The following is a 57671-nucleotide window of genomic DNA, read 5'->3' on the forward strand; positions in this document are numbered from 1 at the left end:
CAGGAGGATCATTCGCCACATGGATCAACGAGCACCATAGCGATGATGCATTCGACCGCGAGATCGTTTCTCGGGTGAATGAGTGGTTTGAGCACTAGTTCCGTCTGTTGAGGTTGGGTGTGATGGGTGGGGCTGTGGAGTGGTAGTGGTGTCCGGTTGGTGTGGTGATGATCCGGTCCGAGGACCGGCTCTCGGCGGGTGGCCGGCCGCGATCACCGCTGCCAGCACGAGAGCCGTTGCCAGCGCTGGGGTCTGTTCCCGGTTGGTGGTTCCAGCCTGGGTATTCTTTGGTGTAGTTGCACCGTGCGCATAGACCAGTCCCGTTGGTCAGGGTGGTGTGGCCTCCTGAAGCGAAGGGGTGGGTGTGGTCCATGTGGGCGATGGGGGCGTTACACCACGGGGTCCGGCACTGCGAATCCCGCACAAGCAACGCACGGCGCAGGGCACCATGGAAGGCACGTTGGCGGGTGTCGATGGCTGTGATGTCGCCGGTGATCGGATCAGTCACAACCCGGCGCAGGAACACCCGTGACCGGCGAGTCTGTGGATCATCGTGGGCCGGGTTGAGCATGTCGCGTGCCAGCGGGGCGGGGATGGGGCCGAGTCCGGCAATCCACGCAGCAGTGTGTGCCGGATCAGCACGCCGCCCATCATCATCAACCACAGGGAACACCGCATCGGCGGCAAACTCAGGCACAGCATCAGGGCAAGGTTCGTTGGTGCTGGCAGAATCGTCAGTGCTGGTGTAGCTGGTAGCGCCGGGCATGCTGGTGATGCCGAATACGCTGGTGTCGGTCATGATGATCTGGAGTTCGATGGGGATGGCGTCGGGGGTGGCTTGTCCTGTGAGGCGTTGGACGAGAAGGTCGGCTTCGATCTGGGTACCGGAGCGTTCTTCTTGTTGGAGCTGGTCCCCATCAGCCCATCCAGTGTTTTTTGTGGTTGCTGCCGCATCCAACAAGGCTTTCTTACACGCGAAGGCCTGACCCATCGGCAGGAGAGCAGTCAGGTAGGCCATCGCATCCGGGGCAGGCCTGACTGTCACTGACCGCCGGCTCTTGGCGATCTTGTGGCGTTTGACTTGCGCGGCCGGATCAATCTGATTCGCTAACGCCCGGACTTCACCGGTGATCCTTTTAGTGCCGGCTTTGCCATAGCGGCTGGCCATGCGTGTATCGATCGCGGCGATAGCGGGTGGATCTAATGCGGTGACTTCGTCGGTGATTTTCTGGGCCGTGAATTCTGCGAGACGCCCATCGGTTAACGCGGCCAACGCGTTGGGCATGGTGGTGGTGAGTGTGTGGGCCATACGTACCGCGCGGGAGCCTGCTTGTGGGGACTCACGGCGTGCTAACGCGATTTCGGAGCCGACACCCAGGCCGCGTTTCTCGATCGGAACACCCGCTTCACGCTCACTGATCCCGCGATGGTGAAGAAACATGGCGGTTTCGCGTGCCTGTGCCGCGGCGGCCGCTGATTTGATGTCTTCCAACACCGAGACCCGAGAAATACACGCCGCCTCACTTGCCCCTGTGGGGGCGTTGCGGAGAATGTCACGGATGACCATCAACGACGAGAGTCCGGATTCGTCACCGGATTCGAGCAAGGTAGTCAGATTGGCTTGCGCTTCGGCAAGCATCAACCCAGTAAAATCCTCCTCCCACTGCTGATCGGGCAAGCCCGGGATATCCGTGGGGAAACTATCAGGGTCAAGGCCCAGGCGTTCCATCGCCTCAGCACCGAAGACAAGCTCATCAAAACACAGGTCAGCCTCAGACGGCACATAGGGCACATCACTCACGGCGGCACTGGCGCGTGTATCGAATGTGATACTCATGAGCCACCCTCCTGCGGTGATAAGAGAATCCACTCCCCGCAAAGAGAAGGAACGCTGCCGATCATGACCTGATGCGAGTGAACGAGGTACCCGGTGAGAGCCACCCTGTTCAACCTACCCACATTCTATCGAACGAACGTTCCCCAAACAAGAGTTCGAACAGGCCAATTTGTGCCGATTGTGAATGGAGGCTGGGGATCTCACCCATGGGAGCGCTTCATGACCTTCCGGACCTCCTCAACCCACAGCACGAGCGAAGATAGCGCCAACGCGACACCCCAGTGTGCAAGATCCAAGGATTCAGTGGCGAACGCCGCCTGAAGGAACGGGATCTCCACTACACAGATCTGGAGGAGCACGGCCAAGGCGATGGATCCCCACAACAGCTTGTTGCTTCCGATATCACGGAACGCGCTGAGCGTCGCGGATCTGGAGTTCAAGACAGCAAACAGATCACAGAGGACGATCGTGGTAAACACGGCCGTTCGCATCGTGTCTAGATCATCGGTGCCTCCAGGAATCAGGCCGCCGGGAAGCCACAGGTCCATGGTGATGATGCTGACGATCGCCATCGTGAAACCGGTGGTCATGATAGTCAGCCACATCTCCTTACCGATCACCTTGTCCTGCAGCGATCGCGGCCTATTCGCCATGACATCATCGATCTCCGGATCTACGCCAACGGCCAGCGCTGGGCCGGTATCCGAGACCAAATTAATCCACAAGATTTGCGTTGCCAGAAGAGGCAGAGCAAGATGCACGCCGGCGGCGTCCGCGGCTTCGGTCAGGCCGATCACTCCCATGAGAACCACGCCGAAGAACAGCGTCAGGACCTCGCCCATGTTTGAGGCCAACAAATAGCGCAAGAACTTCTTGATGTTGTCAAAGATGACGCGACCCTCGCGTATCGCAGCCACGATCGTTGCAAAATTATCATCCGCGAGCACCATCTTTGCGGCATCCTTAGTTACCTCGGTGCCGGTGATCCCCATTGCGATGCCGATATCCGCTGATTTAAGCGCCGGGGCGTCGTTCACGCCATCGCCCGTCATCGCCACAATCTGTTCGTCCTCTTGCAGAGCATCCACGATCCGTAGCTTGTGCTCTGGTGCCACACGTGCGTACACGGATGTTGTACGGGCGATCTCGCGTAGCTCCTGCGAGGTTGCCTCTTCGATGTCATGACCAACCATGACGGGGGCATCCTGGCCAACGATTCCCAGATCCTGAGCAATCTTTCGCGCTGTTTCTGGGTGATCGCCTGTAATCATGACTACCCGGACGCCGGCCCGGTGTGCCTCTTCGATAGCTTCTGCCGCCTCAACCCGCGGCGGATCGATGATGCCAACAACACCCAGATACACGAGGTCATGTTCCGCAGATTCGTCGAAATCCTCCGGGGCTGGCACACCCTCCGTTCGTACTGCCACCCCAAGTGTCCGGTATGCCTGAGAAGACAAAGATTGGACGTTCTCAAGTATTGCGGCCCGCTGAGCGGCTTCCAGAGGAACGTTTTCGCCCGTAACCAACACCGTGGAGCAGCGGTCCAACAGAACGTCTGGCGCTCCTTTCGCGAGAATCATGACGTCGCCTTGCGCGTTGCGGTGCAAGGTGGACATCATCTTGCGTTCGGAGGAAAAAGGAACACCCGCCAGGCGTTCGGCGCGCTCGATCTGTTCGCCAAGTCCCGGTGCTTTTCCCATGGCCGTAAGGAACGAGGCATCCGTGGGATCTCCGGTGATCTCCCATCGGCCATCAACCCCCTTCAACTGCGCATCGTTCGCAAGTGCTCCTGCCTCCAGTAGCACGCGGCATTCGTCAATGATGTCCAGAGATCCACCGGCCGCCTCCAGCTGGCCTTCCGGTGCATATCCGACTCCGCTGAGGGTGGCGTGCCCAGATCCTGTGATGATCTCCTTGATAGTCATTTCGTTCTGGGTGAGTGTGCCCGTCTTGTCCGTGCAGATCACCGAAGCAGAACCGAGCGTTTCTGCTGAATGAAGCTTCTTCACCACTGCGTTTCGATCAGCCATGCGCCGCACGCCGAGAGCAAGAACCACAGAAAGAATGGCTGGCAGGCCCTCTGGGACCGCTGCAACGGCCAGAGACACGCCCAGTAAGAGAATGGTCACCCAATCACTGGCAGTTTCAGGAGTTTGGACGATGGCAATCGCGATCATGATAATAAGAGCAATGGCGACGACGACGCGGCCGAGCATGCTACTCACACCATCGATCTCCTTTTGGAGCGGAGTGTCCTCTTCCTCAGTTTCGTCGAGCATCGTGGCAATGTTGCCCATTTCGGATTCCATGCCAGTACCCGTGACAATTGCCCGGCCGGCTCCTCCTGTCACAGCCGTACCACGGAATACCATGTTGGTTCTGTCCCCGACAGCCACCTTGCCCGACAGCGCTTCCGGCGACTTGGTCACCGGTGTAGATTCGCCCGTGAGTGCAGCCTCGGCAACCCGCAGAGACGATGCTTTCACGATTCTGGCATCGGCTCCTACCTGATCGCCTTCACTGAGGATGAGGATATCCCCGGGTACCACATCCGAGGCATTGATTTCGCAGTTCTGTCCCTCCCGAAGGACGAGGGACTGGGCCTGAGTCATATGGGCAAGCGCGGCTACTGCGTCCGCTGCCTTCGATTCCTCCACGATTCCGATCACCACGTTGAAGACAACAACCGCGATGACCACGATTGCCTCCACGGGTGCGCCTTGAGCGCCTTCCAACGCCCACGCACCAACCGAAACAGCGGCAGCAATCAGCAAAAGGATAACAAGCGCATCGTTGAGCTGGTCAAGGATCCGGCGCCAGAGAGGCACCGGCGGCTTCCCCACGAGTTCATTGGGGCCATATTGTTCTAGGCGCGCAGCCGCCTCACTCACGCTCAAACCTATAAGTGGATCGACACCTAAGGATTCTGCAACTTCATCGGATTCGCGTATTGGCGCGTCAGCGTATGCCATGGTGGTTAAGCTACCATTTCAGCACTACACCTGCGGACGGCTGGAGCGCTATAGTTAACGCAGGTGATGGATCCCGCCTTTAACCGCCATTCGGCTGATGGTTCCTGCTTAGCTTTGCGGGCAGGACTGCGCCCGCGGAAAGGTGATCGAATGCCTCACGTGCCCCCTCAACCGGCCACACACCGGCTCACCGATTTTCGCTCTCACCCCATTGTTGTGGGAATCGAACCGGAGATCCCCGAACTACTTCTTGAGACCGCGCGATCCTTCGCTCAGGCGACGGGCGCTATCATCCACTTCGCCTACGTTGACCCCTCCCGCTACGTCGTGGAGGAGTTTGCCGCTGGGAGCGTTCGCCACGAGGCCCTCTCCCCCGATTCGCTCCAGAGCGACTGGCAAGATCTGGAATCAAAGTTCGAAGGCCAACTCCAGCAGATGCTTCCGGCAGATCCGCCCGATCCGAGCTGGGAATTTCACTACTTGGCAGGACGGCCGGACCGCGCCCTCACTCATCTTGCCCGCGCCGTTGACGCCTCCACCATCGTGGTGGGCACCAGAGCGCCAGGTGCGCGCTCACGCCTTCGCCAGATTCTCGAGGGTTCCGTGGCCTATCACCTCACCCAGCACCAGCACCGCCCGGTTCTCAGCGTGCCCCTATCCGTGGTGGATTGGAAGGAGACCCCAAGCGTATGGGATCGCTAAAGCGCAACTCCGGCATGCTCACTGGCGCACTGTGCGTGGGCGTTGGTGCCGCGATTGGCACACTTATCCGTGCATTCTTAGAAGAATCTTTCCCGCACGCCGATGGGGCGTGGCCACTGGCCACGTTCGCGATTAACCTGATCGGCAGCGTGATCCTCGGCTTCCTTCTCACTGCACTTGCCAACTCTGGGCCTGATACGGGTTGGCGCCACACCCTTCGCCTCACGGCGGGCACCGGCGTGATCGGAGGATTCACCACCTACAGCACGTTCATCATCGAGGTACACGAACTGGCACTCCCCCTTAGCCTTGCCTACGCAGGAACTAGCGTGATCACGGGAATCGCCTGCGCAGTAGCGGGCATTGCCCTAGCCAACGCCCTGATCCCACCCACCGGCAAGGAGCAGGCCCGATGATTCTCCTGTTCACGGCTCTTGCCGGAGGCTTCGGTGGCGCCGCTCGCTTCATCGTGGATACGTTGGTTAACCGCCGCAATCGGCTCTCCACACCCATGGGAACGCAGGTTATCAACATCACCGCGTGCCTCGGACTGGGGCTCCTCGCCGGGTATGTAGGTTCCCATGGGGGCGCGCTGTATGCGGTGGCGGGCACAGGATTTATGGGCGGATATTCCACGTTCTCCACAGCCTCGGTTGAGGCAGCACGCCTCATGATCGGTGGCAGAATCACATCCGCAGCCATGCACGCCGTATCCATGATTCTTCTCAGCTACGCCGCCGCCATCCTGGGCATCGCGTTGGGTGGGGCGCTCTAGAGCCCCAGCAGATTTCTCAGCACAGTGATGACGCCTTGTTCGCTGTTTGACGGGGCGATGAATCGCGCCCCCTGAGCAAGGCCCTCAGCCGCGTTCGCCATGGCGAAGGACATTCCGGAGGCCTCAAGCATCTCCGCATCGTTGAAGTAATCACCGAAGCCCACGGTCTGCTCACGCGTCACTCCGAGTTCGCGTTGCAGGGCGCGAACCGCCGTTCCCTTGTTGGCCTCCGGATGCATGACATCAACCCAGTGCGGAGCCGAAACCACCACGGAACAGCCATCCAGCTGCCCCTCAAGATCGTGGTAAAGGCCAGCTCTGGCATCGCCAAATGTGTAGATGGCTACTTTGTTGACGTCGTCGTCGTAATCCAAAATCTCTTCTACGAGAGCCGAGCGGCGATAGTACTTGTGGACTTCGGCCCCGAATTGCGGTTCCGTTCTATCGAAGTAACCCATCTTCTTTCCGGCGATCACCACGGCAGCATCACTCGTAGAATTCCGGACCGCATGAACGCTGCGCACCACAGCCTCCCGCGGAAGCGAACACGAGGAAACCTCCACCCCGTCACGCACCACGAACGCGCCATTCTCGCAAATGAACGGCATCCCATCGCTGGCATCGTGGAACATGTGCTCCAGCCGGAAGTACTGACGGCCACTCGCCGGAGCAAACGCGATCCCTCGCGCCTTCATAACGTCAAGGAGCTCCCACAGTTCCTCTGGCACCTCCCCCGAATCGTCCAGAAGTGTTCCGTCCATATCCGCCACAATCAGCCGTGGATCGGCGTTCTTCACATACAGGGCAGGATCGGTGGGCTTTAAGCTCATACTGGCAGTTTACAACGGAGCCCGGCGCTGACCGCTAACATGGAGGGTGCCGCCACTGCGGAACACACGTCTACAAGGGGAATCCATGCTTGCCACGCCCACCGATCCGCGCGAATACTCACACTTGGAGGGAATCAAGCTGGTTGCATCCGATATGGATAACACGCTCGTGGGCTCAAGCGGTGAGCTTCCCGATGCTATCTGGGAAACGATCCGCGCACTGCGCGAACGCGGAATCCTCTTCGTTCCGGCCAGCGGACGCCAAGTCACCACGTTGGCTGAGATGTTCGAACCCGTGGCCGCGGGAATGCCACTCATCAGCGCCAATGGAGGCCTGCTGGCCCGCGACGGGCAGATTCTGTATTCGGTGCGGGTTCATCCCGACATTGTGCGGGAAGTTGTCCATATCATCCGGGATCTGGCTCATCAGGGAGTGGATCTGGGCATCCTGCTGATCGGAGAGAAGGCCTCCTACACCGAACGCACGGACCAGCGGTTCGTGACCGAAGTTCAGCGATACTTCCATCAGCTCGAAGTACTCGAGGACATTCTGGACGCGGAGGATGAGATCGTGAAGCTAGCGATCTATTCCTTTGACGGCTTGGATCAAGTGATGCCGCGAATCCAGCACTACGATGGCACGCATTCCCTCATCTTCTCCGCTGACGATTGGGTAGATATTCAGGGCCAGAACGTGGACAAGGGCGTGGCGCTGGAGGAGCTCCAGAAGATTCTGGGCATCTCGCGCGATGAAACCGTGGTATTCGGCGATTACCTCAACGATACCGAGCTCATGCACGCCGGCACGCATTCCTTCGCCGTAGCCAACGCTCACCCGGACATCATCAAGGCCGCCCGCTACGTGGCGCCCAGTTGCGAAGATCAGGGCGTTATCAGCGTTCTCCAACAGATTGTGGCCGCACGGTAGTAGGCTCGGAGTGTGTCTCAACTCGTCATCTCAGTACCCACACAAGCCGAATTCGATTTTCTTTCCCACCTGGATGTAGAGCCCGTCCTCTGGGCTCTGGATAAGCCGGCCCCACGCCAGGATCTGGATATGGTGGTCATGCCCTATATCTTCGATATGAGCGGGATGTCCTACCTTTCCTCGATGCACCCCAAGCTTGTCCAACTGGCCAACATCGGCTTTGACGGGGTGGCTGATCACGCACCGGCTGGCCTCACGATTGCCAACGCAACCACCGTTCACGAAACCGCCACCGCCGAACTTGCGCTTGGCCTCATGCTGGCGGCCCAGCGCGATATCCCGCGCATGGTACGCAGCCAAGATCACGGCACGTGGGATCGCTTCCGCGCACGCGGGCTCGCGGACTGCAAGGTGGTGATTGTTGGCGTTGGCGGCGTGGGAACCGCGATTGCTGAGCGCCTCAGGCCATTCGAGGTGGACATCGTGCGCGTGGCCTCACGCGAACGCGAGGATGAACACGGCCACGTCTACGCAACCAATCAGCTACCGGATCTGCTTCCCACCGCCGATATCGTGGTGCTGGCGCTGCCGTCAAGCGAGGCCACCTATCACTTTGCGGACGATGCCTTCTTCGGCCTTATGCCGGACGATTCACTCTTCGTGAACGTTGGACGCGGTAAAACGGCCGATACCGAGGCCCTGATCCGCCACGCCGGGCGCATTCGCGCCGCCCTAGACGTAGTGGATCCCGAGCCGCTCCCAGAGGATTCTCCGCTCTGGAGCAACCCGGCGGTGCTCATCAGCCCACATCTGGGTGGATGGGCCGCCGCCCAGTACCGGCGCCACAACCTTCTTCTCAAGCGCCAGATCGAGCACCTGGTGGCCGGTGAGCCGCCCGAGAACGTGGTGTTTGAGTCCTGACTACTTTCGCTTGCGGCGCTCGCGTACCCTCACCGAGATCTCGATGGGTGTGCCGTCAAAGCCGAAGGTCTCGCGCAGCTGCCGTTCGATGAAACGGCGGTAGCCCGCCTCAATAAAGCCAGAGGCAAAGAGAACGAAGCGTGGCGGGCACGCCGAGGGCTGAGTGGCGAAGAGGATGCGCGGCTGCTTGCCACCGCGCACGGGATGCGGGTGTGCCGCAGCAAGCTCCCCTAGGAAGGCGTTGAGCTTGCCGGTGGGGATGCGTGTTTCCCACGACGTGATCGCGGTTTCCATCGCGCGCGTCAGGCGGTTGGTGTGCCAGCCAGTGAGCGCCGATAGGTTCACGCGTTCAGCCCAGCGCAGCTGAGAGAGCTCCCTATCCAGTTCGCGGTCCAGTTCTGCGCGCCGGTCCTCATCCACCAGATCCCACTTGTTGCAGATCAGAACGAGCGCGCGCCCGGCGTCCACTACCTGCTGCATGACGCGGATGTCCTGCTCCGTGAGTGGTTCCGAAGCGTCCAGAAGGACCAGCCCGAGTTCCGCCTTTTCGATAGCGGCCTGCGTGCGCAGAGAGGCGTAGTAATCGGCGCCGCTGGCTTGGTGGACGCGGCGCCGGATTCCGGCGGTATCCACGAACATCCAGCTTTCGCCGTCCAGCTCTGCGTATTCATCCACCGGATCGCGGGTGGTACCGGCAAGAGGGTCGACGACGACGCGCTCCTCCCCCACGAGCTTATTGAGGAGGGAAGATTTCCCGACGTTTGGGCGCCCAACGAGGGCAATCCGGCGCGGGCCGCCCTCCGGGGTTGGTTCAGCCACGGCGGATTCGTCCGGAAGGACCTTCATGACGGCGTCAAGAAGATCACCCGTGCCGCGCCCGTGCATGGCCGATACCGGGTAGGGCTCTCCCAAACCGAGGCCCCACAGGTAGGCCGCATCCGCCTCCTGCATGGCCGAATCGACCTTGTTGGCGGCTAACACGATGGGCTTGCCGGAGCGGCGAAGGAGGCGAACAATCTGTTCGTCCGTGTTCGTGATGCCCACGGTGGCGTCCACCACCAGCACCACGACGTCCGAATGATCGATCGCAACCTCGGCTTGCTTAGCCACCGAGGCGTCAATACCGGCAACGTCAACTTCCCAGCCACCGGTGTCCAGGAGTGTGAAATCCCGGCCGGTCCACGAGGCGCCGTAGGACACGCGATCGCGCGTAACGCCGGGCGTATCTTGCACCACGGCCACGCGTTCACCCACGATGCGGTTAACCAGCGTGGACTTCCCAACGTTCGGCCGGCCCACCACCGCGATAACCGGCAGAGCCTTCGGGCGTTCAACAACGTATTGCCCAGCCTCTGCGCCAAGAACGGCGATGTCCTCTTCGGACAGATCGTAGGATTCGAGGTTTCCCCTCAGGAGCTCGTACTGAGCTTGTTCATCGCTAGTACTCATCGCATAGCCTCCGGTACAAGTGAGATCACGGCGTCAACTACCTGTTCGATGGTCAGTGCCGAGGAATCGATTTCCGTGACGCCATCTCTGGCCGTCATGAAATCAGAAACAGTGGAATCATCTGCATCGCGGCGCAGGACTTCATCGCGAGTGGCCTCCAGCGCAGAGGAATCCGCACTTCCACGCACTTCGAGTGCTCGCCGGGCAAGGCGCGCCTCCTCCGATGCTGTCAGGAGCACGCGCACGTCCGCATCCGGCGCCACCACACTGGTGATGTCGCGGCCTTCGGCAATGATGCCGGTTGACGCATCGGCAATGATCTGGCGCTGGCGGCGCTTGAGTTCCGCGCGCACATCCAGATTCGTGGCCACCTGGGATACATGCTTGGACAGATCGGAGGTGCGGATTGCCTGCGTGATGTCGCGGCCCGCACACATGATCGTTTGATCCTTGGGATCCAGCGGCATGTTGAGCGGCATGTCCACGGTAGCCTGTGCCACGGCCTCGTGATCGGACAGATCGATCTCTTGGTCCATGCACCACCAGGCGGCGGCGCGGTACATCGCACCCGTATCAAGGTAAGCAAGCGAGAGCTTGGCCGCCACTGCTCGGGACACAGTTGATTTTCCGGAGCCCGACGGCCCGTCCAGAGCGATCACAACGCCCATCTTCTTCTCTCTTCCTTCCAAGATAACTTGCCAGCCGCGTAACTCCAGCCCTCGCGCCAACTCTAGGGCGCGGCTCGGCTCCACGAACAGCATGGTGCGGCCCACTCGCTGATTGACGGAGTGTTCCATATGCAGATCTTCAATATTGACACCGATTTCACCCACTTCGGTGAAAAGGCGTCCAAGCTCACCGGGGCGATCGGGCACCAGCACGATCACTTCGGAATACCTGCGTGGAGCGCCACCGTGCTTGCCAGGAATGCGTTCCACGCCCTCGTTGCCCAACAGAATGGTGCGAGAGACCCCGGACAGCACTCCTGGGGCAAACGGATCAGTCACTCCCCCATCGAGTGCCGAAATCAGCCGCGTGAGCTCATCGCGAACCTCCGTGAGCACACCGGAAACGGCTTGCGCATTACCGGCAATGATCGAGGACCAGAGCGTGGAATCGGATCGGGCGATGCGCGTGACGTCGCGCAAGCCCTGGCCCACGAGGCTCATGGCCTCGTTCGGCGCCTCGCGTAGTGTTCCGGCAACAAGCGAGGCCACCAGCTGGGGCGTGTGGGAAACCAGTGCCACGGCAGAATCATGTTGTTCGGGTTCCATGACGATCGGAAGCGCGCCGATCTCTACCGCGAACTGCTTGATCGTGAGCACGAGGTTCTGAGGGGTCGCACGGCCCGGCGTGATCACCCAAGGACGCCCAGCAAACAGGTCAGCATCAGCAGCAATAGCGCCAGAGCGCTCCCTGCCCGCCATGGGATGCGATCCCACGTAGCGATCGGCGCCCGGGTGATCCTGCACTTCCGCCACAACCAACGCCTTAACGGACGCAACGTCCGTCACGACGGCATGCGGGAACGTATCAAGCACACGGGAGACCACGGCTGCCGCAACATCGGGTGGCGTTGCCACGATCACTAGTTCGGGAGCAGGAGCCTGTGAATCAGCGATCTGCCCAGCTCCCAGATCCCGCGCCAGCGCTGCTGCCGCCGGCGAGGTGTCCTCCAACTGAACATCGATGCCGAGCTCTCGCATCCTCAGCCCGAGCGAGGCCCCGAGCAGCCCGGTGCCAATAATCCGAACACAGTTCATTACATATCAACCAGATGCATCAGCGCGCTCAGCTCGGAACCCGCCACCTGCCGGGTCCTGCCAGGCTTCAAGTGTCCCACTTCCACCGTACCGAATCGGGTGCGAACCAGCTCCATGACCGGATGGCCCACCTCTTCCATGATGCGGCGGACAACTCGGTTGCGGCCCGAATGCAGGGTGATCTCCACGATAGAGTTGCGTGCAGCCGATTCGCGCAGCACAAAATCATCCACCTTGACGAATCCGTCCTCAAGGTTAACGCCCTTGGTTAATACCTTGCCAAGTCCGCGGGTGACAGTTCCCTCCACACGGGCGATGTAGGTTTTGGGTACCTCGTATGAGGGATGGGTCAATCTGTGGGTTAATTCGCCGTCGTTCGACAAAAGAATCAAACCCTCGGTGTCCTGATCCAAGCGCCCCACGTGGAAAAGGCGTTCGGTCCGATCCTCCACGTACTGGGACAAACTCGGACGTCCCATATCATCGTCCATCGTGGAAACAACACCCGGTGGCTTATACAGGGCGATCGTCACCTTTTCTTCATGCCCCTGAATCGGCATACCGTCCACATGGATGGATACCTTCTCCGGGTCAATGCGGGTGCCCAGTTCGGTGACGATCTTGCCGTCCACCTCAACCCGGCCCTGCTCCATCAACACTTCGCAATAGCGGCGCGAACCAACTCCCGCATGCGCCAAGACTTTCTGTAGGCGATCGCCGCGCGGATCGTGGGGGTTAGTCATTGAAGTTCCTTTACTACCTCGTCCATTTCGGAAACCTCCGGCAAGTATGGAGCCAGAGGCGCGAGCTCTTCGAGAGAGTTGATACCCATACTCTCCAAGAAATACTGAGTTGTGCCATACATCGTGGCGCCCGTTGTGGAAGCACCTGTTTCGGACACAAGCCCGCGCGTCAGTAACGTGCGGACAACCGAATCAACATTAACACCTCGAATGGCAGCGATCTGCGCCCGAGTCACCGGCTGGCGGTATGCGATGATCGCAAGAGTTTCCAGAGCCGGGCCCGATAGCTTGCTCCCTGCGTCCGCCACCACGAACTCAGTCACCACATCAGAGTACTCGGGATTGGTGTAGAGCCGAAAACCGCCCGCTATCTCCCGCAGCTGGAATCCGTGTTCACGCCCACCATTCCTGCCCGAGTATTCGTCCGTCAGTTCCTCCAGCAGATGGCGAACTTGAGCCATGTTCAACCCGGTGGCCCGCGCGATGTCCTCGATCGGAATGGGCTGGTTGGCCACCAAAAGTAGGGCCTCGATGGCGGCCAGTTGCCGATCTCTCGAATTCGATGTCACTGCTGCCTCCTTAGACTGATGAGGATAGTCTCCAGTGCGGCCGCTTGGGAGGCCACCACGTCCCCAGATCGCATGAGTTCAAGCACGGCCATAAAGCGGGAAACGATGGTTGGCAGATCCGTGGCGTTCGCGCACAGTTGCTCAAAGCTGTGCTCATGGTGATCGTCCAGCACGCCGCGAAGGTAGGTGATCTGGCTATCAATCGATACAAGGGCGCTGTGCAGGTGATCCACCAGAACAACGGGTTCCTCGTGATCGCGCGAGATCGCTTGGACCGCCAGCATAGCCAGCTGTTCAGTACTGAGATCAAGCTGGACCTCCGGCACCGCGTCAGCAAACTCGGGATCGAGTGGGACATCGCGGGGAGCCGAACGCCCTTGCGCCACGATCAGCTCGGACAGGGCGGCTGATGCTTCCTTGTAGGCTCGGTATTGGAGCAGTTTGGCGAACAGGATATCGCGGCGCTCAAGCAATTCGAGATCTTCTTCATCCGTTTCGGCTCCGGGGATGAGGCGGGAGGCCTTGAGCTCCAAGAGCGTGGCGGCCACGAGGAGAAACTCGCTGACCTGCGAGAGATCGTACACTTCCTCAGCACGAATGAACTCAATGAACTCGTCGGTTACCTCGCTCAGCGCCACCTCCGTGACGTCCAGCTTCCGCCGCGCGATGAGGGATAGCAAAACGGAAAACGGGCCAGCGAACACATCGAGCGTGACGGCAAAGGCGCCTTCCTGCTGCTCGCTCACTTCCTCAGGCACGAGAATCGGCTAGGCGCATTGGCCCTTGGAAATCACCTCGCGGGCGAGCCTGCGGTAGGCCTTCGCACCCGGATGCGACGGCGCGTAGGTGGTGATGGGCTGCGCCGCGATTGTGGCATCAGGGAACTTCACCGTGCGGGAAATGTAGGTATCGAACACCTTCTCCTTGAATCCATCACGTACGGACGCCATCACCTCACGGGAATGAAGTGTGCGCATATCGATCATCGTGAGCAAAACACCATCGAGGGTCAGGCGCGGATTGAGCCGGTCCTGAATGCGGTCAATCTGTTCGGTCAGCAACGCCACACCACGCATAGCGAAGTATTCGGCCTCTAAGGGAATCATGACCCCGTGCGCTGCCGTCAGGGCATTCACCGTGAGGAGGCCAAGGGATGGCTGGCAATCGATAATGATGAGATCGTAATCATCAACAACTGGGCGCAGGACTCGTGAAAGCGCCTGCTCGCGGGCCACCTCGTTGATCAGGACGATCTCCGCGGCGGAAAGATCAATGTTGGCCGGGACAATATCTAGGCCGGGAACCTCGGTGGACACGATGATGTCACGGACGTTGGGATGATCGGCAATGAGTTCGTCATAGATGCTGCGATCGAGGGCGCGGGCGTTCACGCCTAGGCCTGCGCTGGCGGCGCCCTGAGGATCGAAATCCACAACGAGGACCTTGCGACCGTATTCGGCAAGTGCCGCGGCCAGATTGATCGTCGTGGTAGTTTTTCCCACGCCGCCCTTCTGATTGGACATGGCAACGATTCGCGCCGGACCATGCGCGGTGAGCGGAGCGGGCTCCGCGAAATCTTGCTCGGGTACCTCGGGAAGAAGGGCATCTTGTTCAGTCACAGTCCAAGACTACCTAAATCGTGGCGGCTACATGCTATGAGCGCGCCCGTGGATGTGCTCCGGCGTATACCTGACGGACGGTATCGCGGCTGACGTGCGTATAAATCTGGGTGGTGGTGACCGATGAGTGGCCCAACATTTCCTGAACGACGCGCACATCGGCCCCTCCTTCCAGCAGATGGGTGGCGAAGGAATGGCGCAGGCTGTGAGGAGAGACGTGAACGTCAAGGTGCGCCGCATCGGCTGCGCCTTGGATGACTGTCCACGCACTCTGGCGGGAGAGCGGGCGGCCCCGTTGGTTGAGGAACAGCTCCTTGTATCCACTACCCCGGCGGGAGAGTTCCGGGCGGCCCCGGACAAGATAGGAACTGATGGCTTGCTCCGCGTAGGTGCCCAAAGGAAGGATGCGCTCCTTGCGGCCCTTTCCGAAAAGCCGAATCGTCAAGCCGTCAAGATCCACATCGTCCATCGTGAGGCCAACGGCTTCTGAAATGCGCGCCCCCGTTCCGTACAGCACCTCGAGGAGGGCGCGGTCACGCAGCGGAACGGGACCATCCCCCAACCCGGCGGCATCGATCAGTGCCGTCACCTCCGGCACGCTGAGGGCGTGCGGTAACCGCTCGGGAAGCTTGGGAGGCTGGATATCCGCGGAAGGATCTGTGGGCGTAGCACCCTCCTCAAAAACGAACCGGTGGAATGCGCGCGCGGCCACCATTGCGCGGGCAACACTTGCTGGCGCCATACCTTCCAGATAATCGGCAAAGGACGCCACATCCTCTCGCGTCACCGCACCCGGATCGGTGATACCCCTCGCGCCTAGGTGATCGAGATATTTCCCGAGATCCCTGCTGTAAGCCGCAAGTGTGTTCACCGACAGTGATCGCTCCACACTCAGGTGATTCATGTACTGGCGTGCACTGCGCGAGATCGGCGTGTTTCCTGGGATGTGAGGAATTTTCACCATAGTTACTCCAGTGTAGGCAATTCGGACGATTTCCGCCGCAACGGGCAATGGTTCGGTATTCTAAGACGAGCAGGTCCGGGCCGGCCGGACTTTTCACGAATGCAAAAGGAGCTGCTGCAATGGCGGAGCTTAATTGGACCGAACTTGACCAGCGCGCAGTAGACACGGGGCGCGTGTTGGCTGCCGATGCTGTCCAGAAGGTCGGAAACGGGCATCCTGGCACGGCGATTTCCCTATCGCCGTTGGCATATACACTTTTCCAGAAGGTTATGCGCCACGATCCCTCGGATGATCAGTGGATCGGGCGCGATCGTTTCGTCCTCTCTATCGGACACTCCTCGCTTACCCTGTACAACCAGCTCTTCTTGGCTGGCTATGGGCTCGAGCTTGACGATATCGCATCGCTGCGTACATGGGGCTCCCTCACACCGGGCCATCCCGAGTACAAGCACACCAAGGGCGTAGAAATGACCACCGGCCCGCTGGGTCAGGGCCTGTCCTCCGCTGTTGGCATGGCCATGGCCTCCCGCCGCGAACGCGGATTGTTCGATCCGGAAACACCCAAGGGCGAATCCCCCTTCGATCACTTCGTCTACGTTGTGGGCGGCGAAGGTTGCTTAGAGGAAGGCGTCACCTCCGAAGCCAGCTCGCTAGCCGGAACCCAGCACCTAGGTAACCTCATCTTCATCTGGGACGATAACCGCATTTCAATCGAAGACGATACGGTCATTGCCTTCTCCGAAGATGTTCTGGGCCGCTATGCCGCCTACGGCTGGCACACCCAGCATGTTGACTGGACCAACGGTGGTACCGAATACAGCGAAGATGTGGATGGCCTCTACAACGCCCTCCTCAATGCCCAGAAGGTGACGGATAAGCCGTCCATCATCCGCCTGTCCACGATCATGGCGTGGCCATCGCCCACGAAGCAGGGAACAGGCGCCGCACACGGTTCGGCGCTTGGAGCCGAAGAAGTTGCCAACCTCAAGAAGATTCTCGGCTTCGATCCTGAGGTTGATTTCCCCGCCGATCCCGAGCTTGTTGCACAAACTCGCGCAAATGCCAAGGCCAATGCCGAAGCCGCTCGCGGGCAGTGGGATGAGCAGATGGCCTCATGGCGCGCGGCACACCCGGACCGCGCCGACCTTCTGGATCGCTTGGAGAAGAAGGAGCTGCCAGAGGGTTGGGACGATGCCCTGCCCACCTTCGAGATCGGTTCCTCCCTCGCCACGCGCGCCGCCTCCGGCAAAGTCCTGAGTGCTCTGGCTCCGGTGCTCCCCGAACTCTGGGGTGGCTCCGCCGATCTGGCCGGATCCAACAACACAACGATGGCCGGCGAACCCTCGTTCCTGCCCGCAGATCGCGTATCAGCGGACTTTGACGGTAACGAATACGGCCGCACCCTCCACTTCGGTATCCGCGAACACGGCATGGGTGCCATCGTCAATGGCATCGTCCTGCACGGCCTGACCCGCGCCTACGGCGGCACGTTCTTCGTGTTCGCCGATTACATGCGTGGGGCGGTCCGGTTGTCCGCTGTCATGAACATTCCGTCCGTATTCGTGTGGACTCACGATTCGATCGGTGTTGGCGAGGATGGTCCTACCCATCAGCCCATCGAGCACCTCTGGGCCTACCGCGCCATTCCGCAGCTGGACATTGTTCGCCCGGCAGATGCTAACGAAACGGCAGCCGCGTGGAAGTCCATCATCGAGCGCAATGAGGGCGGCCCCGCGGGCCTCATCCTCTCGCGCCAGAATCTCCCGGTTCTCGAAGGCACCAGCGCCGAGGGCGTTGATAAGGGCGGATACGTGCTTGCCGATTCCCCAACCGGCACCGTTGATGTGCAACTTCTGGCCACCGGATCAGAGGTCTCACTTGCTGTGGACACGCAGAAGGCACTGGCCGAAGAAGGAATCGGGGCACGCGTTGTCTCGCTTCCCTGCCTCGAATGGTTCGAGCAGCAGGATCAGGCCTACCGCGATTCTGTGATCCTTCCCGATGTGAAGGCTCGCGTTTCCGTTGAGGCCGGTACAACCTTCGGGTGGGCCGGTTACGTTGGCGATGCTGGCCGCAGCGTAGGAATCAACCACTTCGGCGCTTCCGCCGCCGGTGGCAAGCTGTTCGAAGAGTTCGGCTTCACTGTGGAGACCGTAGTTTCCGCCGTCAAGGAATCCATCGCCGCCGCGTAGGCATTTGTCAGCTGGACGCCGCACGCCTCTTCATGGGGCGTGCGGCGTCTGCGTATACTGTGTGGGCGCCCAGCGCGCATCAAGGTGTATTTCAAGTAGAGGTGAGACGTGTCCAACCCATTGCGCCAAGGCCGCGATACTAGACTTCAACGAATCGCTGGCCCGTGTGGCATCGTATTGTTTGGAATTACGGGCGATCTGGCTCAGCGCAAGATTCTGCCCGCCCTCTACGATTTGGCCAGCCGCGGCCTGCTTCCCCCGTCCTTCTCCATCATCGGCGTAGCGCGCCGTCACATCGAGAACATCGAAGAGGTTGTGGAGAAATCTATCCGCAACGGTGCGAAGATGCCGGTTACGGATACCACGTTGGGGCAGCTTCTGTCCGGATTTAGTATGGTTGAAGGGCAGTTTGACCACGACGAGACCTATGTTGCGCTCGGCCGGCGCATGCAGGAAATCGATGAGGTACGGGGCACAGGAAGTAACTATGCTTTCTACCTCTCCATTCCTCCTGAGCTGTTCCCAACCGTCCTAGGCGGAATCGGTGATGCAGGCCTTCAATCGGGCCCGGATGGTTCGTGGCGGCGTGTGGTGATCGAAAAGCCATTCGGCCACGATCTTGCCTCCGCACAGGCTCTGGACGAAGTGGTCACTAGGGTGTTCGATCCCGATTGCGTTTTCCGGATCGATCATTACCTTGGCAAAGAAACGGTTCAGAACGTGTTGGCACTCCGATTTGCCAACGAAATCTATGAATCCGTGTGGAATTCCAACCACGTGGATCATGTACAGATCACCATGGCCGAGGATATCGGCATCGGCTCACGCGCCGGATACTACGACGGCATCGGTTCTGCCCGTGATGTCATCCAGAACCATCTTCTCCAACTGCTGGCACTCACCGCGATGGAGGAGCCCAACAGCTTTAGTGCTGAAGCCCTGCGCGTTGAAAAGGAAAAGATCCTTGACGCCACCTCCTTCTATGGGCCCGTCAGCGAATCTGCCGTGCGTGCGCAGTATTCGTCCGGCTGGCAGGGTGGCCAATGGGTGAAGTCCTATCTGGAGGAAGATGGCATCCCAGCAGATTCCATCACCGATACCTACGCGGCCCTCCGGCTTGGGATCCATACGCGGCGCTGGGAGGGCGTGCCGTTCTATCTACGCGCCGGTAAGCGCCTTGGCCGCCGTGTTTCCGAGATTGCCGTGGTGTTCAAATATCCTCCCTTCCTCCCCTTCGATTCCACGGCTGGCATGGGCCACAACACGCTCGTGATTCGGGTGCAGCCACAGGAAGGTATTACCTTCAAGGTGGGGTCCAAGGTTCCCGGATCTGCGATGCGGCTGCGGGACGTCACGATGGATTTCGCCTACGGCCACGCGTTCACCGAGTATGCCCCCGAAGCTTACGAACGGCTGATCCTTGACGTTCTGCTGGGTGATCCGCCGCTCTTCCCTCAGCAGAACGAAATCGAGACCTCGTGGCGGCTGATCGATCAGGCTGTTGAGTACTGGGAATCCCATCCAGAAACACTCGATACGTATGGCCCAGGAACGTGGGGGCCAGAGTGCGCCGATAAGATGCTGGCACGCGATGGCAACGAGTGGCGACGCCCCTGATTTTCAAGGAATACCATGATCATTCACATGAATAACATCTCCTCAACCGCTGTGGGCACCCGCATGGAGGAGCTGCGCGATACCGTTGGTTCCGTGGCTCTGGGGCGCGTCCTCACACTCGTCATCATCGCACAGGATGAAACCGGCGTTCGCGATGGCATGCAGGCTGCGGCTGGCGCCTCGCGCGCCCACCCGTGCCGGATCATCACGCTACTTCCCATCGAATCCGAGGAATCGCGCCTTGACGCTGAGATCCGTGTGGGAGCGGAGGCAGGGCTGTCAGAGATCGCCATACTGCGCTGCTATGGCGGCGCAGCTTCGGATCTCGAAACGGTTCTCTCCCCTCTGATCCTGCCCGATACTCCCATCGTTGCGTGGTGGGTCCAAGAGGTCCCAGCCAATACATCACAAACCTCCGTGGGATCGCTTGCTCAACGCAGGATAACCACCTCACGTTTCCTCGGAGATCCGCTTGAGCACCTGTGCACGATGCGCGATACCTACACAGCTGGCGATACCGATTTGGCGTGGGCGGGGATGACCCTGTGGCGCAATCACCTAGCCGCCATGCTCGACGAGCCTCCCGAGGAACCCGTCACGGGGGTGACAGTGTATGGGGCGGAAGGCCATCCCTCGACCTATCTGCTGGCAGGCTGGCTAGCTTTGCGCTTGCAGGTACCGGTCCGCACTGAGCCGAACGAGGCTACGGTCCTCACTGAGGTATGCCTCCACCGAGAATCGGGAGATCTGCGGCTGGTCCGACCAATCGGATCGGAGATCGCTGACATGGAGCGCCCAGGGCGGCAAACCCAGCGCGTCAACCTTCCGGTCCGCACGTTGGAAACCATGCTCATCGAAGAACTCCGCTCTATGACGGCAGATACCGCCTACGGAGAGGTTCTAGAAAAGGGGCTGGAGCTCCTGGACGTTCCGGAGTTTCGCCGCTAGTTCCTCCTAGCGCTCAAGTACCCAGCCCCGTTCAGCCCGCACCGCAAAGCGGACACTGTCACCTACGGAGCGGGGAGCGCTAGCGTCCCATTCGTGCACAACCAGTGTTCCCACCTCTGTTTCCACCTCGGTCTGGCTCCTGCTTCCAGCGAATGCCGAACCGATCACCTGACCCGTGTCTCCCACAACATCTGCGGCGTGTGGAGCCTTCCTCAGCGTGATGGACTCCGGTGGGAGCACCAGCATCGCCGGGCCGATACGCAGCCCCGGGTGGCATGGAATTTCATACTCCAAGCGGCCCAGCTGAACGCGTGCGTGATGCGAATCGGGGCGGCCCAGCACGATAACGGACAGAATATTCTCCAAGCCCAGAAGGTCGGCGACGAAGCGGGAGGATGGGCGCCGATACACGTTCATAGGAGTATCCAGCTGGACGATTTCCCCTTGGCGCATCACGGCCACTCGATCGGCCATGAGGAAGGCGTCCTCTAAATCATGGGTCACATACACGGCCGCTAGGCGCCCGCGCACCACCTGCGCCTTGACGTCACGGCGGATGTCGCGGCGCAGCGGCGCCTCAACATGCGATAACGGTTCATCCAACAGGAGCACGCGTGGACGCCGCACGAGAGTTTGTGCCAGAGCTACGCGCTGGGACTGACCGCCGGAAAGAGATGCGGGGCGGGTAGCCCCCAAGCCGTTGATGTTCAGGTTGGCCATGGCTATATCGATCAGATCGTTACGCTTGCCCTCTGGCGTCCTCGCATCATCCAGCCCATATCCGATGTTCTCCCGCACGGACAGCCCGGGGAACAGCACGGGGCTCTGGAACACGAGCCCCGTCTCGCGTTCCTCCGGCGGTATACCAGAAACATCAACGGAATCGATGCTCACTGTGCCCCTACTCTGGATGAGTCCAGACAGGGCGTGAAGCAGCGTTGATTTGCCGCATCCCGAGGGACCCACAATCACGAGGACCTCCCCCGGTGCCACCCGGAAGCTCACATCGTGGAGAGTGAAGGTCCCGAGGGTCAGGCTCAGATCCCGCACCGTCAATCCATAGGGCGAGATACTCATGTGTGCCTCCATGCTCGAGAGTTGGAATCGATGATCACATCGAACAGTATGACAACGCCCAGGATGGCTCCACACGTCAGAAGGCCCGTGACCATGGCAAGGGCGAACGCTTCGTCCGATTGGCCGCCCGCGGCAAGCCTCAGGAGCTGGGGTGTGGCCAGCTGAATGCTGCCTGGCTGGACGAAGACCAGCGGGGAAAGGTTGGTCAGCAACGCACCAGTTTCCGTGCACAGGGAGGCGACGACCATCGGGGCAACATAGGGAAAATCAACACTCAAGAGGACCCGTGCAGGGCCGGCACCCAAGTCGCGGGCGGCAGCGGCGGCATCTGTTGTCCGTAAGGAAAGCAATCCGAGCAAAAGAAGAGTCGAGACCGGCGTGCACACAGCAAGCGCCGCAAGAAAGAGTCCAATCCATCCCCCGGCAGCCGATCCCCCGCCAACAACTGCCGGTATCACCACGGTCTCACCCATTCGTACGGGCACCCGGAGAGCTGTTGCATAGACGGCCCCGATAGCTGTGGGCGAGGTGAACAGCATGAAGATCACAAGGAAGATTCCGTAGGATCGCACATGCCCGTGTGCACGGATAATCGCCGTAGACAACACCAATGCGCAGGCGGCTCCCACCGGAACAGCTACGCCGATCAGTATCACGGTGGGGAGAACGGAGGTTGTGGGGACACTCCCATTCTCAGAGGACACGATAGACCCGCCCGCGATGGTCAGAACGATTCCGGCGATCAACACTGTGCTGGCCACAACTGCGGCGCCCGCGGTGGCCTTCACCCACGCCGGAATATTCGAGGAGTGCAGGACATCGGCGATCCGGTTTCGCGAACTCAGGCGTGCCGCCCCGCCATGCCTCCAGAATCGTGCCCGCGTCACCACGAAGGTCATGAGCACGGTTGGCACTAACATGAGGAGCGCAGCACGCACCACGCTGGGGCCAGCGGCACCGGCAGAAACTGCGCGAAACACGTGCGAGGCCAGATGCGATTCGTGGCCACCGTACAACTCGTAGATCCCAGGATCAGAGAAGAGTTGGAACACTCCCCACATCCAGGCGAGAGCCGCGCCCTTGGCCCAGTTCGGTAACACCGTCAGGCGCCACGATGTACGCGTAGGCAGGCCGAGACTACGTGAGAGCATCAGGGTCTCAACATCAATAAAACGCAGTGCCACCGCCTGCCCGAACACGGCTGCCGGAAGCACGATGATGCTCGAGGAAAGCAGGAGGTGCGGGTCTCCTAACCACCGGTCAACGGCATGAGCCACGATGACCGGCGGAAACACGAACGGAATCGCGCAGGCGATGAAAAGAATCCGCCGGGCTCCACGGCCGCACACTGTATAGCCAAACAGCACAATTCCCAGAGCTAGCACCGCAGCAATCAGTGATGAGGCCATGGGCAGCGCGAGTGATCTCAGAGTTAGCCCGATCAGGGCATTCCACGAGGTGACCGGCAACGGCGCTGCAGGGGTTTCACGCCAGGCAAGAACAAAGGGAAACACCACGGCCATGGACACCACAGCTAGGACCGCAACGGGAAGGGCGCGCCTAATAGGTCCCATTGCGTACCTCCGTTGCCCACACCGTGATGAGCTGAGCCCGTACCTGAGCCGCTTGGGACACATCGCCGCCCAGCACGGGCACGGGGAGCACCTCAAGTTCATCGATGAGGTTCGGGGACAAAGCCATCGTGGTATACGATTGCGGGACTTGAGAGGTGGATGCCACTTGCCCCTCGGGGGATACGGCAAAGTTGACGAACTCCCGCCCCGCCTGAACATTGTCAGATCCAGCCAGCAGCCCAACGGCGCCTACTTCATAGCCAGTCCCGTCTTCGGGATAGGCCAGCTCCACGGGGGCACCGGCAGCCCGTTCAGCTTGGCAGTACGGAGCAAACGATATGCCAACTGCTGCGTTACCTCGGCCAACATTGCGCGCCACTGCCGTTCCCGAATCCAAGTAGCCCTGAAGGTTTCGTTCGAGAGACTTCATGTAGGCCACCATGCCCTCAGTTCCGCCCAACCGGGAGTATTGCACCCACAACATGGTGGAGGCGGTGCCCGAAAGCAGCGGGCTAGACATGAGAATTTCATCTTCATAATCGGAACTGAGGAGATCCTCCCATGTTTCCGGTACCTGACTCACCAGTTCGGTGTTCACACAGAAGGAGAGGATTCCGCCGTACACACCGGCCCAATAACCATTGGCATCACGAAGGCTATGAGGAAGCTTCTTCACGGCGGGCAGGTCCCCAATGGGAGAGAGGAGATCCTCCCCAGCAGCCTCCACATACGATTCGGCGGGACCACCTAACCACACATCGAATTCCGGTTGGTCGGCGCTGACTCGGATACGTCCCAGCGCCTCGGAGGTGGGCAGCCGCACGGTGTGAACGGTGATACCCGTTTGCTTTTCGAAGGCTTCGGCCACAGCAAGGCACGATTCCACATTGTTGGAGCAGAGTACCGATAGTTGAGCCTTCGGCGGTTGGGCCCACACGATTCCAGCGACCGCCAGCCCAACCACAACGGTTCCGGCCAACAATCGCTTCACCTGCCCACGGGCCCACCGTGAATGCCACCATGTCACTTTGCTACTCTATCCGCCACGCCCGTAAACGTACGTGAGGGCACCCAGAACGTGGAACTGGGTGCCCTCACATCAATCGGTCAGTGGACTTAGCTTTCCATGGCCTCGGCTTCGGCCGCGCGGTGCTCGATGAGCTTGCGCTCATCCTTACCAACGATGAACATGAAGATCACGGCGATCACACACACGCCCACCATGACACCCCATGTGACATCCCATCCGAAGTTGTGGATGAGAACGCCAACGCCAGTGGAGGCGAGGGTGGCGCCAAGGATGTAACCGAACAGTCCGGTGAATCCGGCGGCTGTTCCCGCAACATTCGTGGGTGAAAGATCGATTGCCTGCAATCCGATCAACATGACAGGACCGTAGATGAGCCCGCCAATGAACGCGATCAGAAGGTAGAACATCCAGATCGGTGCCGTTGCTGGCAGCAGCCAGTAGAAGAGGATCGCAACGCCGGTTCCGGCCAGGAAGAGCATTCCCGCGCCCGAACGCCAGCCCTTGAATACCTTGTCGGATACCCAGCCACACAGGAGGGTACCCACGATGCCAGCCAACTCGAAGATGGCGAAGCCCATGATTCCGTCCGACACTTCTGCGCCGGTGTAATCGCCAAGATAGACCGGGATCCAATTGAGCACGCCGTACCGCAGCGTGTATACGAACACGTTGGTGAGCGCGAGTAGGACAACCACCCGGTTGGTCAGCACGTGCTTGACAACGATCTTGCCCCAGGACATATCGGATAGTTCTTCGTCCGACATCTCCACCTTGGCTGGATCGTGGCGGTATTCCTCGATCGAAGGAAGGCCAACGGCCTCGGGACGGTCGCGAATGAGGAAGAAGGAGATCGCCGCGACAACAAGTGCGATGATCGCCGGGAACCAGAAAGCTGGGCGCCAGTCATCAGGCGATGTGGCCCAATTCTGGAGAGCGAAAGCGGAGGCGATACCAACACCAGCGCCGCCTACGTTGTGGGCGCAGTTCCAAATGGAGGTCTTCCAACCGCGCTCGTTCGTGGAGAACCAGTGTACGAGCACGCGGCCTGATGGAGGCCAGCCCATTCCTTGGAACCAACCGTTGATGAACATCATGGTGGCAAAGAGGCCAACCGATGCAGTAATCACCGGAACAAATGCTACGAGCAGGTTCATGACGGCCGAAAGGGCAAGGCCCAGCGGCAGGAAGTAGCGAGCGTTTGCACGATCGGAGAGCATCGCCATGAAGAACTTCGAGAGTCCGTAGGCGATCAGCACAGCGTTGGCAACAATGCCAATCTGCACGGTGTTCATAATGTCGTGATCATTGAAAATCTGCGACACGATGGACACGTTGTTACGAATCAGATAGAAACCGGCATACCCGAGGAAGATACCCAGAAATACCTGGCCGCGCAGGCGAGGATACTTTGCAGCAGCCTCCTCATCGCTCACGCGCGGTGCGGCGGGTGGTGCTGATAGGAAACCCAGACCGCCCTTCGACTTTGAAGCCATTGTCTTTCCCTTGATGGAACGAATAGTTACAGCTCCATCATGGGCCACCCTCAGTGACAGGCCGCTCAATGTTCGGTCACTGACGGTGACAGCCGTGTTACCTAGGAGGCCACCAGCCGGTAGCCTTTACCCCGCACAGCGTTGACCATAGCCGGGTCTCCCCCAACTTGCTCGAGATGCTTGCGTAGCCGATACACCGCTGTCTTGATCATTTCCCGCCCGCCTACGGTCGCGCTCGTGGCCCAGGCTTCATTCAAGAGTTGCTTCGGGCCAACGATTTCCCCTTCGTGTTCGGCCAGAGTTGCCAACACGCGGAACTCGGTAGCACCAAGATCGATCCGTTGGCCGTTCCACCACGCCCGCTCACTGCGCAGCTCCAGCCGCAGCTGGCCACACACCACAACGTCATCGGCCCCTTGCGTTCCGCCCATCGTCCGGCGAAGAACGGCCTGTGCCCGCAATGCGAGCTCACGCGGGCTGAAGGGCTTGGACACGTAATCGTCAGCTCCCGCCTCCAACCCCCGGATCCTGTCCTTTTCGTTGGCCAACGCCGTCAGAAGGATAATGGGCACATCGTCTCCACCCGCCCGGATACGCTGAGTCAGCTCAAAGCCGGTCATGTCCGGCAACATGACGTCCAGAATGACGATGTCCACGGCATGGTGCTGTAGAAGCTCCCACGCCTGGTGGCCATTCGTGGCTGACATGGCATCAAAATCATTGGTTTCAAAGGCAAAGGTGACGATTGACACCATCTGTGGCTCATCGTCCACTACCAGCACCGTGGGCTTCATCTATCCTCCTCAGATACGTGATCGGGGCCGGGCACGTGCTCAGGTAGCTGCACAACGATCGCCGTTCCCCTGCCCACGTCCGTATCCACCATCACGCGCCCGCCGAGTGATACAGCGATCCGCTTGACCACCATCATGCCGAGGCCGCTTCCTGGCCTGCGGGTAGAGCCGGTAGAAAAGGGGGCGAACAGCGCCTCAAGATCCGTGTCTGTCATTCCGGAGCCGTCATCGATCACGGAAATAGTGCAGCCGCCTTCGGAGCTGGCCCGCACTGAGATCGTGATGGCCGAATCCGGCCCGGCGTGCCGCGCCGCGTTGTTCACAAGGTTCCAGACCATCTGGCGGACTTGGTTCTCATCGGTCACGATGGGAATGAGGCCGCCTGAGGCTTCCACGCGTATTGGCGTGCCCAGAATGCGGCGGACCTCGCGCGCGCAGCCGGAGACGACCGCCCGAATGTCCACAAGTTCCATACGTGTTTGGATTCCGCCAGATTCGAACTTTGCGGCTGTCAGCATGTTTTCCGCCATGTCGATCACCAGCTGGGTGTTATCGGCAATCGTGGTGACAAACGTGGCTTGGATGGGGGTAAGCGGACCGGGAGTTTCCTCGGCTAAGAGTTCGGCGGCCCCGCGCACAAGAGCAAGTGGTGTGCGGATCTCGTGTGACACAACAGCCGGCTGGCGATCCAGCATGTCCACTCGCGCGGCAAGCTGGGCCTGCCTACGCCGGGCGCGCACAAGCTGAACGGTGAGTACCGCACAGCACAGAGCTGCTATCGCCGCAACTATCCAGCCCGCCCACACGGTGACACGTGCTTAAGCGAACTTGGTGGCAAGCCCAATGAGCACCACAACGATGGCCCATACGATGGCTACGCCCACGGTGATACGGTTCAGGTTCCGCTCGGCCACGCCAGAAGAACGCATGGATGTGGAGATGCCGCCTCCGAACATATCGGAGATTCCGCCGCCCTTGCCCTTATGTAGCAGGATGGAGAGGACGAGCAGCAAGCTGGTGATCACCAGCAGGACTTGGCAGACGATAAGCAGAACTTGCACGAGTTTCCTTTGATAATGCGAACGGCACTCAGTGTACAGGACGCGCGGGCCACCAAAAGCTGGCAGCCCGCGCGTCCTGTTGTGACTTACTTGAGGAAAGTGACGATCTTCGAGAATTCGTCAGCCTTCAGGCTGGCCCCGCCAACAAGCGCGCCGTCAACATCTGGCTGACCCATGATGTCACGCACGTTGCTGGACTTGACCGAACCGCCATACTGAATGCGAACAGCATCCGCCACGCCCTGATCGTACAGTTCAGCGATGCGAACGCGAATGGCGCCGCACACTTCCTGAGCGTCCTCGGGTGTTGCAACTTCTCCGGTGCCGATGGCCCAGATGGGCTCATAGGCGATCACGGATTTGGCCACCTCTTCGGCGCTGAGTCCGGCCAACATCGCGTTGATCTGGCCTACAACGTATTCCACGTGTGTCCCAGCCTTGCGAATCTCCAGAGCTTCGCCACAGCACATGATCGGGATGATGCCAGCGTCCAGTACCTTCTTGGCCTTGGCACCAACCAGTTCGTTGGATTCGCCGTGGTATTCGCGGCGCTCAGAGTGGCCCACTACTACGTAGCTGCAGCCCAGCTTCGTCAGCATTCCCGTTGAGATTTCGCCTGTGTAGGCGCCCTCATCGTGAGTGGAGACGTCCTGAGCGCCGTAGCTGATGGGGAGATCATCGGCATCAACGACGGTTTGAACCGTGCGGATATCGGTGAACGGAGGAACAACAACCACTTCGGTGGCTGCGTAATCGTGCCCGAGATCCTTCAGTGTAAGCGCGAGCTTTTGTACTAGATGATTAGCCTCGAGGTGATCGAGATTCATCTTCCAGTTACCCGCCATGATTGGGGTACGTGCCATTTTTCAGTCCTCCAGAACTGCGATTCCAGGAAGCTCCTTGCCCTCGAGGAATTCGAGGGAGGCGCCACCACCGGTTGAAATGTGCGAGAACTTCGATTCATCGAAGCCAAGGTTGCGAACTGCGGCAGCTGAATCTCCACCGCCCACGATGGAGAAGCCATCTCCATCTTCGAGAGCCTGTGCAACGGCCTTCGTTCCTGCGGCGAACGCTTCAAATTCGAACACACCCATCGGGCCGTTCCAGACGATCGTTTGAGAATCGGCGATAGCGCCCGCATAGGCAGCGCCGGATTCTGGTCCGATATCCAGTCCCATCTGGTCCGCGGGGATTGAGTCCGCACTCACCACGGTAGCCGGGGAATCCGCTTTGAATTCAGGGGCGACGACGACGTCCGTTGGCAGCATCAGCTCAACACCGTTCGCCTTGGCGCGCTCAATGTAGGAGCCGGCAGTCTCTACCTGATCTGCTTCTAGGAGCGAGGAGCCGATCTCATATCCCTGAGCCTTGAGGAAGGTGAAGGCCATGCCGCCACCAATGAGGAGACGGTTGGCCTTATCGAGCAAATTATCGATCACGCCAATCTTGTCCGAGACCTTCGAGCCACCGAGTACAACGGTGTAGGGGCGATCCGGGCTCTGGGTGGCCTTGGACAAGGAATCGATTTCCTTGAACACAAGCTCGCCAGCGGCGGAGGGAAGAAGCTTCGCGATGTCGTATACCGAGGCCTGCTTGCGGTGAACAACACCGAAGCCGTCGGATACGAACGCATCGGCCAGAGCTGCGTATTCGGCAGCTAGTGCCTCGCGATCAGCATCAACCTTGGAATCCTCGCGCTTGTCGAATCGGACGTTCTCCAGGAGGAGTACCTGCCCGTTCTCTAGCGCGGCGGCGCGGGAGGTAGCGTCCTCACCAACGGTATCGCCAGCAAGTGTCACCTCTTGGCCCAGCAGCTCGCTCAGCCGAGCAGCGACGGGTGCTAGGGAGAACTCCGGCTTGACCTGACCCTTCGGGCGGCCCAAATGAGCTGACACAATCACCTTGGCGCCGGCATTCACCAGCCGGTTGAGGGTGGGCAGGGCGGCGCGAATACGGCCATCGTCAGTGATGTTGCGATCGGCATCCAGCGGAACGTTAAAATCCGAGCGGACGAAAACCTTCTTGCCGGAAAGATCACCGAGTGAATCAATAGTGCGCATGTAGTTTCCTTTCGAAAATAGGTGCCCGCACACTGAGTGTGCGGGCACCTATCGAATTCACGAAGCTCAGAGCTTCGAGGCCACGAGCTCGGTCAGATCGACGAGGCGGTTAGAGTAACCCCACTCGTTGTCATACCAAGAAAGGACCTTGACGAGGCGTCCAACAACCTTCGTCTCGGTTGCATCGAAGATCGAGGAATGAGGATCGCCCACGATATCCGTGGAAACAATCGGATCCTCGGTGTACTTGAGAATGCCCTTGAGCGGACCCTCAGCGGCGGCCTTCACCGCAGCCTGAATCTCCTCAACCGTCAGATCCTTGGAGGCCTCGAACGTGAGGTCCGTCAGGGAGCCGGTGGGGGTGGGAACGCGAACGGCGAGGCCGTCGAACTTGCCCTTGAGCTCTGGGATCACCAGAGCAACAGCCTGAGCCGCACCAGTCTTGGTGGGGATCATGTTGAGGGCAGCTGCGCGTGCACGGCGGAGATCCGAATGAGGAGCATCCTGCAGGCGCTGATCGCCGGTGTAGGCATGGATGGTGGTCATGATGCCACGCTCGATGCCGAACTCATCGTTCAGGACCTTTGCCAACGGCGCCAAGCAGTTCGTGGTGCAGGAGGCATTGGAGATGATGTTCTGGGTGGCAGAATCGTAATCCTGCTCGTTCACGCCGATAACGAAGGTGCCGTCCTCATTCTTTGCCGGAGCAGAGATGACAACCTTCTTGGCGCCACCATCAAGGTGGGCCTTGGCCTTCGTGGCATCCGTGAAGAAGCCAGTGGACTCAACAACGATATCTACGCCGAGTTCGCCCCAAGGAAGATCAGCAGGGTTGCGCTCAGCGAGCACCTTGATTACCTTGCCATCAACCGTGATCGATCCATCGCCAGCAGCAACTTCACCCGGGAAGCGGCCCATGATCGAATCGTACTTGAGCAAGTGTGCGAGGGTCTTGGTATCGGTGAGATCGTTTACTGCAACAACGTCAAGATCAGCGCCCTGCTCTTTGAGGGCACGGAAGAAGTTGCGTCCGATGCGGCCAAAACCGTTAATTCCAACGCGAATGGTCACTCTATTCCTCCTAGTGTGCATGCACACGTCTGGTTTCACGAGCGGTTAGGCCCGTCCGTACCGAACCCTTTCGTTCGGTCATCGGTCCTTAGTCTAACCGTTTCAGCGATTATGTGTTGGGCGAGAAGTCCCCTGTTTTTCTTTTCACTTTTAGCGTATGTTCCCTCAGCCCCTGTCAATTCCGCGTTCGGCTGCGTCCACGGCTGCCAACGTTCCCGGGATGCCCAGCTCGCTGGCGCGGCGATCGGCCATGGTATTGAGCCGGCGCAGGCGTCCGGCCACGGCATCCTTGGTAGCTGGCGGATTGAGCCGCTCCCCCAAGAGGTTCAGCGAATCCTCCGGGTACTTCATCCGGAACTCGCCAGCCTCGCGCAGGTTGTCCGGAACATCCTCGCCGAGAATCTCAAAGGCACGCTTGACCCGAATCACCGCCACTACCGCCGCGTCAGCCGAACGGCGCATGTTCGCATCATCGAAGTTAGCAAGGCGGTTGGCTGATCCGTGAACCTCGCGTTCAACGCGCAGCTCTTCCCATTTGATCACCGAATCGTTTGCGCCCATACGCGCCAGCATCTGTGAAATCGCATCGCCTTCGCGTATATCCACGCGGTGGGCACCACGCGATTCGCGGGCGCGGTACGGGATCTCCATTCTGCGGGCAAGGCCGCCGATTGCGTACGAGGCCTCAAGAGAAGGGCACACAAGCTCGAGCGACGCGTTGCGCCCAGGTTCCATCAGGGATCCGCGGGCGAGGAAGGCGCCACGCCACGCGGAAGCAGCATCTGCCTTGCTCCCGCCAATGACTGACGGGGGTAGGCCGCGCACGGGACGCCCATAGGAATCGAGGAGCCCGAGCCTGCGCGCGATACGTTCACCATCGCGCGCCACTCGCACGAGGTAATGGTTTCCCTGCCGCATGGATGTGGACACGGCAACAAGCTCAGGTTCCACGTTCCACAGCTGCTTAACGAGTTCCCACAAGTGGCGGGCGCTCGCAGCGTGGCCCAGCTCCGCCTGTACGCTGACGCGCCCAGAGTTGATATTCAAACCTCCGCCGAAGCGGAACATCGCGCTCGCTTCTGCAGTTGCGCTGGATACGATCCGAGGACGAACCGCAGCAAGCTCATCTTTGACAAATTGGGTTAGGGCCGGCATTGAGCTTCTCTCTAGGACTTACACTTCTTCGAAGGCATCACGGTAGGCGGCGGCGAATCGAAGGGTATCGTGCCGCGGCGAGTCATCATTCATTCTAACGTGACGCACCAGCAATGTGGCGCCGCATTCCGCGGCCTCACGCTCAATCTCACTACGATCATCGATGACATCCGGATCGATGATGATGACGTCTAGGCCCAGATCCGGCGCATGATCGCGGAAAGACCGGATGTGTTCGCCAACCGTCAGCCCTCGAGTTTCCTTCTCAGAGCGCAGGTTCAGCGCAAGTACGCGCTTCGCCTTGGTCTCACACAGGGCCTTGTACAGATCGGGAACTAACAGATGGGGAAGAATTGACGTGTACCACGATCCCGGGCCAAGCATGACCCAATCGGCTTCACGGACTGCGTCCAGAGCCTCCGGCTGAGCTGGCGGGTTCTCCGGCAGCAGCCGGATGTGATCTACGTGGCCCAACGTTGTGGCAACGGCAACTTGGCCGCGAACTGTTTCGCAGCTTCCATCCTCCGTCACATCAGCTTCGATCTTCAACGGCGTTGATGACATGGGAAGAACACGGCCCCGAATCTCAAGAAGCTGGCCCACCCATTCGAGCGCTGGCACCGTGCCGCCCAGCTGTTCCCAGAGCGCCACGATCAGGAGATTTCCTAGCGCGTGCCCGTCAAGCGGGCCATTCGATGTGAAGCGATGCTGCAAAACGTCACGCCACGTTTGCCCCCATTCGGAATCATCACACAGAGCGGACAGCGCCATGCGAAGATCCCCTGGAGGTAACAGCCCGAATTCCTCACGGAGCCGGCCAGATGAGCCACCATCGTCCGCAACGGTGACCACCGCCGTGATGTTATCGGTGAGAAGCCTCAGGGCGGACAAACTGGCGTAGAGCCCATGGCCTCCACCCAGTGCGACTACTTGTGGCCCACGTGCTCCACGGCCCGGCATTTATTCCCTCCCTAGATCGCGATGCAAGGTCCGAACTGTCCGGCCCCTCTTTCGCAGCTCCTCCGATATGGCTTCGGCGATCGCAACAGATCGGTGCTTGCCACCGGTGCATCCGATGGCAATGGTGACAAACGGCTTCAGCTCGCGTGAATACCCGTCAAGTATGGATGCCATCAGCTCGCTGTAGCCGGCAACGAACTGCGCAGCGCCCTTTTGCTCAAGAACGAAATCAGCAACCGCCTGATCATGGCCGGACAGGTGGCGCAATTCGCTCACCCAGTACGGATTGGGCAGGAAGCGCACATCGGCCACATTATCGGCGTCCAGCGGCAGGCCGTACTTGAAGCCGAAGGACATGACGGTCACCTGGAGATCGGTGGGCGATTCATCCTTGACGAGGTGGCGAATCCTGCGTGACAGATCGTGAACTGACAGCTTCGAGGTATCGATGATCGTATCTGCGCGATCCTTCAGGCCCTTGAGCTGGCGGCGCTCCTCATGGATCCCGTCCAGTAGGCGGCCATCGCCCTGCAAGGGATGTGGCCGGCGCACGGATTCGAAACGGCGGACCAATTCGTCGTCGTCACAATCCAAGAACAGGAGGCGATATCCAAGCCCGCCTTCGCGCAACTGGTCAAGCGTCACGCTCAACTCGGAAAACTCGCGCGAACGAACGTCCACAACGGCTGCCAAGCGCTTCACTCCACCATCTGGGGTCATCAACCCTGCGAGGGCGCGCAGAAAACGGGGAGGAATATTATCGACAACGTACCAATCCAGATCCTCGAGCGTTGCAGCAGCGCGCGTACGCCCGGCACCGGACATGCCCGTGATCACAAGGATCTCTGGGAGTTCTGTGGGCGGCAAGGAGGCTTCGGCGTCCTGCTGAGAAATGCCCAGCGGAATCTTGCCCGTATCGTTGATATCGCTCATACCCACCATCTTGCCATACGGGTGGCGCCCGTCACCTATCCGATTCCGCTTCGGGAGCAAGTGCTTGGGAAATGGTGGCAGCCAACGCTGGGCCGATGCCGGGAGCGTTTTGGAGCTCCTGAGAAGTTGCAGCTCGAATCTTCGCAACGGAGCCGAAGTACTTGAGGAGAGCCTTCTGTTTGGCCGGCCCCAAACCAGAAATGGAGTCCAAAGCCGATCGGGTCATGGCTTGGCCACGCTTCTTGCGGTGGAAGGTAATGGCGAAGCGATGGGACTCATCACGCAGCTGCTGGAGAAGCCGGAGCGCAGGAGATGTGCGGGGGAAGATCACGGGGAACGCCTCCCCCGGAACCCACACCTCCTCGAGACGCTTCGCCAAGCCCACAATCTTGACATCCGCCCCCAACTCATCCACCACGCGCTGGGCCGCGTTGACTTGAGGAAGGCCGCCATCCACAACCAAGAGATCCGGCCGATATGCGAATCGCCGCGGCGCACCCGTGGACTGTCCCGACCCCTCGAGCGCAGCCTCAGTTGGCTCATCTTCCGCGCCGCCTGCATCATCCCCAGCCGCACCGGACACGAGCCGCGCAAGCCGCCGGCGCAGGACCTCGTCCATCGCTGCCGTATCGTCTGGAACACCGTTGCCATCCGGGCCGCGCACGATGAAGTGGCGATAATCCGCCTTCTTGGATAGCCCATCTTCAAACACCACCATGGAGCCCACCTGCTGGTGGCCTTGGGTGTGAGAGATGTCGTAACACTCGATCCGCAGCGGTGCGCGGTCAAGTTCCAATCCCTCGCGCAACTCTTCCAACGCCTGAGAGCGCACCGTAATATCGGCGGCGCGCGCCATCTTGTGGCGCTGGAGTGCTTGAACGGCGTTCTCGTGAACGGTTTCCGCCAAGTGTGCCTTGTTCCCGCGCCGAGGCACCTTAAGGTGAACGGGGCGGTCCCCGCGCCGGTTCCTCAGCCACAGCTCCACCTGAGCCTGATCCTCCGGGAGTTCAGGAACCCAGATCTGGCTGGGGATGGCGTCCGTTCGAGTGTGCTTGCGATCGTCAATGGCCGTGGATTCGGCGCGGCGTGGATCCACCGCATCGTAATCGCGATCTCCATACACTTGGAGCAGCAGTTCGGCAACGATCTCCGCATTGCTCATCCCGCCGATCTGCTCGGACACCCAGCCGCGCTGGCCACGGATGCGCCCGCCGCGCACGAAAAACACTTGAACGGAAGCTTCCAGTTCATCCGATTCCAGACCGAAAATATCCGCGTCAAGATTTTCATCGAACACCACCACGTTGCGTTCGCCGGCTGCCTCAAGGGCCGATACCTCATCGCGTAGGCGGGCGGCCCGTTCAAACTCTTCGCGCGTGGCCGCATCCATCATCTCTTTCTTGCGCGCACGGATAATTCCCGATGTGTCGCCCTCCAGAAAATCGACGATCTCAAGTGCCGTCTCACGGTGCTGTTCCGGGCCAATCCGGCCCACACACGGCGCGGTACATTTTCCGATATAGCCGAACAGGCACGGCCTGCCAGCCCGCTCAGCCTGATTGAACTGACCCTTGGTGCACGAACGCATGGGAAAGGCCGTCAAAATGTTGTCCAGCGTTTCGCGGATTGCCCAGACCTTGGTATAGGGACCGAAGTATCTGGTTCCCGCCCTGTGCTTCTCGCGGGTGATCCACACCCGTGGATACTTCTCGCCCAATGAGATCGCCAAGTAGGGATAGGACTTGTTATCGCGGAACACCACGTTGAACCGTGGCTCGAACTCCTTGATCCACGAATACTCGAGGGTCAGGGCTTCAACCTCAGAGCCCACCACCACCCATTCCACACGGCTGGCGGTATGAACCATCTGACGGATGCGCGGGGAAAGCCCGCGTTCATCCTGAAAGTAGTTCGCCAATCTGGCACGAAGGCTCTTCGCCTTGCCAACGTACAACACGCGGCCCTCGTGATCGCGGAAACGGTAGACACCCGGCTGGGCCGGGATACTTCCCGGAGCCGGGCGATAACTTGCCGGATCTGCCATGGTTAACCTGCGTGAACCAGCGGTGCGAGGAACTGGCCGGTGAACGATTCCTTGTTGGTTGCCACCTGCTCAGGGGTTCCTTCTGCCACAACCATGCCTCCTCCGGCACCGCCTTCTGGACCCATATCAATGATCCAGTCCGCAGACTTGATGACATCCAGATTGTGTTCGATCACAATCACGGTATTACCTTTATCTGCCAGCGATTGCAGCACTTGAAGTAGCTTACGGACATCTTCAAAGTGTAGACCCGTGGTGGGCTCATCGAGAATATAGACGGTCTTTCCCGCCGATCGGCGGTGCAGCTCAGACGCCAACTTCACGCGCTGGGCCTCGCCTCCAGAAAGCGTTGTGGCCGCCTGTCCCAGATGCACGTACCCGAGGCCAACGGATTCCAGAGTCTTGAGATAACGGGTGATCGATTGAATCGGATCGAAGAACTCGCTGGCCTCGTGGATCGTCATGTTCAGCACGTCAGAAACCGACTTGCCGCGGTACTTCACTTCGAGGGTTTCGCGGTTGTAACGCGCTCCGTGGCATACCTCGCACGGCACATATACGTCCGGCAGGAAGTTCATTTCGATCTTGAGCGTGCCATCGCCCTTGCACGCCTCACAGCGCCCGCCCTTCACGTTAAAGGAGAAGCGGCCCGGCCCGTAGCCGCGAACCTTCGCCTCCTGAGTCTGGGCGAAAAGCGTCCTGATCTTGTCCCACACCCCCGTATAGGTTGCCGGATTCGAACGTGGAGTGCGCCCGATCGGTGATTGATCAACGTGCACGACCTTGTCTAAATCATCCGCACCGGTGACCGCCTTGTGGCGCCCGGGAACCCCGTGGGCACCATTCAGCTGGTTGGCCAACGCCTGATACAAGATCTGATTAACCAACGTGGACTTGCCCGATCCGGACACTCCCGTGACCGCAATCATGCACGAGAGCGGAAAATCCACCGTGACGTTATCGAGATTGTTTTCCCGGGCGCCACTCACCCGGATCTTCTTCTTCGGATCGATGGCTCGCCGCTCGGGCGGCAAGGGGATCTGGCGCTGACCAGATAGGTACTGTCCGGTGACCGAGCGATCGTTGGTGAGGATTCCCTCCACTGGTCCCGAGTACACGACTTCGCCGCCGAGTTCGCCCGCACCAGGACCGATATCTACCAGCCAGTCCGCCATGCGGATGGTCTCCTCATCGTGTTCCACCACGATCAGGGTGTTGCCGAGATCCCTCAGCTTGGTGAGTGTGGCAATGAGGCGAGCGTTATCACGCTGATGGAGGCCGATCGAGGGTTCGTCCAGTACATAGAGGACGCCCACGAGCCCCGAACCAATCTGGGTGGCCAATCGAATCCGCTGCGCTTCGCCACCGGAAAGAGTGGCCGCTCCACGCGAGAGCGTGAGGTAGGTGAGCCCCACGTCCACCAAGAACCCGAGCCGTAGCTGCACCTCCCGCAAAACCTGCGCAGCGATAGCGGCCTGACGTGAATCGAGAGTGAGATCATCGAGGAAGTCCTTGGCCTCTGAGATCGAGAGCTCACACAACTCGTGAATGTTCTTGCCGTCCAGCCGAACCGCCAGCACCTCCGGACGCAACCGCGCTCCGTGACACACAGGGCACGCCACCTGACGCATGTAGCCCTCGTAGCGCTCCCGAGACCAAGAAGATTCCGTTTCATCGTGCTTGCGCATGACGTAGTGAAGAACTCCTTCGAAGCCAGAGGAGTAGATGCGCTCCTTGCCCCACCGGTTCCGGTACTTGACCTTTACCTTGTAGTCCTTGCCGCGCAGGATCGCGTTTTTCGCTGCCTTAGGCAGATCCTCCCACGGTGTATCCACCGTGAAGTCCAGCTCCTCACCGAGTGCCTCAAGCTGGCGGGTGAAGAAATCCTGATGGCTGGTCCACGGTTTGATCGCACCATCGGCCAGTGTCAGTTCCTCATCTGGCACCACGAGATCCGGGTCAACCTCAAGACGCGATCCGATTCCATCACACTCGGGGCAAGCACCGTAGGGAGCATTGAAGGAGAAGGTTCGCGGCTCGATCTCCTCAAGAGAAAGCGGATGATCGTTTGGGCATGCCCGCTTCTCCGAATACCGCCGGAGGCGTTCAGGATCATTGTCCTCACGGTCCACAAACTCGATCACCACGATGCCATCAGCCAACCGAAGGGCAGTTTCGATTGAATCTGTCAGACGGGTGCGGATGCCATCGCGGGAGACGAGGCGGTCCACGACAACATCGATGTTATGCCGAAGCTTCTTTTCCAGCTTGGGAGGGTTATCCAAGCGCACCAACTCGCCATCAACACGCGCGCGCGTGTACCCCTGAGCGGCTAGATCATCGAATACGTCCTGATATTCTCCCTTGCGCCCGCGCAGCACCGGAGCGAGCACCTGAAAACGTGTGCCCTCTTCGAACTGCTCGATGCTATCCACGATCTGTTCGGCGCTTTGCGCCTGAATGCGCTCGCCACACACCGGGCAAAACTGCTCCCCTGCCCGGGCGTACAGCAATCGAAGGTAGTCATACACCTCGGTCACGGTTCCCACCGTGGATCGGGGATTACGATTCGTGGATTTCTGATCGATCGAGACGGCTGGTGAGAGTCCCTCAATGAAATCCACATCCGGCTTATCCATCTGGCCAAGGAACTGACGCGCATACGAACTCAAGGATTCGACATAACGGCGCTGGCCCTCAGCAAAAATGGTATCGAAGGCCAAGGATGACTTGCCGGAACCGGACAGACCCGTGAACACAATCATCTTGTCACGGGGAAGCTCGATGGAAACGTCCTGAAGATTATGTTCCCGGGCGCCTTGTACTTGGATCAGATCACTCACATCGAGAATCATACACCGATGGAACAACTGTTCGATGCCTGACGCCTTGTGTTTTGCTACGGGCATGCCACGGTGTGACGGACTAGGCTATCTGCATGAGCATTATCGCAGTGAACTACGAATACGACGCAACGAAGCTTCCCGAACTGGCCGAACATCGGCCAGAACACCGCACGTTCCTAGGATCGCTTCGTGACGAGGGAACGCTTTTGGCCTCGGGTCCCCTTGGCACAAACGGCGCGCTGATCATCCTCGAGGTTGCGGACAAGGCGGCGGCCCTGTCCGTCCTCGAATCCGATCCGCTGTACATCAACGGCATCGTCGAGACCCGCGTGGCACGCACCTGGAATCCCGTACTTGGCCCCTGGAACTAACCTGCCCAAGGAAGCTTGGCTCCGCCGTCGGCGTCCTTAATTCTTCTTTCGCCGCTTACTACCCCACATCGACGCGACAACCGTGACGATGATCGTGCCAACAATGACGATGAGTGAGGCGACGATGTCTGGCTCCGGAATGAACGTGAGAATCTCGTACCCGTGGAAGGCGTGCAGCACGAGCTTGACGGCGATGAAGCCCAGGATGAAGGCCAAGCCGTAGTGAAGGTAGAGCAACTTATCCAGTAGGCCATCGATCAGGAAGAACAGCTGGCGCAGGCCCAAGAGGGCGAACGCGTTCGCCGAGAACACGATGAACGGTTCCTTCGTGAGGCCGTAAACCGCAGGAATCGAATCGAGGGCGAACATGAGATCGATCGATCCGATGGCAATGATGCACAGGAGAAGCGGAGTCATCCACGTCTTCTTCTGGCGGCGCACGATGAGCTTTTGGCCCACGTAGCCGTCCGTCACCTTGAAGTGATTCATGGCGAAGCGCGTGATGGCGTTCGGCTCAAATTCTTCCTGCTCCAGAGCCCCGGGTTCTTGGACGCCTTCCATGACCTGCTTGATTGCGGTGTAGAGAAGGAAAGCCCCGAATATAAAGAACACCCAGACGAACCGTTCGATGATCGCCGCGCCAACAAGAATGAACACGAGGCGCATGAGCAGCGCCATGACGATTCCGTACAACAGAACCTTCTGCTGGTACTTACGGGGGACGCGGAAGGAGGCGATGATGATGATAAAGACGAAGATGTTGTCTAGCGACAGAGCCTTCTCCGTCAGCCAACCGGCGTAATACTCTCCCGCGAACGTGCCGCCGTGGCGAGCGTAAAGAACGCCGCCGTAAACCAAGGCAAGAACGATGTAGATCGTGGACCAAATGGCCGATTCCTTGAGAGTGGGTTCATGCACTTTGCGCACGTGGCCAAACAGATCAAAGAGAATAAGGCCCACGATAATGATGGCAAGTGCGCCCCACTCCCATGGGTGTACCACCATCTGCCCCGCGCTTGAGGCGGCCATAGGAACTGTCACGATAAACCTCCGGTTCGAGAATGGATCCGAAGGTCTCTTCCCACCATCGCTGGTATCGATCCGGACGCGAGTCGTGATGACGAACCGATGTTAGTTGGGAATACTCCCCTTCAGCGCTAAATTCTAGGGCACGGCGGACGGAAAAAGAGGAGGCCGGAGCGTGCCACGCCTCACAGGCTACTTTTGCGCCTGCTGTGAATGCCAGAGCTCGCTCTTCAAACCTTTGATTTCATCGCGATATCTGGCCGCCAGCTCAAACTGGAGCTGTTCTGCGGCGGCATGCATCTGCTCTGTGAGATCCTCAATGAGGGACGTGAGATCGCGCGCACCCTCCTCACGGGCCTCGGTCCGGACATTCGGGGCGTGACCCTTCGCGTGTTCGGGCTCACTGCGATATCCGCCTTCCAGCAGCTCGCGCGTATCGATATCCTCGCGGGCCAGCATGTCCGTTACGTCCGCGATCTTCTTTCGCAGAGGCTGGGGGTCAAGGCCCCGCTCCTCGTTGTAGGCTATCTGCTTGGCACGGCGGCGGTTCGTTTCATCGATTGCCTCGCGCATGTTGGGCGTGATCGTGTCCGCAAACATGTGCACTTGCCCCGATACGTTACGTGCGGCGCGGCCGATCGTCTGGATAAGCGATGTGGTGGAGCGTAGGAAGCCCTGCTTATCGGCGTCGAGGATGGCCACGAGTGAGACTTCGGGCAAGTCCAATCCCTCGCGCAGGAGGTTGATTCCCACGAGTACATCGAACTTGCCGAGGCGAAGCTCGCGCAGGAGTTCCACGCGGCGCAAAGTGTCCACATCCGAATGGAGGTATTCCACCTTGACCCCGCGATCAGCTAGGTAATCGGTGAGGTCCTCCGCCATCTTCTTCGTCAGGGTGGTGACGAGGGAGCGCTCGCCCCGTTCGGCTCGGCTGCGCACCTCCTCCAGCAGATCGTCAATCTGGCCCTCGGTGGGCTTAACGATGATCTCCGGATCCACGAGGCCCGTTGGACGAATGATCTGTTCCACCACTCCGTCGGACTGCGCCAGCTCATACTTGCCCGGCGTTGCCGAGAGATAGACGGTCTGGCCAATGCGCTCCAAGAATTCGTCCCACTTCAGCGGACGGTTGTCCATGGCGGACGGTAGGCGGAACCCGTATTCCACTAGTGTGCGCTTACGGGACATATCGCCCTCATACATCGCGCCGATCTGCGGGACCGTCACATGCGATTCGTCCAGAATCAACACGAAATCATCCGGGAAGTAGTCCAGGAGTGTGTTGGGCGCGGTGCCGGGTCCGCGCCCGTCAATGTGGCGCGAATAGTTTTCGATGCCAGCGCAGCTTCCAATGTTGCGCATCATCTCCACATCGTAGGTAGTGCGCATTTCAAGGCGCTGGGCCTCAAGGAGCTTATCCTGTTTCCGGAGCTCATCGAGGCGCGTGGCGAGTTCCGCTTCAATACTTTCGATGGCGTGGTTCATGCGCTCCGGCCCGGCAACGTAGTGCGAGGCGGGGAAGATATGCGCCGTGTCCGTTTCCCTGATGACGTTGCCGGTGAGTGGGTGGAGCAGGGTGATGGATTCGACCTCATCGCCGAAGAACTCAATGCGGATGGCCAGCTCCTCATACACCGGGATGATCTCCACCGTGTCACCGCGTACACGGAAGGTGCCGCGCGTGAAAGCGATATCGTTGCGGGTGTATTGCATCCCCACAAACTTGCGCAGGAGTTCGTCACGATCGAGGGTTTGGCCCACCTGAAGCTGGACCATTCGATCCACGTACTCCTGCGGCGTTCCCAAGCCGTAGATGCACGAAACGGAGGCTACGACGACCGTGTCGCGCCGTGTCAGCAGGTTGTTCGTAGCCGAATGGCGCAGCCGCTCCACCTCATCATTGATGGAAGAATCCTTTTCGATGAAGGTATCCGTTTGGGGAACGTAGGCCTCAGGCTGGTAGTAATCGTAATAGGACACGAAATACTCCACGGCATTCTTCGGCAGGAGCTCACGGAATTCGGCAGCCATTTGGGCGGCGAGGGTCTTGTTCGGTTCGATGATGAGGGTGGGGCGCTGAATTTGCTCGATCAGCCATGCCGTCGTGGCGGATTTTCCGGTGCCAGTAGCACCCAGAAGCACCACGTCTTTCTCCCCCGCGTTGATGCGCTCAGTCAGTTCGGCAATGGCCTGCGGCTGATCTCCAGCGGGCGTGTAATCGGAGATCACATCAAATGGAGCAACGGAGCGGGTCAGTTCAGTTACAGGGCGCATGGGTGTAACGCTACTCCGTTCGCGCAGGCGGGTCAGGCGGGTGACGCGTGGTAATTTTCGCCTGCCGCGCAATAGCATGCTTCGGTGAAGGCTTGGCGTTGAAGATAGCATCATGGCGGATAAGGAAACGAAGAACCCGAGCTGGCGCGCTGAGGGTGTTGAGGGCAACGACGATGGCAAGGAACGGCGGAGGCCATCATGGAAACGCCTCATCGCCATCTTCATCGTCGCGTGGATCGCTAGCTATTTCCTCTTCTCCGCTATACAGCAGGCCGTCAATCCCATCGTGGAATTGCCCTATAACCGCTACTACGCGGAACTCCAGCAGGACAATGTGAAGACCTTGGCCTCCAAAGGAGACACCCTAGAAGGAGAGACGCGCCGCGCCATCACCTACGAGGGAGCAAGCTCCACACAGTTCGTGACCGAACGCCCCACGTGGGCCGAGGATTCGATGGCGGAAACGCTGGCCAGCAACAACGTGACCATCACGGCCGTATCCCCCGTCACCAGAACAAATCCGATCCTCACACTGATCGTTTCCCTCCTGCCCATCGCGATCATCGTGGGCCTGTGGTACTGGATTTTCCAACGCCAGATGAAGGGTGGGGCTGGTGGGTCCCTCTTTGGAGGCAAGAATCACGAGCCTATTGATCCGGAAAAGAACCGGGTGAACTTCGATGACGTGGCCGGAATCGATGAGGTCGAGGATCAACTGCGCGAAATCGTGGATATGCTGAAGAGCCCCGATCGCTACACACGGCTGGGCGCCAAGATTCCCCGAGGTATTTTGCTGGAAGGTGGGCCCGGCACAGGAAAAACACTGTTGGCACGAGCGACGGCCGGTGAGGCGGGCGTACCGTTCTTCTCCGTGTCCGCTGCGGAAATCGGCGGAATCCTCGCCGGTAAAGGCGCCTCCGATATTCGTGGCCTGTTCGAGGCGGCACGGAAGGTTGCCCCCGCCATTGTGTTTATTGACGAAATTGACGCCATTGGGCGTTCGCGCGCCTCCGCCCAAAGCATCGGCTCCAACGAGGATCGCGAACAAACACTCAACCAGATCCTGACGGAGATGGATGGCTTTTCCGAATCCGAGGGCATCATCGTGGTGGCGGCCACCAACCTTGCCGAGGTACTGGATACCGCCCTCACGCGCGCCGGGCGATTCGATCGCACCATCACAGTCTCCGCGCCCGATCAAAAGGGCCGCGAGGACATCCTCAAGGTCCACACCCGCGGGCGCCCCATTGATCCCGTGGTTTCGCTATCCAGCATTGCCAAGTCCACTCCTGGCCTCACGGGGGCCGATCTCGCCAACCTAGTGAACGAAGCCTCGCTGCTGGCCGCGCGCCGTGGCAATCAGACCATCCTGCCCAACGATTTCACGGACGCACTGGAAACCATCCAACTGGGCGTTGAACGATCCGTCATGATGGACCCGCAGGAACTCAAGCGCACGGCATGGCATGAGGCGGGGCACGCACTGTTGGGCATGATCCAGCCGGGTGCTGATCCGGTCCGTAAGATCTCCATCATCCCGCGCGGGCGCGCCTTGGGCGTGACCCTATCCACGCCCGAAGCCGATAAGTACGGGTATGACAAGGCCTACCTCCGTGGGCGCATCATCGGGGCTCTTGGTGGCATGGCAGCAGAAGAAGTGGTGTTCGGCGTGGTGACAACCGGCGCGGAATCGGACCTCCAAACCGCCACGAACATTGCCCGGCAAATGTTTGGCCGCTGGGGAATGTCCTCAACAATCGGGCCCGTGCAGGTGTACCCCCGCGAAGGCGATCCTCGGGCTCAGGGAGTTTCAGATTCTCTGCTCGCTGCTGTAGATGCCGAAGTTCGCGAACTCATGACCGAATGCTACGAAGAAGCCAAACGCCTCCTGCGCGAACACGCCGATCAGCACAAGGCGCTAGTTGACGCGCTCATGGTGCACGAAACGCTCGACGAGGCAGAGGCCTACGAGATCGCCGGAATCGAGCACAGTTCCACCCAAACCAGCCACGTGGTGGCCGGGACCATTCCGCCCGGGCCGCGCGATGAGGACGAGCCGGGCCAAGCAGCGCCGGGCCAAGCTGAGCCAGGCCAGAGCGAACCACCGCGCGGCGATACACCCGAGATTCCCGACTAGCGGATCCTCAACCGATACGCTGGATCCGCCACTTCAAAGCAACCCTCCCCCGGCACAAAACCTGCCGCGGCGAGGGCTGCTTCATTGCTGGCGCCGTTAGGGCCGTCCGGGCCGTCCACCGCAATCAGCTCGCCTGAATCCGCGCCGTGTGCTGCTCGGACGCCATGATGAGCAAGGCGCTCACGGCAGCGTTCGCATTCCGCGCGTTCGGCCGGGCGCGTTGCGCCTGTGAGCCGAACGCCACGGACGAGATTGCGGGCATAGGGCGCGAGCCGGTCCTCCCATAGCGCGGAGATCTGGGACGCCAAATCGTTCAGAGTTCCGGAGTTGTCCAGCCACGCATCGGCAAGCTCCACAAGATCGGACTGCGGGCGTTGGTTGGCGATCCGCGCCTGTGCCCCCTCAGCATCGAGCCCTCTACTGGCGAGCCGTGCGATCCGCACATCCGTATCGGCCCCCAACACAACATTGAGGTGAGAGCCGTAGCGGCGCGTGCTATCCGCCAGAATCGCTATTTCGATCACGGCAACGCCGTCCCTATCCTCTGCGCTCCAGCGTTCCAGGAGCCGTTCGGCCGCCTGCCACGTGCGGGGGTGGGTGATGGCATTCAGTTTGGCTAGCGCCTCGCGATCGTTGAAAACAATGCCCGCAAGCGCGGTGCGATCCACCACACCATCGCGCACCACCTGGGGCCAGAGTTCCCCAACTTCCCAGGTGGCAGAAGTGCCCGGATCCAAGATGGTCCGGGCAACTTCATCGAGTTCAAGGATGTGTGCACCTCGCTGGCGAAGAAGGCTTGCGGCCGTCGATTTGCCTGTACCAATTCCACCGGTCAGCGAGATAAGAAGCATGCATGAAGCCTACTGGAGTTCCTCGGGGATCCACCACAGGCCATCGTTGTTCTCATCCAGATACTGCTTGAGCTCATCCGAGTGGTAGGCATCCACGATGTCCTGAGCCCACTGAGAATCCTTGTCTTCTTCTTTCACCACAACTTGAAGAACCATGTTGTCCACGATGTCCTCGGTAGCAAGCGCCGTGCTTGGATCAATATCTGCGTTGTACACGATCGATCCAGTGATCACGATGAAATCGAAATCCTCAGACACGGCGGGAATGGAAAGCGATTTCATTTCGGTGAAATCAAGATTGTACGGGTTCTCGGTCACGTTGGATTCGTCAATCGCGGCGAAGTCACCCGAATCGTCAACCTCAATCCAGCCGTTCTTTTCCATGAGGAGATAGGCTCGGGCGCGGTTGGAGGCATCGTTTGGAACGGCCACCGTTGCACCATCAAACACCTCGTCAACGGAATCGTATCGATCAGAGTACACACCGGCGGGAACCGTGGGAATCGGGCTGAGCGCCACGAGGTCCCCATCGTTCTTTGCGTTGAAGTCCTCCATGTAGGCCGTATGCTGTTCCACATTGAAGTCCACATCGCCATCGTTCAGTGCAATGTCAGCGTTCAACAGATCAGAGAAGTCTACGGCGTTAATCTCGTATCCCTTCTCCTCAAGGATGGGCTGGATCGCATCCTCGAACAGAACGGAGTACGGACCCTGTGACTTCGAGAAGGTCAGGGTGGTTTTGGTGCCATCGCTTTCCTCCTCATTGGAGGAGTTGGAGCCAGGGGCCGAGCAAGCCGTGACCGAAAGCACCAGAGCGCCGGCCAATGCGAGTAGTTTTTTCATGGATTTCTCCTTGGTTGATTATGGTGGTTCACGTTAGCTAGCGTGGTTCGCGCAGGCGACGGGCGTACCCGTTACCGAGCGCTTGGAGGATCTGGACAAAGATCACGAGGACTACCACTGTGAAGATCATCAGCGGTGTATTCATGGCCTCACGGCCGTAGGTGAGCGCGAGATCGCCAACGCCACCGCCACCGCCGTATCCTGCCATAGCTGTTGCTCCCAGCAATCCGATCATGCCTGTTGTCATGGCCAGAACGATGGAGCTGTAGGTTTCCGGCAGCAGGAAGTAGCGGACGATCTGGAGATTGGATGCCCCCATGGCCTGAGCAGCCTCGATGACGCCCGGCTTGACTTCAAGCAAGCTCGTTTCCACGAGCCGGGCGATGTAGGGAGCAATGTAGATGATGAGCGGCACCAGTTGGGCCTGGGTGCCCACAGGCGTTCCCATGATCAATCGAGTGAGCGGCATGATGGCCACAAGCAGGATGATGAACGGAATCGATCGAATGATATTGACGGTGACGTTCAGGATCGCGTACAGCGCGCGATTCGGAGTGAGGCCCCCACGGCGGGTCAGCACCAGCCCAAGCGCAATGATCACACCGAGGATGCCTCCAACAATCATCCCCCAGCCCAGCATATAAATAGTCTGACTTCCGGCAAGAACGAGCTTCTCAACCGTGACACCAAAGAGTATTTGGTCCATTACGCGCTCACCCTTTCACGCCGTACACCCTGTTCATCGATGTACCGTTCGGCGGCCTCGATCACGCTGGTCTCACCGATCAGCTGGACCATGTAGAGGCACAAAACCGTATCCTGAAGCTCCTCGACATTGGCGCCCAAGATGTTCACTTCAAGATCCGGTATGCGCGATAGCTGCGCCAACACGGGCTTTCTGGCGGTCTCTCCAACAAATCTCATGCGTTCAACGCGATAGTTTCGAGTATCCGATTCAAGCTGGTCCAGAAGGGTACTGGGAATCTGATCGTTGAGGACTGTGCGAACAAATTCCTGCGTGATGGTCTCGCGCGGCTGATCGAACACGTCCAGAACGCTCCCCTGCTCCACGATCCGGCCGTCCTCCATGACGGCTACCTTGGTGCAGATCCGTTGAATGACGTGCATCTGATGGGTGATCAAGAGGATCGTGACGCCCATTGATTGGTTGATCTTCTTCAGGAGGGCGAGAATCGATTCGGTTGTTTTCGGGTCCAGTGCGCTTGTGGCCTCATCACACAGGAGAATCTTCGGCTCCGTGGCCAACGCTCGGGCAATACCAACACGCTGCTTCTGCCCGCCGGAGAGCTGGCTGACGTAGGTGTTGCGCTTGTCTTCTAGTTCAACAAACGCGAGCACTTCCTCAACGCGTTGCTTAATGGTCTCCTTGGGGGCACCTGCCAGAACCAGTGGCATAGCCACGTTGTGGTACACGCTCTTTCGCTCCAGCAGATTGAACTGTTGAAAGACCATCCCGATATCGCGGCGAACTTGACGCAACGAGGCGGCGCCAAGCGCCGTGAGATCCTGACCATCCACTGATACGGTGCCGGTATCCGGAGATTCCAGTTGGTTGACAAGCCTCACCAGAGTGGACTTTCCAGCCCCGGAGAATCCGATGATGCCGAAAATCTCACCGGCGTTGACATCTAAGGACACGTCTTTGAGTGCTTCAACAGTTCCGGCTTTGCCTCGGAACGTCTTCGACGCATGAGAAATGCTAATCACGTTGTGTCCCTTCCGTGAGCCACCAGTACGCATACTCGGCGTACAGGCCCGCTCCCAGTGGAAGCGCCGCCTCGTCCAGATCAAAGTTCCCGTTGTGATGAGAGTTTTGAGTGTTGGGGATCGCGGGGTTTCCGGTGCCCACGTACGCATACACACCCGGGACCTGTGCTTGGAGTTCGGCGAAGTTGTCCCCGCCCAAAGAGTAGGGGCGTTCGGTAATAACGACGACGTCGGATCCAAGCTCGCGAGCCACCGCCGCCACTTCCGCTGTGACTCCGGCAGGGTTAATCACCGCTGGCGTCACCAAGCGCCACTGCACCTCGGCCGTTGCACCAAAGGAGGCGGCGGTGGAGGAGACAAGTTGCTCGATCTGGGCGCGCACACGCAGGCGAGTCTCCTCGTTCACAGTGCGGGTGGTGCCCTCGAGCTCCGCTGTTGCGGCCAGTGCGTTGTAGGTTGTTCCGGCGTGGAACGATCCCACGCCAAGCACCACGGGCTCCACGGGATCTGACCTGCGCGCCACCAGCGCTTGCAGGCCCATCACGATTGAGCTGGCGATGTAGAGGGCGTCTGCACCAAGGTGGGGGCGGGAAACGTGAGCACCTTCCCCGTGCACGATAATGGTGAAGATATCCACTGCCGCGAAGTTGAGGCCCTCGCATACTCCCAGTGCTCCGGTGGGAAGATCGGATGCTGCATGCATGCCGAACGTTCGCTCCACCCCGTCAAGCACACCTGCCTCCACGAAATCTAGGGCGCCATTTCCGTGTTCTTCATCCGGCTGGAAGATGAGCTTCACTGTGCCGCCGAAGCTTGCACGGGCAGCGGAGAGCACCTTGGCCGCTCCCAGAAGATTCGTGATGTGGGAATCGTGCCCGCAGGCGTGCATCACGCCCGGATTTTGAGAGCGATACGGGACATCGTTGATCTCCTCGACGGGCAGGCCATCAATATCGGCACGCAGGGCGATCGATCCGTCACCCTCGCATTCTCCTTCGATGATCCCCAAAACGCCTGTCGCTCCCACGCGGGTGTGAGCGATGCCGAATGCGTCAAGTTCCTTCTCAATTCGTTCCGCAGTCCAGAACTCCTGCAGTCCCATCTCCGGATGCATGTGAAACTCTCGGCGCAGCTGCGTCAGATAGTCCTGATCATTGCGCAACGCGGCACTCAGATGACCCACGCGTCGTCCTCCCTCGGAGTTAACCTACTTCTCCCATAGGTTATTATGCTAACAGTTCGTAACTTACCCCAACCTCGCGGCATCCTCGTCACGTGCCACATAGTGAACAGGCACTGCCGTGCCACCTAGTTTCATACCAACATGGTGGGTAAGTCGAGAGAAAGAAGGCTCCATGTTCGAACATCGCGATACTCGATGTATCCACGGCAATCTCGAGCGCCCGGAATTTGAATCAACACGAGCGGTGAGTTTCCCGATTTACCAGACAGCGACGTTCGGGCATGTTGGGTTCGGCCAGTCCAGCGGCTTTGACTACACGCGTGAAACCAACCCAACACGCGGCAAGCTGGAACAAACAATGAGTGCACTTGAGGGCGCGGTAGATACCTGCGCATTCTCCTCCGGCATGGCCGCCGTATCCGCCTGCATCGAACTGTTCTCTCCGGGTCAGCACATTCTGTGTTCGGAGGATTTGTACGGGGGCGTTATTCGGCTCTTCGATCAGATCAGTGCAAAGAATGGCCTCACGGTGGACTACGCGGATACGGGTTCCGCCCACGCGATCGAAGCAGCGATCACACCAGAGACCGCCTGCCTGTACATCGAAACTCCGTCCAATCCGATGATGAACGTGGCAGACCTCCGGCAATGCCGCCAGATCGCGGATAAGCATGGGCTGATCCTCATCGTGGACAACACGTTCCTTTCCCCCTACCTTCAGAATCCTCTGGAGCTGGGTGCCGATCTTGTGATCCACAGCGGGAGCAAGTTCATCGGCGGCCACAACGATACGATCTCCGGGTTCGTATGTTCCGGTTCTCCTGCACTGGCTGAGCGCATCCGCCTCATCCACAAGACCACCGGCGCAGCCCTCTCTCCCTTCGATTCCTGGCTCACACTTCGCGGCATCAAGACCTTGGGTATCCGCATGGAACGTCAACAAGAATCCGCAGTGGAGATCGCACGCTGGCTTCGCGAGCAACCGGGTATCTCGGACGTGTTCTACGTGGGACTCGAAGATCACCCGGGTTACACAGTCAACGCCTCTCAGGCACGCGGTGCTGGCGCCATGATTTCCTTCCGTACAGATACTGCCTCAACCGCACGCCGCGTTCTGGAACGCACACAGCTCATCACGTTTGCCGAAAGCCTTGGCGGAACGGAATCACTAATCACCTATCCCATGGTCCAGACCCATCCCGATGTGCCCGTGGCAGTCCGTGAACGGCTGGGTATTACAGAAACGCTTCTTCGGCTCTCGGTTGGCCTTGAAAACGTTGAGGATCTCAAGGCCGATATAGCTCAGGCGCTCTAAAGGAAGGGACTAACCAGTGCTGGTATCAACAAAGGGGCGCTATGCTCTTCGCGTCATGATCGATCTTGCCGAGAACCAAACCTCCGGCTACATTCCGTTGAAAGAGATCGCCGAACGGCAAGATGTGTCCGAGAAGTACCTCGAATCGATCCTCAAAACCCTTGTACGCTCGGGCGCTCTTGCCGGCCAGCGCGGCAAGGGAGGCGGGTATCGGCTCACGCAGGACCCTGCCGAATACACGGTAGCCACGATTCTCCACCTGACGGAAGGAAGCTTGGCTCCGGTTGCGGGCCTGCATGGCGGCGGCAACTCGAACCAAGATCGTGGGGCCACGCTCAAAATGTGGCACGAACTGGACGAACTCATCACCGCATTCTTTGAGAAGCGCACCATCGCGGACTTGGCTTCCAGCTCTACCCCTGGAGATAACTACGTGATCTAGGCACTACCCGCAATAGCGAAAACGGGACCCGAATGGGTCCCGTTTTCTGTTCCTTATACGGAGGAACTAGTTGTTTGTCAGCTTCTCACGCAGAGCGGCAAGTGCTTCGTCCGATGCCAGAGTGCCAGCGGCCTCTGCATCGTTCGAGGAATAGGATGCCGGTGCCGGCTCGGTGGCCGCCGGAGCAGAAGAGCTCTGGCCTGCCTCGGCGTCCTGCTCCATTGCCTTGGCAACTTGAGCCTTGTGGGACTCCCAACGTGCCTGAGCGGCAGCGTATTCGTTCTCCCACGCTTCGCGCTGCGTATCGTAGCCGTCCAGCCATTCGTTGGACTCGGGATCGAAGCCTTCTGGGTACTTGTAGTTGCCCTGATCGTCGTATTCCGCAGCCATGCCGTACAGCGAAGGATCGAAATCTTCGGACGTGGGATCCACGCCCTCGTTCGCCTGCTTGAGCGACAGGGAGATGCGGCGGCGCTCAAGATCAATATCGATCACCTTGACGAATGCGTCATCACCAACCTTGACAACCTGCTCGGGCAGATCGATGTGGCGCTGTGCCAGCTCGGAGATGTGAACCAAGCCCTCGATGCCATCCTCCACGCGAACGAATGCGCCGAACGGAACCAGCTTGGTGACCTTGCCCGGGACGATCTGACCGATCGCATGGGTACGGGCGAAGGTCTGCCACGGATCTTCCTGCGTAGCCTTGAGGGAGAGCGAAACACGCTCGCGATCCATATCAACATCAAGGACTTCCACGGTGACCTTCTGGCCAACTTCGACAACCTCAGATGGGTGATCGATGTGCTTCCACGAAAGCTCGGACACGTGAACCAGACCGTCTACGCCACCAAGATCAACGAACGCACCGAAGTTGACGATCGAGGAGATGACGCCCTCGCGGACCTGCCCCTTCTTGAGGTTGTGGAGGAATTCTCCACGGGCCTGAGACTGGGTTTCTTCGAGCCAAGAGCGGCGGGACAACACAACGTTGTTCCGGTTCTTGTCCAGCTCGATGATCTTTGCTTCGAGCTCACGGCCGATGTAGGGCTGAAGATCGCGCACGCGGCGCATTTCAACCAAGGATGCAGGGAGGAAGCCACGAAGCCCGATGTCCAGAATGAGGCCACCCTTGACAACTTCGATGACCGAACCGGTGACAACGCCATCGGCTTCTTTGACATCTTCGATTTGGGACCAAGCACGCTCGTACTGTGCGCGCTTCTTGGAGAGGAGAAGGCGGCCTTCCTTGTCTTCCTTCTGAAGAACGAGGGCCTCAATCTGATCGCCTACGTGAACAACGTCATCAGGATCTACATCGTGCTTGATGGAGAGTTCCTTGGAGGGGATGACGCCCTCTGTCTTGTAGCCAATGTCAAGAAGGACTTCGTCGTGGTCGACCTTGACTACAGTGCCTTCGACGATATCCCCGTCATTGAAGTACTTGATGGTCTGGTCAACAGCTGCGATGATTTCATCTTCGCCGCCGATGTCGTTAATTGCGACCTGCGGGATCGTCGAGGTTGTGGGCGTGTTATCGGTCATGAAGTTGGTGACTCCGTTACGGACTGAATTAGTAGTTGGACAGTGACAATGCGGGAAGGAATCCCACACCAGTAGTCAACTCTACGTTAGCTCAGAGCTGGCCGCAAACAGATTAGCGCGACATTGCGCGGAAAATTCGTGATCTTCAGCCCACCTAGCGCAGCCATCACCCTCTATACTTCGGAAGGCCATCGTCCAGATTGGAGTGATTCAACTCTCGGCTGCGCCAGCTAATTTCCCCTAGTGGGCAGCAGCTCGCCAGTTGGCACCGTATCCGATGCCCACGGAAAGCGGTACAGAGAGCGTAGCGGCCTGCCCCATGTCACGCCGCAGAAGCATTTCCACCTGATCGTGCTCCCCCTCAGCAATCTCCACAACCAATTCGTCATGAACCTGCAACAGCACACGGGAAGAGAGCCCTGCATCGAGGAGATCTCGGGCTACGTCCACCATTGCCAGCTTGATGATATCGGCTGCCGATCCTTGGATCGGTGCGTTGAGCGCCATCCTTTCGGCTGCCTCGCGGAGCTGACGGTTCGTGGAGGTCAGTTCTGGAAGGTAACGGCGCCTGCCCAGCATCGTTTCCGTATATCCCTGCTTGCGTGCGCGTTCCACAAGAAGATTCAGATAATCACGGACCTTACCGAACCGCGAGAAGTAATCGTCCATGAGGCGCTGGGCCTCCCCCACGTCAATACGCAGCTGCCGGGACAAACCAAAAGCGGAAAGTCCGTACACCAAACCATAGCTCATCGCCTTGATCCGGGAGCGCTGGGCTCCGCTCACCTGATCCTCCGCAACATCAAAAACTCGCGAGGCAACATACGTGTGCAGATCGGCGCCATGGTTGAAGGCGTCAATCAGCTCTTGGTCACCGGAAAGGGAGGCCATGAGCCGCATTTCGATCTGGGAGTAGTCAGCCGTCATCAACCCAACGTAGTGATCTCCAGGGACAAATGCCTCGCGGATCTGAAGGCCCTCTTCGGTACGCGCATGGATGTTCTGGAGATTTGGATCCGTGGAGGACAGCCGGCCCGTTGCCGCTACAGCTTGCTGGTAGGTGGTGTGGATTCGTCCGTCCGATTGAATGGAACGCTGTAATCCTTCAACCGATTGGCGAAGCTTGATCGCATCGCGATGCTCGAGAAGGGAACCGAGGAAGGTTTGGCCTGATATCGCGCGATCGTCCTCACGTCCGGCGATCCTCACTGCCAGGTCCGCCAGAGCTTCAGCGTTGGTTGTATATCCAGACTTCGTCTTCTTGGTTTTCGGGAGTCCAAGTTCGTCAAACAGAACTGTTTGCAGCTGCTTCGGACTGGAAAGGTTTACGTCGTGCCCGATGGCACTATAGGCGCTTTGGGCAGCACCTTCCACACGGGCATCAAAATCTGCGCGCAGCTCATCCAGCCGAGTGTCACTGACCTGAATACCGGTTTGTTCCATCTGCTGGAGGGTACTGGCCACCGCGAGCTCAAGATCAAGGAGCGATCCATCTTCACCCTGCTCCTTCAGCGCCTCGGTCAGCGCCCGCGCCAGCGGCACTTCCACCGCGGCAGCAGACGCAATGGCATCCGTTCCACCAAATCCGGGAAGCATCTCATCATCTTCGGCAATATCAACACCCAGATAGCGCATGGCCAGATCATGAAGATCATACGTGCGCTGGTCTGGGTGGAGCAGGTAGGCCGCCAGAACCGTATCGCACACCACGCCGTTCAGCTCAAAATCACCGGCACCATGTAGCCCGTGCCAGTATTCCTTGGCGCTGTGACACACCTTGGACTGTGCCGGGTCCGCGAGCCACTGAGCAAACGCCTCCTCATCGGCTGGCGTGAGCGCTGAACGCAGCGTGGAAAACACGTGTCCGGCCGAATCGGCAATGGCGATCGATTCTATTTCGCCACGCCCGGGAGCAAAGTTGCCGGTGAGGGCGAGCCCCCATCGGGGCGATTCACGCCCGTCAAGCCATCCCGGCAAGTCCTCGTGGCTGACCTTGAGAGCGGCCAAGTCCAAGCCCGTCGTTTCCTCGGACTGCGTGCCGTCGCGGCTGGGGAGTTCTTGGAGAACGCGAGAGCGCAGGCTGGAGAAGTCCAAGGTGTCGAACAGTTCGTGGACGGCTTGCCGATCCACGCCCTTGGGGCGGAAGAGTTCGAAATCCTCACCGATCGGAAGGTCGCGCAACAATCGATTGAGCTCACGGTTCAGGCGGACCTGATCAGTGTGTTCCTGCAGCGAGTTTCCGGCGCGCCCCTTGATCTCATCAGCATGAGCCAGAATGGATTCGAGATCGCCATACTGGTGGATCCACTTTGCGGCTGTCTTGGGACCTACACCAGGGACTCCCGGCAGGTTATCGGCGCCCTCACCCACGAGGGCGGCAAGGTCAGGGTACTGGTGTGGCGTCACGGTGGTTTTCTCCTCCACGCCAGCAGGATCCAGCACCTGCATCTGCGATCGCGGCATGGGATACAACAGCGTGCAGCTATCGCTGACCAACTGGTAGGCATCCTTATCCCCGGAAGCAATGTAGCTGTGCATGCCCTGTTCGGATGCCAATGAGGAAAGCGTGGCAACAATATCGTCTGCCTCGTAATCCTCCATGGTGAGCCATGCGATTCCCAAAACATCTAGGGTCTCTTGAATAACGCCTATTTGGCCCTTAAATTCCTCGGGGGTCTTGGCGCGCCCGCCCTTGTAATCCGGGAACCTCCGTGTGCGGAAGGTGCCCCCAGGCAAATCAAAGGCAACGGCAACATGCGTTGGATGATAATCGCCCATCATCTTGAGAAGGGTGTTGATGAATCCATACACCGCGTTCGTGTACTGGCCCCGCGAGGTCAGAAAACTATCTGCGCGCAACGCGTAGAAGGCACGGAAGGCCATCGAATTACCATCGACCAAGAGGATTCGCTCATCGTTCACTCCCCCAGCCTACTATTAAGTCATGGAGAACTACCTTGGAGAACTCGCTGAACGCCTTCAGATCACGGTCCGCACCATCAGTGAGGACCTCGTGGTCATGGCCATGCCAGTTGCTGGTAACACGCAGCCAGCCGGACTACTGCACGGCGGAGCGAACGGGGTGCTGGTTGAGCAGGCGGCATCGAGCCTCGCGCTGCGCAGGGCTCCAGAGGGCAAACTGCCCGTTGGAACGGAACTGAATGTGTCCCAGCTTCGCGGGGCCACTGAGGGATACGTGACAGCAACCGCAACCCTGCTTTCTCAGTCACGCTCCTCCATGTGTACTCAGGTGGAGATACGCGACGAATCGGGTACGCTGACCGCCGTTGGCCGGATGACCAACGTGTTCATTACACGCTAGAAACGGAACTACTCCGCGCGGCCAACTTGATCGATCACGGCGTCCGCTACCTCGCGCATCGTCAGCCGGCGATCCATGGATGTTTTCTGGATCCAACGGAAGGCTTCCGGCTCACTGAGGCCCATACGTTCCTCAAGAAGCCCCTTCGCACGATCAACGCGCTTGCGAGTCTCAAACTGCTCGGTCAAGCTCGCGACCTCGTTCTTGAGAGCAGCGATTTCCTGCGCACGGGACACAGCGATTTCCACAGCAGGGATCAGCTCAGCTGGAGTAAACGGCTTGACAACATAGGCCATCGCCCCGGCATCGCGCGCACGATCAACCAGCTCGCTTTGGGAGAACGCCGTGAGCATGACAATCGCACAATTGTGATCCTCGAGGATGCGATCGGCGGCCGTGATGCCATCCATTCCCGGCATCTTCACGTCCATGACGATCAGTTCCGGCTCAAGCTCATCAGCAAGGGCAATAGCCTGCTCGCCGTCACCAGCCTGCCCAACAACCTCGTAGCCTGCACCCTCGAGAGTCTCGACGATATCCAAACGGATCAGCGTCTCGTCTTCAACCACTAAGGTCCGGGTCCCGGATACTTCGGTGGTTGCTGCGTCTTCCTGTGCCATAGCGTCTCCTTTGACCGGCAGCCAACATCTTGTCTTTCGGTCTTCTACACTAACCTTTTCCAAGTCTGGTGCTTGGAATAAGCCGTGCTCCCGGCGGGACTCGAACCCGCACGCCCGCAAAGGCGCTGCATTTTGAGTGCAGTGTGTCTACCAATTCCACCACAGGAGCAGATGGTGGGCCGATGGCCCCCCAAGGGTGATTAAGCGTGACGGATTAACGTTTCGCCCATCTTGTGCACGCGAATGGTATTGGTGGAACCAATAACACCTGCGGGCATACCAGCCACGATAACGATACGATCGCCATCTTCAGCTAGGTCCATCTCACGGAGGAGATGATCTACCTGTCCTACCATATCATCAGTGTGCAGTACATGTGGAACCGTGAAGGTATCCACGCCCCATGTGAGTGCCAACTGATTACGTACAGCAGGGTCAGGAGTGAAGCATAGCAGTGGCAAACGCGCGCGAAGCCGCGCCACACGCCGTGCCGTCTGACCCGACTGAGTGAAGACAACCACAAACTTCACGCCAAGCGCTTCGCCGATCTCCATCGCCGCACGGGTGATCACACCGTTACGCGTACGATGAAGGTTTCCGATCTCCGCTATCTGTTCGAGGCCATGTTCTTCCGAGTACTCGATGATGTTGTACATCGTCTGCACGCACTCAATGGGATAGAGCCCAACCGAGGTTTCGCCCGAAAGCATCACGGCGTCAGCACCATCAATAATCGCGTTCGCACAATCGGACGCTTCCGCGCGCGTAGGACGCGGGTTTTCGATCATGGACTCGAGCACCTGAGTGGCCACAATAACGGGCTTGGCCATCCGGCGGCACAGGTCAATGGCGCGCTTCTGAACGATCGGAACCTGTTCGAGCGGTACCTCAACACCCAGATCACCGCGGGCAACCATGATGCCATCGAACGCGCGGACGATTGCTTCGAGGTTCTCCACTGCCTGTGGCTTCTCGATCTTGGCGATGACGGGCTTACGCACGCCAACCTTGTCCATGATCTCATGGACATCGTCGATATCCTTGGCATCACGCACAAAGGAGAGGGCAACGATATCGCAGCCGA

Annotated in this window: 49 protein-coding genes, 1 tRNA gene and 1 riboswitch (1 of these 51 running past the window's edge); of the genes, 13 read left to right on the forward strand and 37 right to left on the reverse strand. The window is 59.3% G+C overall.

Translation table 11 applies throughout. The features are described from left to right. Positions 1 to 94 precede the first annotated feature (94 nt). Together ACTHV6_RS03975 and ACTHV6_RS03980 are read right to left on the reverse strand one after the other, a co-directional pair. Positions 95 to 1837, reverse strand: a complete 1743-nt coding sequence (locus ACTHV6_RS03975; RefSeq protein ID WP_441385977.1) for a DUF222 domain-containing protein — start codon at positions 1835 to 1837, stop codon at positions 95 to 97. Between the two features lie 200 nt (positions 1838 to 2037). Next, a complete protein-coding gene (locus tag ACTHV6_RS03980) occupies positions 2038 to 4812 on the reverse strand; it encodes a cation-translocating P-type ATPase (protein WP_441385978.1) in 2775 nt (924 codons plus the stop codon). Between the two features lie 53 nt (positions 4813 to 4865). Further along, a riboswitch (Fluoride riboswitch) is annotated at positions 4866 to 4926 on the forward strand. A 36-nt stretch (positions 4927 to 4962) separates the two neighbouring features. Between ACTHV6_RS03980 and ACTHV6_RS03985 the strand changes: the two genes are divergently transcribed. The 3 genes from ACTHV6_RS03985 to ACTHV6_RS03995 are packed head-to-tail and all read left to right on the forward strand — an operon-like array spanning position 4963 to position 6289. Further along, complete coding sequence (locus tag ACTHV6_RS03985; protein WP_441385979.1) at positions 4963 to 5514, forward strand: universal stress protein; 552 nt, start codon at positions 4963 to 4965, stop codon at positions 5512 to 5514. After that, positions 5502 to 5930: a fluoride efflux transporter FluC gene (locus ACTHV6_RS03990; protein ID WP_441385980.1), complete on the forward strand. Its 429-nt coding sequence runs from the start codon at positions 5502 to 5504 to the stop codon at positions 5928 to 5930. The genes ACTHV6_RS03985 and ACTHV6_RS03990 overlap by 13 nt, the downstream gene beginning before the upstream one ends. After that, a complete protein-coding gene (locus tag ACTHV6_RS03995; RefSeq protein WP_441385981.1) occupies positions 5927 to 6289 on the forward strand; it encodes a fluoride efflux transporter FluC in 363 nt (120 codons plus the stop codon). Before ACTHV6_RS03990 ends, ACTHV6_RS03995 begins: the two co-directional genes overlap by 4 nt. Here the strand turns inward: ACTHV6_RS03995 and ACTHV6_RS04000 are convergent. Next, positions 6286 to 7119, reverse strand: a complete 834-nt coding sequence (locus ACTHV6_RS04000; protein ID WP_441385982.1) for an HAD family hydrolase — start codon at positions 7117 to 7119, stop codon at positions 6286 to 6288. The genes ACTHV6_RS03995 and ACTHV6_RS04000 overlap by 4 nt on opposite strands. 85 nt (positions 7120 to 7204) lie before the next feature. Between ACTHV6_RS04000 and ACTHV6_RS04005 the strand changes: the two genes are divergently transcribed. Next, a complete protein-coding gene (locus ACTHV6_RS04005; protein ID WP_441385983.1) occupies positions 7205 to 8047 on the forward strand; it encodes an HAD family hydrolase in 843 nt (280 codons plus the stop codon). Between the two features lie 12 nt (positions 8048 to 8059). Next, entirely contained in the window at positions 8060 to 8968 is a 909-nt protein-coding gene (locus ACTHV6_RS04010) for an NAD(P)-dependent oxidoreductase (RefSeq protein WP_441385984.1), read from the forward strand. Here the strand turns inward: ACTHV6_RS04010 and der are convergent, their stop codons facing one another. The 7 genes from der to xerD are packed head-to-tail and all read right to left on the reverse strand — an operon-like array spanning position 8969 to position 16075. After that, positions 8969 to 10417 carry a ribosome biogenesis GTPase Der gene (gene der, locus ACTHV6_RS04015; protein ID WP_441385985.1) on the reverse strand — a complete coding sequence of 483 codons (1449 nt, stop codon included), beginning with the start codon at positions 10415 to 10417 and terminating at the stop codon, positions 8969 to 8971. Further along, positions 10414 to 12180 (reverse strand): prephenate dehydrogenase, encoded by a 1767-nt coding sequence (locus ACTHV6_RS04020; protein WP_441385986.1) that lies wholly within the window; start codon positions 12178 to 12180, stop codon positions 10414 to 10416. The genes der and ACTHV6_RS04020 overlap by 4 nt, the downstream gene beginning before the upstream one ends. Next, positions 12180 to 12923: a pseudouridine synthase gene (locus tag ACTHV6_RS04025; RefSeq protein ID WP_441385987.1), complete on the reverse strand. Its 744-nt coding sequence runs from the start codon at positions 12921 to 12923 to the stop codon at positions 12180 to 12182. Before ACTHV6_RS04025 ends, ACTHV6_RS04020 begins: the two co-directional genes overlap by 1 nt. After that, complete coding sequence (gene scpB, locus ACTHV6_RS04030) at positions 12920 to 13492, reverse strand: SMC-Scp complex subunit ScpB (protein WP_441385988.1); 573 nt, start codon at positions 13490 to 13492, stop codon at positions 12920 to 12922. Before scpB ends, ACTHV6_RS04025 begins: the two co-directional genes overlap by 4 nt. Further along, the gene (locus tag ACTHV6_RS04035; protein ID WP_441385989.1) at positions 13489 to 14250 is read right to left on the reverse strand and encodes a segregation and condensation protein A; all 762 of its coding nucleotides are present in this window, start codon (positions 14248 to 14250) and stop codon (positions 13489 to 13491) included. Before ACTHV6_RS04035 ends, scpB begins: the two co-directional genes overlap by 4 nt. Before the next feature lie 9 nt (positions 14251 to 14259). Then, positions 14260 to 15111, reverse strand: coding sequence for a ParA family protein (locus tag ACTHV6_RS04040; protein WP_441385990.1), 852 nt, complete (start codon positions 15109 to 15111; stop codon positions 14260 to 14262). A gap of 34 nt (positions 15112 to 15145) precedes the next feature. Beyond that, positions 15146 to 16075: a site-specific tyrosine recombinase XerD gene (xerD, locus tag ACTHV6_RS04045; protein ID WP_441385991.1), complete on the reverse strand. Its 930-nt coding sequence runs from the start codon at positions 16073 to 16075 to the stop codon at positions 15146 to 15148. 119 nt (positions 16076 to 16194) lie between these two features. On the opposite strand from xerD, the gene tkt reads away from it, so the two are divergent. From tkt to ACTHV6_RS04060, 3 genes are all read left to right on the forward strand, one after another. Next, positions 16195 to 18267, forward strand: coding sequence for a transketolase (gene tkt / locus ACTHV6_RS04050; RefSeq protein ID WP_441385992.1), 2073 nt, complete (start codon positions 16195 to 16197; stop codon positions 18265 to 18267). 108 nt (positions 18268 to 18375) lie between these two features. Beyond that, complete coding sequence (gene zwf / locus ACTHV6_RS04055; RefSeq protein ID WP_441385993.1) at positions 18376 to 19884, forward strand: glucose-6-phosphate dehydrogenase; 1509 nt, start codon at positions 18376 to 18378, stop codon at positions 19882 to 19884. Between the two features lie 15 nt (positions 19885 to 19899). After that, a complete protein-coding gene (locus ACTHV6_RS04060; protein WP_441385994.1) occupies positions 19900 to 20832 on the forward strand; it encodes a glucose-6-phosphate dehydrogenase assembly protein OpcA in 933 nt (310 codons plus the stop codon). 6 nt (positions 20833 to 20838) lie between these two features. Here the strand turns inward: ACTHV6_RS04060 and ACTHV6_RS04065 are convergent, their stop codons facing one another. The 15 genes from ACTHV6_RS04065 to uvrA form a co-directional block, all read right to left on the reverse strand. Beyond that, positions 20839 to 21909 carry an ABC transporter ATP-binding protein gene (locus ACTHV6_RS04065; protein ID WP_441385995.1) on the reverse strand — a complete coding sequence of 357 codons (1071 nt, stop codon included), beginning with the start codon at positions 21907 to 21909 and terminating at the stop codon, positions 20839 to 20841. Continuing rightward, positions 21906 to 23483, reverse strand: a complete 1578-nt coding sequence (locus ACTHV6_RS04070) for a hypothetical protein (RefSeq protein WP_441385996.1) — start codon at positions 23481 to 23483, stop codon at positions 21906 to 21908. Before ACTHV6_RS04070 ends, ACTHV6_RS04065 begins: the two co-directional genes overlap by 4 nt. Further along, positions 23470 to 24510, reverse strand: a complete 1041-nt coding sequence (locus ACTHV6_RS04075) for an extracellular solute-binding protein (protein ID WP_441385997.1) — start codon at positions 24508 to 24510, stop codon at positions 23470 to 23472. The genes ACTHV6_RS04070 and ACTHV6_RS04075 overlap by 14 nt, the downstream gene beginning before the upstream one ends. An 89-nt stretch (positions 24511 to 24599) precedes the next feature. Continuing rightward, the gene (locus ACTHV6_RS04080; protein ID WP_441385998.1) at positions 24600 to 26006 is read right to left on the reverse strand and encodes an MFS transporter; all 1407 of its coding nucleotides are present in this window, start codon (positions 26004 to 26006) and stop codon (positions 24600 to 24602) included. A 101-nt stretch (positions 26007 to 26107) separates the two neighbouring features. Beyond that, on the reverse strand, positions 26108 to 26800 hold the full coding sequence (locus ACTHV6_RS04085) for a response regulator transcription factor (RefSeq protein WP_441385999.1): 693 nt from the start codon (positions 26798 to 26800) through the stop codon (positions 26108 to 26110). Then, positions 26797 to 27540 (reverse strand): sensor histidine kinase, encoded by a 744-nt coding sequence (locus tag ACTHV6_RS04090; protein WP_441386000.1) that lies wholly within the window; start codon positions 27538 to 27540, stop codon positions 26797 to 26799. Before ACTHV6_RS04090 ends, ACTHV6_RS04085 begins: the two co-directional genes overlap by 4 nt. A 78-nt stretch (positions 27541 to 27618) precedes the next feature. Next, a complete protein-coding gene (gene secG, locus ACTHV6_RS04095) occupies positions 27619 to 27861 on the reverse strand; it encodes a preprotein translocase subunit SecG (protein WP_441386001.1) in 243 nt (80 codons plus the stop codon). An 86-nt stretch (positions 27862 to 27947) separates the two neighbouring features. Then, positions 27948 to 28724, reverse strand: coding sequence for a triose-phosphate isomerase (gene tpiA, locus ACTHV6_RS04100; RefSeq protein ID WP_441386002.1), 777 nt, complete (start codon positions 28722 to 28724; stop codon positions 27948 to 27950). Positions 28725 to 28727: 3 nt separating this feature from the next. Further along, on the reverse strand, positions 28728 to 29921 hold the full coding sequence (locus ACTHV6_RS04105) for a phosphoglycerate kinase (protein ID WP_441386003.1): 1194 nt from the start codon (positions 29919 to 29921) through the stop codon (positions 28728 to 28730). Positions 29922 to 29987: 66 nt separating this feature from the next. After that, positions 29988 to 30992: a type I glyceraldehyde-3-phosphate dehydrogenase gene (gap, locus tag ACTHV6_RS04110; RefSeq protein WP_441386004.1), complete on the reverse strand. Its 1005-nt coding sequence runs from the start codon at positions 30990 to 30992 to the stop codon at positions 29988 to 29990. 165 nt (positions 30993 to 31157) lie between these two features. Further along, positions 31158 to 32147 (reverse strand): DNA-binding protein WhiA, encoded by a 990-nt coding sequence (gene whiA / locus ACTHV6_RS04115; protein ID WP_441386005.1) that lies wholly within the window; start codon positions 32145 to 32147, stop codon positions 31158 to 31160. 18 nt (positions 32148 to 32165) lie between these two features. Then, positions 32166 to 33107: a gluconeogenesis factor YvcK family protein gene (locus ACTHV6_RS04120; protein WP_441386006.1), complete on the reverse strand. Its 942-nt coding sequence runs from the start codon at positions 33105 to 33107 to the stop codon at positions 32166 to 32168. Beyond that, entirely contained in the window at positions 33108 to 34040 is a 933-nt protein-coding gene (gene rapZ, locus ACTHV6_RS04125; RefSeq protein ID WP_441386007.1) for an RNase adapter RapZ, read from the reverse strand. 31 nt (positions 34041 to 34071) lie between these two features. Continuing rightward, positions 34072 to 36084 (reverse strand): excinuclease ABC subunit UvrC, encoded by a 2013-nt coding sequence (gene uvrC / locus ACTHV6_RS04130; RefSeq protein WP_441386008.1) that lies wholly within the window; start codon positions 36082 to 36084, stop codon positions 34072 to 34074. Between the two features lie 2 nt (positions 36085 to 36086). After that, the gene (uvrA, locus tag ACTHV6_RS04135; protein ID WP_441386009.1) at positions 36087 to 38927 is read right to left on the reverse strand and encodes an excinuclease ABC subunit UvrA; all 2841 of its coding nucleotides are present in this window, start codon (positions 38925 to 38927) and stop codon (positions 36087 to 36089) included. Positions 38928 to 39022: 95 nt separating this feature from the next. Between uvrA and ACTHV6_RS04140 the strand changes: the two genes are divergently transcribed. Further along, entirely contained in the window at positions 39023 to 39301 is a 279-nt protein-coding gene (locus ACTHV6_RS04140) for a YciI family protein (RefSeq protein WP_441386010.1), read from the forward strand. A gap of 36 nt (positions 39302 to 39337) precedes the next feature. Here the strand turns inward: ACTHV6_RS04140 and ACTHV6_RS04145 are convergent, their stop codons facing one another. Then, complete coding sequence (locus tag ACTHV6_RS04145) at positions 39338 to 40306, reverse strand: TerC family protein (protein WP_441386042.1); 969 nt, start codon at positions 40304 to 40306, stop codon at positions 39338 to 39340. 213 nt (positions 40307 to 40519) lie between these two features. After that, positions 40520 to 42601 (reverse strand): excinuclease ABC subunit UvrB, encoded by a 2082-nt coding sequence (gene uvrB, locus ACTHV6_RS04150; protein WP_441386011.1) that lies wholly within the window; start codon positions 42599 to 42601, stop codon positions 40520 to 40522. Between the two features lie 112 nt (positions 42602 to 42713). Here uvrB and ftsH point away from each other — a divergent pair, with 112 nt between their 5' ends. Next, the gene (gene ftsH / locus ACTHV6_RS04155; protein ID WP_441386012.1) at positions 42714 to 44738 is read left to right on the forward strand and encodes an ATP-dependent zinc metalloprotease FtsH; all 2025 of its coding nucleotides are present in this window, start codon (positions 42714 to 42716) and stop codon (positions 44736 to 44738) included. Here the strand turns inward: ftsH and coaE are convergent. Genes coaE through ACTHV6_RS04180 form a run of 5 tightly spaced genes read right to left on the reverse strand, consistent with a single transcriptional unit; the run spans position 44735 to position 49343 of the window. Next, positions 44735 to 45589: a dephospho-CoA kinase gene (gene coaE / locus ACTHV6_RS04160; RefSeq protein WP_441386013.1), complete on the reverse strand. Its 855-nt coding sequence runs from the start codon at positions 45587 to 45589 to the stop codon at positions 44735 to 44737. The two genes, ftsH and coaE, sit on opposite strands and share 4 nt — an antisense overlap. 9 nt (positions 45590 to 45598) lie before the next feature. Beyond that, positions 45599 to 46432, reverse strand: a complete 834-nt coding sequence (locus ACTHV6_RS04165; RefSeq protein WP_441386014.1) for a MetQ/NlpA family ABC transporter substrate-binding protein — start codon at positions 46430 to 46432, stop codon at positions 45599 to 45601. Between the two features lie 37 nt (positions 46433 to 46469). Then, positions 46470 to 47138: a methionine ABC transporter permease gene (locus ACTHV6_RS04170; RefSeq protein WP_441386015.1), complete on the reverse strand. Its 669-nt coding sequence runs from the start codon at positions 47136 to 47138 to the stop codon at positions 46470 to 46472. Further along, positions 47138 to 48160, reverse strand: a complete 1023-nt coding sequence (locus ACTHV6_RS04175) for a methionine ABC transporter ATP-binding protein (RefSeq protein ID WP_441386016.1) — start codon at positions 48158 to 48160, stop codon at positions 47138 to 47140. Before ACTHV6_RS04175 ends, ACTHV6_RS04170 begins: the two co-directional genes overlap by 1 nt. Then, complete coding sequence (locus ACTHV6_RS04180) at positions 48153 to 49343, reverse strand: M20 metallopeptidase family protein (protein WP_441386017.1); 1191 nt, start codon at positions 49341 to 49343, stop codon at positions 48153 to 48155. The genes ACTHV6_RS04175 and ACTHV6_RS04180 overlap by 8 nt, the downstream gene beginning before the upstream one ends. A gap of 172 nt (positions 49344 to 49515) precedes the next feature. On the opposite strand from ACTHV6_RS04180, the gene ACTHV6_RS04185 reads away from it, so the two are divergent. Together ACTHV6_RS04185 and ACTHV6_RS04190 are read left to right on the forward strand one after the other, a co-directional pair. Beyond that, positions 49516 to 50658 (forward strand): trans-sulfuration enzyme family protein, encoded by a 1143-nt coding sequence (locus ACTHV6_RS04185; RefSeq protein WP_441386018.1) that lies wholly within the window; start codon positions 49516 to 49518, stop codon positions 50656 to 50658. A gap of 16 nt (positions 50659 to 50674) precedes the next feature. Then, a complete protein-coding gene (locus ACTHV6_RS04190; RefSeq protein WP_441386019.1) occupies positions 50675 to 51100 on the forward strand; it encodes an RrF2 family transcriptional regulator in 426 nt (141 codons plus the stop codon). Between the two features lie 66 nt (positions 51101 to 51166). Here ACTHV6_RS04190 and rpsA read toward each other — a convergent pair whose 3' ends face one another. Further along, entirely contained in the window at positions 51167 to 52645 is a 1479-nt protein-coding gene (gene rpsA / locus ACTHV6_RS04195) for a 30S ribosomal protein S1 (protein ID WP_441386020.1), read from the reverse strand. A gap of 240 nt (positions 52646 to 52885) precedes the next feature. Then, positions 52886 to 55567: a DNA polymerase I gene (gene polA / locus ACTHV6_RS04200; protein ID WP_441386021.1), complete on the reverse strand. Its 2682-nt coding sequence runs from the start codon at positions 55565 to 55567 to the stop codon at positions 52886 to 52888. A gap of 22 nt (positions 55568 to 55589) precedes the next feature. Here polA and ACTHV6_RS04205 point away from each other — a divergent pair, with 22 nt between their 5' ends. Beyond that, on the forward strand, positions 55590 to 55967 hold the full coding sequence (locus ACTHV6_RS04205) for a PaaI family thioesterase (protein ID WP_441386022.1): 378 nt from the start codon (positions 55590 to 55592) through the stop codon (positions 55965 to 55967). Between the two features lie 8 nt (positions 55968 to 55975). Here the strand turns inward: ACTHV6_RS04205 and ACTHV6_RS04210 are convergent, their stop codons facing one another. From ACTHV6_RS04210 to pyk, 3 genes are all read right to left on the reverse strand, one after another. Beyond that, positions 55976 to 56587 carry an ANTAR domain-containing response regulator gene (locus ACTHV6_RS04210; RefSeq protein WP_441386023.1) on the reverse strand — a complete coding sequence of 204 codons (612 nt, stop codon included), beginning with the start codon at positions 56585 to 56587 and terminating at the stop codon, positions 55976 to 55978. Positions 56588 to 56672: 85 nt separating this feature from the next. Further along, positions 56673 to 56756 (reverse strand) — tRNA-Leu (locus ACTHV6_RS04215). Positions 56757 to 56787: 31 nt separating this feature from the next. Then, on the reverse strand, positions 56788 to 57671 hold the 3' portion of the coding sequence (pyk, locus tag ACTHV6_RS04220) for a pyruvate kinase (RefSeq protein WP_441386024.1). The gene runs 544 nt beyond the window's last position; 884 of the gene's 1428 nt are visible here — the last part of the coding sequence; the start codon falls outside the window, past its right edge; it ends in the stop codon at positions 56788 to 56790.

It is taken from the genome of Ancrocorticia sp., from assembly GCF_052089425.1.
Lineage (GTDB): Bacteria > Actinomycetota > Actinomycetes > Actinomycetales > Actinomycetaceae > Ancrocorticia.

Coding starts and splice junctions, on each gene's coding strand:
- ACTHV6_RS03975 (WP_441385977.1), bottom strand. CDS start 1,837: ATGAGTATCACATTCGATACACGCGCCAGTGCCGCCGTGAGTGATGTG.
- ACTHV6_RS03980 (WP_441385978.1), bottom strand. CDS start 4,812: ATGGCATACGCTGACGCGCCAATACGCGAATCCGATGAAGTTGCAGAA.
- ACTHV6_RS03985 (WP_441385979.1), top strand. CDS start 4,963: ATGCCTCACGTGCCCCCTCAACCGGCCACACACCGGCTCACCGATTTT.
- ACTHV6_RS03990 (WP_441385980.1), top strand. CDS start 5,502: ATGGGATCGCTAAAGCGCAACTCCGGCATGCTCACTGGCGCACTGTGC.
- ACTHV6_RS03995 (WP_441385981.1), top strand. CDS start 5,927: ATGATTCTCCTGTTCACGGCTCTTGCCGGAGGCTTCGGTGGCGCCGCT.
- ACTHV6_RS04000 (WP_441385982.1), bottom strand. CDS start 7,119: ATGAGCTTAAAGCCCACCGATCCTGCCCTGTATGTGAAGAACGCCGAT.
- ACTHV6_RS04005 (WP_441385983.1), top strand. CDS start 7,205: ATGCTTGCCACGCCCACCGATCCGCGCGAATACTCACACTTGGAGGGA.
- der (WP_441385985.1), bottom strand. CDS start 10,417: ATGAGTACTAGCGATGAACAAGCTCAGTACGAGCTCCTGAGGGGAAAC.
- ACTHV6_RS04020 (WP_441385986.1), bottom strand. CDS start 12,180: ATGAACTGTGTTCGGATTATTGGCACCGGGCTGCTCGGGGCCTCGCTC.
- ACTHV6_RS04025 (WP_441385987.1), bottom strand. CDS start 12,923: ATGACTAACCCCCACGATCCGCGCGGCGATCGCCTACAGAAAGTCTTG.
- xerD (WP_441385991.1), bottom strand. CDS start 16,075: ATGGTGAAAATTCCTCACATCCCAGGAAACACGCCGATCTCGCGCAGT.
- tkt (WP_441385992.1), top strand. CDS start 16,195: ATGGCGGAGCTTAATTGGACCGAACTTGACCAGCGCGCAGTAGACACG.
- ACTHV6_RS04060 (WP_441385994.1), top strand. CDS start 19,900: ATGATCATTCACATGAATAACATCTCCTCAACCGCTGTGGGCACCCGC.
- ACTHV6_RS04065 (WP_441385995.1), bottom strand. CDS start 21,909: ATGAGTATCTCGCCCTATGGATTGACGGTGCGGGATCTGAGCCTGACC.
- ACTHV6_RS04070 (WP_441385996.1), bottom strand. CDS start 23,483: ATGGGACCTATTAGGCGCGCCCTTCCCGTTGCGGTCCTAGCTGTGGTG.
- ACTHV6_RS04080 (WP_441385998.1), bottom strand. CDS start 26,006: ATGGCTTCAAAGTCGAAGGGCGGTCTGGGTTTCCTATCAGCACCACCC.
- ACTHV6_RS04085 (WP_441385999.1), bottom strand. CDS start 26,800: ATGAAGCCCACGGTGCTGGTAGTGGACGATGAGCCACAGATGGTGTCA.
- tpiA (WP_441386002.1), bottom strand. CDS start 28,724: ATGGCACGTACCCCAATCATGGCGGGTAACTGGAAGATGAATCTCGAT.
- ACTHV6_RS04105 (WP_441386003.1), bottom strand. CDS start 29,921: ATGCGCACTATTGATTCACTCGGTGATCTTTCCGGCAAGAAGGTTTTC.
- whiA (WP_441386005.1), bottom strand. CDS start 32,147: ATGCCGGCCCTAACCCAATTTGTCAAAGATGAGCTTGCTGCGGTTCGT.
- ACTHV6_RS04120 (WP_441386006.1), bottom strand. CDS start 33,107: ATGCCGGGCCGTGGAGCACGTGGGCCACAAGTAGTCGCACTGGGTGGA.
- rapZ (WP_441386007.1), bottom strand. CDS start 34,040: ATGAGCGATATCAACGATACGGGCAAGATTCCGCTGGGCATTTCTCAG.
- uvrC (WP_441386008.1), bottom strand. CDS start 36,084: ATGGCAGATCCGGCAAGTTATCGCCCGGCTCCGGGAAGTATCCCGGCC.
- ACTHV6_RS04140 (WP_441386010.1), top strand. CDS start 39,023: ATGAGCATTATCGCAGTGAACTACGAATACGACGCAACGAAGCTTCCC.
- ACTHV6_RS04145 (WP_441386042.1), bottom strand. CDS start 40,306: ATGGTGGTACACCCATGGGAGTGGGGCGCACTTGCCATCATTATCGTG.
- uvrB (WP_441386011.1), bottom strand. CDS start 42,601: ATGCGCCCTGTAACTGAACTGACCCGCTCCGTTGCTCCATTTGATGTG.
- ftsH (WP_441386012.1), top strand. CDS start 42,714: ATGGCGGATAAGGAAACGAAGAACCCGAGCTGGCGCGCTGAGGGTGTT.
- coaE (WP_441386013.1), bottom strand. CDS start 45,589: ATGCTTCTTATCTCGCTGACCGGTGGAATTGGTACAGGCAAATCGACG.
- ACTHV6_RS04165 (WP_441386014.1), bottom strand. CDS start 46,432: ATGAAAAAACTACTCGCATTGGCCGGCGCTCTGGTGCTTTCGGTCACG.
- ACTHV6_RS04170 (WP_441386015.1), bottom strand. CDS start 47,138: ATGGACCAAATACTCTTTGGTGTCACGGTTGAGAAGCTCGTTCTTGCC.
- ACTHV6_RS04185 (WP_441386018.1), top strand. CDS start 49,516: ATGTTCGAACATCGCGATACTCGATGTATCCACGGCAATCTCGAGCGC.
- rpsA (WP_441386020.1), bottom strand. CDS start 52,645: ATGACCGATAACACGCCCACAACCTCGACGATCCCGCAGGTCGCAATT.
- ACTHV6_RS04205 (WP_441386022.1), top strand. CDS start 55,590: ATGGAGAACTACCTTGGAGAACTCGCTGAACGCCTTCAGATCACGGTC.
- ACTHV6_RS04210 (WP_441386023.1), bottom strand. CDS start 56,587: ATGGCACAGGAAGACGCAGCAACCACCGAAGTATCCGGGACCCGGACC.